This window comes from uncultured Aquimarina sp., from assembly GCF_947500065.1.
Lineage (GTDB): Bacteria > Bacteroidota > Bacteroidia > Flavobacteriales > Flavobacteriaceae > Aquimarina.
Map to the genome: position 1 here is coordinate 288,357 of NZ_CANMQT010000004.1, position 57,671 is coordinate 346,027.

General features: G+C 32.4%; 52 protein-coding genes (2 of these 52 cut by a window edge). 11 read left to right on the forward strand and 41 right to left on the reverse strand.

Annotated elements, in window-relative coordinates; translation table 11 throughout:
- The 11 genes from Q0975_RS14180 to Q0975_RS14230 form a co-directional block, all read right to left on the reverse strand.
- Positions 1-243, reverse strand: partial view of a DUF4279 domain-containing protein gene (locus Q0975_RS14180; RefSeq protein ID WP_299437746.1) — the start only. Its footprint begins 402 nt before the window's first position; only the first 243 of its 645 coding nucleotides appear in the window; the start codon lies at positions 241-243; its stop codon lies off the left edge, out of view.
- 262 nt (positions 244-505) lie between these two features.
- Entirely contained in the window at positions 506-1,681 is a 1,176-nt protein-coding gene (locus Q0975_RS14185; protein ID WP_366888824.1) for an ABC transporter permease, read from the reverse strand.
- 647 nt (positions 1,682-2,328) lie between these two features.
- Complete coding sequence (locus tag Q0975_RS14190; protein ID WP_299437748.1) at positions 2,329-2,643, reverse strand: GNAT family N-acetyltransferase; 315 nt, start codon at positions 2,641-2,643, stop codon at positions 2,329-2,331.
- Complete coding sequence (locus Q0975_RS14195; protein WP_299437750.1) at positions 2,622-3,170, reverse strand: GNAT family N-acetyltransferase; 549 nt, start codon at positions 3,168-3,170, stop codon at positions 2,622-2,624. Before Q0975_RS14195 ends, Q0975_RS14190 begins: the two co-directional genes overlap by 22 nt.
- Before the next feature lie 199 nt (positions 3,171-3,369).
- Positions 3,370-3,957 carry a hypothetical protein gene (locus Q0975_RS14200; RefSeq protein WP_299437751.1) on the reverse strand — a complete coding sequence of 196 codons (588 nt, stop codon included), beginning with the start codon at positions 3,955-3,957 and terminating at the stop codon, positions 3,370-3,372.
- A gap of 109 nt (positions 3,958-4,066) precedes the next feature.
- Positions 4,067-5,194: an AraC family transcriptional regulator gene (locus Q0975_RS14205; protein WP_299437753.1), complete on the reverse strand. Its 1,128-nt coding sequence runs from the start codon at positions 5,192-5,194 to the stop codon at positions 4,067-4,069.
- Positions 5,195-5,404: 210 nt separating this feature from the next.
- Positions 5,405-5,665: a hypothetical protein gene (locus Q0975_RS14210; RefSeq protein ID WP_299437755.1), complete on the reverse strand. Its 261-nt coding sequence runs from the start codon at positions 5,663-5,665 to the stop codon at positions 5,405-5,407.
- Positions 5,656-6,177 carry a hypothetical protein gene (locus Q0975_RS14215; RefSeq protein WP_299437757.1) on the reverse strand — a complete coding sequence of 174 codons (522 nt, stop codon included), beginning with the start codon at positions 6,175-6,177 and terminating at the stop codon, positions 5,656-5,658. Before Q0975_RS14215 ends, Q0975_RS14210 begins: the two co-directional genes overlap by 10 nt.
- A 98-nt stretch (positions 6,178-6,275) precedes the next feature.
- Positions 6,276-7,166, reverse strand: coding sequence for a tetratricopeptide repeat protein (locus Q0975_RS14220; RefSeq protein ID WP_299437759.1), 891 nt, complete (start codon positions 7,164-7,166; stop codon positions 6,276-6,278).
- 157 nt (positions 7,167-7,323) lie between these two features.
- Positions 7,324-7,620 (reverse strand): putative quinol monooxygenase, encoded by a 297-nt coding sequence (locus tag Q0975_RS14225; RefSeq protein WP_299437761.1) that lies wholly within the window; start codon positions 7,618-7,620, stop codon positions 7,324-7,326.
- 94 nt (positions 7,621-7,714) lie between these two features.
- Positions 7,715-8,314: a nitroreductase family protein gene (locus tag Q0975_RS14230; RefSeq protein ID WP_299437763.1), complete on the reverse strand. Its 600-nt coding sequence runs from the start codon at positions 8,312-8,314 to the stop codon at positions 7,715-7,717.
- A gap of 95 nt (positions 8,315-8,409) precedes the next feature.
- On the opposite strand from Q0975_RS14230, the gene Q0975_RS14235 reads away from it, so the two are divergent.
- A complete protein-coding gene (locus Q0975_RS14235) occupies positions 8,410-8,763 on the forward strand; it encodes a helix-turn-helix domain-containing protein (protein WP_299437765.1) in 354 nt (117 codons plus the stop codon).
- A gap of 188 nt (positions 8,764-8,951) precedes the next feature.
- Here Q0975_RS14235 and Q0975_RS14240 read toward each other — a convergent pair whose 3' ends face one another.
- The 6 genes from Q0975_RS14240 to recR form a co-directional block, all read right to left on the reverse strand.
- The gene (locus Q0975_RS14240) at positions 8,952-9,443 is read right to left on the reverse strand and encodes a hypothetical protein (protein ID WP_299437767.1); all 492 of its coding nucleotides are present in this window, start codon (positions 9,441-9,443) and stop codon (positions 8,952-8,954) included.
- Positions 9,444-9,448: 5 nt separating this feature from the next.
- On the reverse strand, positions 9,449-9,742 hold the full coding sequence (locus tag Q0975_RS14245; protein ID WP_299437768.1) for a hypothetical protein: 294 nt from the start codon (positions 9,740-9,742) through the stop codon (positions 9,449-9,451).
- A gap of 86 nt (positions 9,743-9,828) precedes the next feature.
- On the reverse strand, positions 9,829-10,533 hold the full coding sequence (locus tag Q0975_RS14250) for a hypothetical protein (protein WP_299437770.1): 705 nt from the start codon (positions 10,531-10,533) through the stop codon (positions 9,829-9,831).
- A gap of 246 nt (positions 10,534-10,779) precedes the next feature.
- Positions 10,780-12,120 (reverse strand): dihydrolipoamide acetyltransferase family protein, encoded by a 1,341-nt coding sequence (locus Q0975_RS14255; protein ID WP_299437772.1) that lies wholly within the window; start codon positions 12,118-12,120, stop codon positions 10,780-10,782.
- A gap of 90 nt (positions 12,121-12,210) precedes the next feature.
- Complete coding sequence (locus Q0975_RS14260; RefSeq protein WP_299438197.1) at positions 12,211-13,338, reverse strand: glycosyltransferase family 2 protein; 1,128 nt, start codon at positions 13,336-13,338, stop codon at positions 12,211-12,213.
- Positions 13,339-13,365: 27 nt separating this feature from the next.
- Positions 13,366-13,986 carry a recombination mediator RecR gene (gene recR, locus Q0975_RS14265; RefSeq protein WP_299437774.1) on the reverse strand — a complete coding sequence of 207 codons (621 nt, stop codon included), beginning with the start codon at positions 13,984-13,986 and terminating at the stop codon, positions 13,366-13,368.
- 489 nt (positions 13,987-14,475) lie between these two features.
- On the opposite strand from recR, the gene Q0975_RS14270 reads away from it, so the two are divergent.
- The 3 genes from Q0975_RS14270 (at position 14,476) to secA (ending at position 19,006) form a co-directional block, all read left to right on the forward strand.
- Positions 14,476-15,051, forward strand: coding sequence for a cob(I)yrinic acid a,c-diamide adenosyltransferase (locus Q0975_RS14270; RefSeq protein WP_299437776.1), 576 nt, complete (start codon positions 14,476-14,478; stop codon positions 15,049-15,051).
- Between the two features lie 141 nt (positions 15,052-15,192).
- Entirely contained in the window at positions 15,193-15,414 is a 222-nt protein-coding gene (locus Q0975_RS14275; protein ID WP_299261345.1) for a DUF2795 domain-containing protein, read from the forward strand.
- Between the two features lie 235 nt (positions 15,415-15,649).
- Positions 15,650-19,006, forward strand: a complete 3,357-nt coding sequence (gene secA / locus Q0975_RS14280; protein ID WP_299437778.1) for a preprotein translocase subunit SecA — start codon at positions 15,650-15,652, stop codon at positions 19,004-19,006.
- Positions 19,007-19,090: 84 nt separating this feature from the next.
- Here secA and Q0975_RS14285 read toward each other — a convergent pair whose 3' ends face one another.
- Positions 19,091-19,699 carry a hypothetical protein gene (locus Q0975_RS14285; RefSeq protein ID WP_299437780.1) on the reverse strand — a complete coding sequence of 203 codons (609 nt, stop codon included), beginning with the start codon at positions 19,697-19,699 and terminating at the stop codon, positions 19,091-19,093.
- Entirely contained in the window at positions 19,696-20,034 is a 339-nt protein-coding gene (locus Q0975_RS14290) for a PadR family transcriptional regulator (RefSeq protein ID WP_299437782.1), read from the reverse strand. The genes Q0975_RS14285 and Q0975_RS14290 overlap by 4 nt, the downstream gene beginning before the upstream one ends.
- Before the next feature lie 157 nt (positions 20,035-20,191).
- Between Q0975_RS14290 and Q0975_RS14295 the strand changes: the two genes are divergently transcribed.
- Complete coding sequence (locus Q0975_RS14295; RefSeq protein WP_299437784.1) at positions 20,192-20,770, forward strand: DUF4377 domain-containing protein; 579 nt, start codon at positions 20,192-20,194, stop codon at positions 20,768-20,770.
- Between the two features lie 124 nt (positions 20,771-20,894).
- Here the strand turns inward: Q0975_RS14295 and Q0975_RS14300 are convergent, their stop codons facing one another.
- From Q0975_RS14300 to Q0975_RS14320, 5 genes are all read right to left on the reverse strand, one after another.
- The gene (locus tag Q0975_RS14300) at positions 20,895-21,539 is read right to left on the reverse strand and encodes a hypothetical protein (RefSeq protein ID WP_299437786.1); all 645 of its coding nucleotides are present in this window, start codon (positions 21,537-21,539) and stop codon (positions 20,895-20,897) included.
- 355 nt (positions 21,540-21,894) lie between these two features.
- On the reverse strand, positions 21,895-22,584 hold the full coding sequence (locus tag Q0975_RS14305; RefSeq protein WP_299437787.1) for a peptidoglycan DD-metalloendopeptidase family protein: 690 nt from the start codon (positions 22,582-22,584) through the stop codon (positions 21,895-21,897).
- Positions 22,584-23,912, reverse strand: coding sequence for an NAD(P)-binding domain-containing protein (locus Q0975_RS14310; RefSeq protein ID WP_299437789.1), 1,329 nt, complete (start codon positions 23,910-23,912; stop codon positions 22,584-22,586). Before Q0975_RS14310 ends, Q0975_RS14305 begins: the two co-directional genes overlap by 1 nt.
- 91 nt (positions 23,913-24,003) lie before the next feature.
- Entirely contained in the window at positions 24,004-24,396 is a 393-nt protein-coding gene (locus Q0975_RS14315) for a hypothetical protein (RefSeq protein ID WP_299437791.1), read from the reverse strand.
- A complete protein-coding gene (locus Q0975_RS14320; protein WP_299437793.1) occupies positions 24,380-24,967 on the reverse strand; it encodes an RNA polymerase sigma factor in 588 nt (195 codons plus the stop codon). Before Q0975_RS14320 ends, Q0975_RS14315 begins: the two co-directional genes overlap by 17 nt.
- A gap of 148 nt (positions 24,968-25,115) precedes the next feature.
- Here Q0975_RS14320 and Q0975_RS14325 point away from each other — a divergent pair, with 148 nt between their 5' ends.
- A complete protein-coding gene (locus Q0975_RS14325) occupies positions 25,116-25,466 on the forward strand; it encodes a DUF6249 domain-containing protein (protein WP_299437795.1) in 351 nt (116 codons plus the stop codon).
- 99 nt (positions 25,467-25,565) lie between these two features.
- Here Q0975_RS14325 and Q0975_RS14330 read toward each other — a convergent pair whose 3' ends face one another.
- From Q0975_RS14330 to Q0975_RS14350, 5 genes are all read right to left on the reverse strand, one after another.
- Complete coding sequence (locus Q0975_RS14330) at positions 25,566-26,204, reverse strand: hypothetical protein (RefSeq protein WP_299437796.1); 639 nt, start codon at positions 26,202-26,204, stop codon at positions 25,566-25,568.
- A gap of 364 nt (positions 26,205-26,568) precedes the next feature.
- Positions 26,569-26,838: a hypothetical protein gene (locus Q0975_RS14335; RefSeq protein WP_299437798.1), complete on the reverse strand. Its 270-nt coding sequence runs from the start codon at positions 26,836-26,838 to the stop codon at positions 26,569-26,571.
- 292 nt (positions 26,839-27,130) lie between these two features.
- Positions 27,131-28,510, reverse strand: coding sequence for a hypothetical protein (locus Q0975_RS14340; RefSeq protein WP_299437800.1), 1,380 nt, complete (start codon positions 28,508-28,510; stop codon positions 27,131-27,133).
- Positions 28,482-29,093: a hypothetical protein gene (locus tag Q0975_RS14345; RefSeq protein ID WP_299437802.1), complete on the reverse strand. Its 612-nt coding sequence runs from the start codon at positions 29,091-29,093 to the stop codon at positions 28,482-28,484. Before Q0975_RS14345 ends, Q0975_RS14340 begins: the two co-directional genes overlap by 29 nt.
- Positions 29,077-29,622, reverse strand: coding sequence for a sigma-70 family RNA polymerase sigma factor (locus tag Q0975_RS14350; protein ID WP_299437804.1), 546 nt, complete (start codon positions 29,620-29,622; stop codon positions 29,077-29,079). The genes Q0975_RS14345 and Q0975_RS14350 overlap by 17 nt, the downstream gene beginning before the upstream one ends.
- Before the next feature lie 243 nt (positions 29,623-29,865).
- Here Q0975_RS14350 and Q0975_RS14355 point away from each other — a divergent pair, with 243 nt between their 5' ends.
- Positions 29,866-30,093, forward strand: coding sequence for a hypothetical protein (locus Q0975_RS14355; RefSeq protein ID WP_299437806.1), 228 nt, complete (start codon positions 29,866-29,868; stop codon positions 30,091-30,093).
- Positions 30,094-30,096: 3 nt separating this feature from the next.
- Here Q0975_RS14355 and Q0975_RS14360 read toward each other — a convergent pair whose 3' ends face one another.
- Positions 30,097-31,695, reverse strand: coding sequence for an NAD(P)/FAD-dependent oxidoreductase (locus Q0975_RS14360; RefSeq protein ID WP_299437807.1), 1,599 nt, complete (start codon positions 31,693-31,695; stop codon positions 30,097-30,099).
- Between the two features lie 87 nt (positions 31,696-31,782).
- Here Q0975_RS14360 and Q0975_RS14365 point away from each other — a divergent pair, with 87 nt between their 5' ends.
- A complete protein-coding gene (locus tag Q0975_RS14365) occupies positions 31,783-32,343 on the forward strand; it encodes a DUF2911 domain-containing protein (RefSeq protein WP_299437809.1) in 561 nt (186 codons plus the stop codon).
- A gap of 93 nt (positions 32,344-32,436) precedes the next feature.
- A complete protein-coding gene (meaB, locus tag Q0975_RS14370; protein WP_299437811.1) occupies positions 32,437-33,516 on the forward strand; it encodes a methylmalonyl Co-A mutase-associated GTPase MeaB in 1,080 nt (359 codons plus the stop codon).
- Between the two features lie 110 nt (positions 33,517-33,626).
- Here meaB and Q0975_RS14375 read toward each other — a convergent pair whose 3' ends face one another.
- From Q0975_RS14375 to Q0975_RS14385, 3 genes are all read right to left on the reverse strand, one after another.
- Positions 33,627-36,194, reverse strand: coding sequence for a M4 family metallopeptidase (locus Q0975_RS14375; protein ID WP_299437813.1), 2,568 nt, complete (start codon positions 36,192-36,194; stop codon positions 33,627-33,629).
- A gap of 455 nt (positions 36,195-36,649) precedes the next feature.
- Positions 36,650-37,891, reverse strand: a complete 1,242-nt coding sequence (locus tag Q0975_RS14380; protein WP_299437815.1) for an acyloxyacyl hydrolase — start codon at positions 37,889-37,891, stop codon at positions 36,650-36,652.
- A gap of 219 nt (positions 37,892-38,110) precedes the next feature.
- Positions 38,111-38,401 carry a hypothetical protein gene (locus tag Q0975_RS14385; RefSeq protein WP_299437816.1) on the reverse strand — a complete coding sequence of 97 codons (291 nt, stop codon included), beginning with the start codon at positions 38,399-38,401 and terminating at the stop codon, positions 38,111-38,113.
- A 297-nt stretch (positions 38,402-38,698) separates the two neighbouring features.
- Between Q0975_RS14385 and Q0975_RS14390 the strand changes: the two genes are divergently transcribed.
- Both Q0975_RS14390 and Q0975_RS14395 read left to right on the forward strand, forming a co-directional pair.
- The gene (locus Q0975_RS14390) at positions 38,699-40,939 is read left to right on the forward strand and encodes a transglycosylase domain-containing protein (protein WP_299437818.1); all 2,241 of its coding nucleotides are present in this window, start codon (positions 38,699-38,701) and stop codon (positions 40,937-40,939) included.
- Between the two features lie 72 nt (positions 40,940-41,011).
- Positions 41,012-41,941: an expansin EXLX1 family cellulose-binding protein gene (locus tag Q0975_RS14395; RefSeq protein ID WP_299437820.1), complete on the forward strand. Its 930-nt coding sequence runs from the start codon at positions 41,012-41,014 to the stop codon at positions 41,939-41,941.
- A gap of 218 nt (positions 41,942-42,159) precedes the next feature.
- Here Q0975_RS14395 and Q0975_RS14400 read toward each other — a convergent pair whose 3' ends face one another.
- The 8 genes from Q0975_RS14400 to Q0975_RS14435 all read right to left on the reverse strand — a co-directional run.
- Positions 42,160-45,414 carry a VIT domain-containing protein gene (locus tag Q0975_RS14400; protein WP_299437822.1) on the reverse strand — a complete coding sequence of 1,085 codons (3,255 nt, stop codon included), beginning with the start codon at positions 45,412-45,414 and terminating at the stop codon, positions 42,160-42,162.
- Between the two features lie 80 nt (positions 45,415-45,494).
- Entirely contained in the window at positions 45,495-46,058 is a 564-nt protein-coding gene (locus tag Q0975_RS14405; protein WP_299437824.1) for a phosphatase PAP2 family protein, read from the reverse strand.
- Between the two features lie 41 nt (positions 46,059-46,099).
- A complete protein-coding gene (locus tag Q0975_RS14410; protein WP_299437826.1) occupies positions 46,100-46,327 on the reverse strand; it encodes a hypothetical protein in 228 nt (75 codons plus the stop codon).
- 120 nt (positions 46,328-46,447) lie between these two features.
- The gene (locus tag Q0975_RS14415) at positions 46,448-47,518 is read right to left on the reverse strand and encodes an OmpA family protein (RefSeq protein ID WP_299437828.1); all 1,071 of its coding nucleotides are present in this window, start codon (positions 47,516-47,518) and stop codon (positions 46,448-46,450) included.
- A gap of 151 nt (positions 47,519-47,669) precedes the next feature.
- Positions 47,670-49,052 (reverse strand): MATE family efflux transporter, encoded by a 1,383-nt coding sequence (locus Q0975_RS14420; protein ID WP_299438199.1) that lies wholly within the window; start codon positions 49,050-49,052, stop codon positions 47,670-47,672.
- 130 nt (positions 49,053-49,182) lie between these two features.
- Positions 49,183-51,459 carry a carbohydrate-binding protein gene (locus tag Q0975_RS14425; protein WP_299437830.1) on the reverse strand — a complete coding sequence of 759 codons (2,277 nt, stop codon included), beginning with the start codon at positions 51,457-51,459 and terminating at the stop codon, positions 49,183-49,185.
- Between the two features lie 218 nt (positions 51,460-51,677).
- Positions 51,678-55,568: a carbohydrate-binding protein gene (locus Q0975_RS14430; protein ID WP_299437832.1), complete on the reverse strand. Its 3,891-nt coding sequence runs from the start codon at positions 55,566-55,568 to the stop codon at positions 51,678-51,680.
- Between the two features lie 452 nt (positions 55,569-56,020).
- On the reverse strand, positions 56,021-57,671 hold the 3' portion of the coding sequence (locus Q0975_RS14435) for an RICIN domain-containing protein (protein ID WP_299437834.1). The gene runs 1,607 nt beyond the window's last position; the window shows 1,651 of its 3,258 coding nt (coding positions 1,608-3,258); its start codon lies off the right edge, out of view; its stop codon occupies positions 56,021-56,023.

Consider the following 57,671-nt stretch of genomic DNA (forward strand, 5'->3'; position numbering starts at 1 on the left):
TTCGATTCCGACATTGGTTATTTCATTATTTTCTTTACAGAAATAAACACTCAAAAAAAAAGGCTCCCCTTTTATTGAAAAATAAACAACGTTAGTCTCTTCAAATGATTCGAAATCAACTCGTTCAACTTTTGGTTTTCCATTTTCTATTTCGATATTAAGAACTTCAATATATTGTTCTGTCGTCCCGAAAGTTGGATTTTCTATTTCTGAAATGGCTTTTCTTATTAACTCGTTTTTCAATTTTTACTTGGTTTTATTTATAACGTTTGACATATGGTTCGTCGCGTGTTTAAATAACTAATTTAACAAATAGAAACCAAATATAAATCAGCTAGGGTTTTTGGAAATAGACGAGGGCTAGCAACAAATTATATACGGTCTTGCGTAGGATATTCTCTGTGCTTACTTTATTTTTTTCTATTCTCGCTCAACATAATGTTGATTTCATAAATCACTTTATCTTCTTCCTAAATTACAGTAAAATATAGTTAAAAATCATTCATTACATTCCAGTTCGAATCGCCTCCACAGGGTTCAAGCGTGATGCCGAAATCGCAGGAAGAATGCCTGCAATCAATCCAATGACCGTGGAAACTACTGATCCAATCAACATATTCGTAGACAAGAGTATAAATTCAAAATCTTCGATAAACTGGGAAGCTAATTTAAAAACTAAAAACACTAAGGTTATACCAATAAACCCACCAATAACTGCAAGGATAATAGCTTCAAATAAATACTGAAACAATATAAATCTATTCTTAGCTCCAAGGGATTTCTGTATTCCTATAAGATTGGTCCTTTCTTTTACACTTACAAACATAATATTAGCTATTCCAAATCCTCCCACCAATAATGAAAAGCAACTAATCATTAATCCTATTTTGTTTAAAACACTGGTTATATTATCTATCACATCTGTAAATCCTTTCATTTGATTAACAAAGAAAGTATCTACATTATCTGATTTCAAACCACGCATTAAGCGAAATCGTTGTGTAAGCGTAGTACGGAATTCATCCATATCTATTCCTTTCTTAGGCTTAATAATAATGCGGGGAAATGTTGTCCTATTATTATTCCCATAAATTTTCCTTGCAAAGTTTGTCAATAATAAAACAAAGTTGTCCTTTGAAAAATCTCCCAAGACTGCTCCTTGTTTCTCTAGCACTCCGATTATGGTAAATTTCCGACCATACAACTTCGCCTTCCCTCCGATTGCTTGCTCAGCAGAACCAAATAATGAATTTGCGATTTCATCTCCAATAACAAGAAGAGTAGCCCCTCTATCGGATTCAGATTCAGAAAAGAAACGGCCATGTGCTATCTGAAGCTCTTCTATATCTCCATATTCATAGGTAATAGATGCTATATTTACATTAGATACTGAAGCATAATCATTCTTAATTACCTTAAGTGGGACTTGCATCACAAAAGTAGCCGCTTCAAGATTAGGGGTATTTCTTTTTATACTTCGATATTCATCATAAGTTACATCCGGAAATTGCTGCCATTTCCATTGAGGAATTTCTGTTGGACTAAAAGGAAACCTCATTACAATGATTGTGTTTTTATCAATACCACTAAGACTTCCCTCAATCTCTTGTTTTAAACTATCTACACTTGCTAGAACTGCTATAATTGAAAAAATACCGATGGCAACACCCAAAAGTGACAAAAAGGAGCGCAACTTATTGTTTACAAGCGCATTGATCGCAAAACTGAAGCTCCCTTTTAGTATTCTAAGGTAAATTAATATTGATTGGGCGAAATACTTGGATTCCCCCGAATGGGTTTTATTCTTTTGTTTATACATTCTAGAAATGATAAATGATTAGACATTTGTTGTATCATTTTACGCACTGATGTGCATATTGGCATAGAAAAAATTTCTTTTCTATGCTATGTATAAACTTGAATATTGGTTATTAGAAGTGTTTATTTTTTTTAAAAATATGTACTGAGCAACTATTGAATTTATATTTTGGTATAGCTCAATTTGTAATTTTAAGATAGTTAACGTCTTATTACTATACGCCTTTCTTAAATTTTGATATGTAAGTAATACAATTGAAAATACATTTTCAACAAGAATTTTTCCAGTATAGGCAAACAATTTCGAGTGCTTGCTTCTAAATTCTTTTTCACTATTAATGTATGAGACTTGATTGTATTTTAAAGAACTAACCTCCGAATGCGCAGAACATTCGTTAACCGTCAGACCGAAAATCAGAAGGAGGGAAATCAGATATTTTAAATACTTTATCAATCTATTTTATTCATTTTTGTGTACAAGTTATCATTTTTTTCAAAACATATACATTGTTAGCTGTAGCTTTTATCAAGTTGTAGTTTCATTTCTAACTGTTCCAGATTTTTTTCAAATCCTATTTTTTGTAAAAAAGCATCAATGGGTTTTGAGCTTTTATCTAAATTAATAATTGAAACTGTAGCTCCATAGTCCTCTATTAATTTCGACATTAGAGTTGAAGCTATTTTTCGCCGTTTAAAGTTCTTGTTTATCGCAATTTGTTGCAATCTTTTATTCTTTGGATTATATATAACATATCCAACCAGCTTATTTTTAATATAAGCGCCCAATGAAACATTAGTATTTTTTAATTGATTGACATTTGCCAAGTAGGAGTGATATCCCAAAATGATTGCATTAAGCTCCAGTCGTACTCTTGTAATTCACGAATTTCTAAATTGTTGTTCACGTTTGAAATAACTATTTCTCCCTTGTAGCAGTATAATTCTCTTTCTATTTTATAACCAGATTTTTTATACGATGTAATAGCTTGTATATTTTTGGTAATGACTTCAAGGAATAATTTATTAATTCCTTTTTCTTTTAAAACTGGTAAAATAAAATTGTACATCTGTTTCGTTAATCCAAAACCTCTTTTCTCTGGAATAACTCCTGTTCCTCCATTGTATACTATTTTTTCGCCATTGATTTCGTCAAAACCATGTAATATAAAAGCAATTAGTCTTTCGTCTTCAAAAACACCAACAGATACGCCGAGATTTACTTTATCCGCTAGCATTTTAGAATCTAGCTGTTCTTCTGTTAACTGAAACGGAATAAAATAATCCGAAAACGATTCATTGAACACCTTTAGAATGTCTTTTGTATCTACCCCTATTAACGTATGAATCTCCATTTCGATTTTTAAATTATTACTAACATTTATGTATAGGTTTAGTTCCTTTGGCTATCAACTAAATTAATAAAAGAAAACGAACCAGAGTTTCTTGGTAGTGTGTAATTAATAATAACGTGTTCGTCTATAAGTAATAACGATTTGAATTATAAATCAAATCGTTATTACTTATACACCTTTTTGCACAACATTTTTACAGCTAAAATTGATAGCCAATACGTAAATGCAAATTTATTGCAGTTTCCCCTTTGTTCTTTGTAAATCCCGCGTTTTTAGAAAAAAAATGAATATAACCAACTCCAATACCCGTTTCATAATTAAAATATTTCCCTAAGTTTCTTCTAATTCCCCAAGTTGGAATTATAGATAAGTTATCTACTATTCGTGCATTTTTATCATCTCCAAAGTCAAGAAGTAAATCGTCTGAATGAAAACTTGTTTTAAGAGAAAAGAAATTTCCACTATTGTTGTCTATTCGTTTTGATTTACTCGCGCGTTTATCGAGATTATAATACCAACGCGGTTCTAATGTAATAACGGTGGTCAGCAGAAAACCAGCATCAGGATAAAAATCATCATTATCATAAGCATCAAAGCCTACTTCAGTTCGCAGTGCAATTTGATTTGATAGTTTTAGTTCATTGTAAACCCACAATCCAGCAAATCCTGTTTGAATTCCGAAGATTGATTTTTCTACACTCTGTTTTTGTGGTTTTTCAAGTGTGTTTTGTGATTTTGCAATTAGTACAAGTCCGCAAAACAATAATGTCAATACCTTTTTTTTCATTTTATTATAGTTTATAAATCTAATTGCAAACCAATAAATTTATAATGATTTAGATTGACCAATAGAAGCGTTGGTATGTTATTATATGTTAAAAAACATAGAACAACTTTTATGAAATACTTTTTTTGAATTCAGAAGGAGAGAGTCCTGTTTCTTTTTTGAAAATTCTATTGAAACTGGTTCTTGATTTAAAACCACATTCGGACGCAATTCCAAATAGGTTATAATTTTTATAGATATCTAAGGTTATCTTTTCTTTTACAGCTTCTACACGATACTTATTTATTAAAACATAAAATGTAGTGTTCAAGTATTGATTTAACATTGTGGAAAGTTTTTTGTCTGTTGTAGAAAGTTGTTCTGCTAATTTCCCTAATGTCAAATCTTCATCCAAATATGGCTGTTCAGTTTTTATAATAAGTTCAAGTTTATTTTTTAGGTTTTCAAACGCTTCTTTTTTCTCAGAAGACAATGTCTTCTTTTTCTTCTTAACTTCAGTTTCAGTTTCATTATCTAATAAAAAAGACGGCAATAATACTTTAGATTGGTTTACACCATAATACGCTAAATATGAAACCAGGACAATCATAGCCAACACAGAAATATTGTCAACATTCCATTGAAAATCTCCAAAAAAGGATTCAAATATTTTAAGCCCTAAATCAACACTTATAATAATCAATGCAGATAAAAGCATAATCTTTATCCAATTGAAATCATATTTCGTTAGGTTCGAATATTTATATTCAGTCAATTTTCGATACTTAGATAACAATCGTAATGAAATAATTAAGTATAGTATAAAGTATAAATTATCAATTCTTATAATGCTACGTATAAAATTTGAATGTGTATAGGCAAGTTCGTTTATCTTAAAGTTATTAAACAATATCGTTGGAATCGTAATGCCAAAAGCAAATATGAAAGTAGGAATAAAATGTACAAAAGTCTTTTTTACTAAATTATCTTCTTTTAAGAATAAAGATTTTACATAAAGAAATAACAAAGGTCCTAAAGTAATTGTTGTAATATCGTTTGGTAAAAAGCAGAGGTTTATAAGCCAAATAATATCATGCAACAAAGCATAGAAATATAGAGAAACAAAAAATAGAAGTAAGAAAAATACAATTAATATTTTTTGAGGTAGTTCCTTCTCTTTTATTCTTTTTAGCTTTAATAAAACTATTGCAATAATTACAATGCCTCCCACTAAAAAGAAATCTAAAATTAAATTCATTAATTAAAATTTAGTTTTTCTTAATGTTTGAAACCTAGCGTTTAAAAGACGTGAATTTTTATATTTTGTTTCAACTTATAAATTTTAAAAGCCATACTTCGACAAGTTCAGCACAGGCTTTAAAAATTTAGGAGGCTCGAAAACATACATAAGCACCTGCTTGCTAATCAATTCACTAAATAAAGTCTCATTCATTATTGTAGCATCTACTTATTCCTTTTTTGTTCCTAATAAATATAACACGACACCAGGTCCGGATTTTACTTTATCAATTTCCCAATCATAATTTTCTGTTCCGTTCAAATTCTCCACAAGTCCGTTCATTTCTTTAACGGAATAAGTCCTTAACGAGGAAACAACTCCATCCCACAATACAAACAAAGGTACAATTGGGATTAAATAGGTGAAAATAATGCGTTTGATTTTAAATGGTCGTATGAACGGTGTAACCAATAAAACGCTTATTGGCAAAATAGCATTGCTAAAATACTTGGAACACTTCTTTCCTGTCCTTCAAATACTGCAATCGAGCTATTCGTGTCAATGGCATTTTGCAGGATTAGTTTTGCGTCTTTTGGTTCAAAATGGTGCAATGATAAAAATTGAGTTCTCAATCCTTTTAATTCCTCTGGCACATTTCGCGCATCAACAGGTTTTTCGACATATTCAAAATTGTCCGCGTTTTCTTTTGTGAATTTGAATGCAGGAATATTGGGGTAAAAATCAGTCAGAATTATTTTCAGATCTGAGTTATTCTTTTTCAATTCAGAATTCAACCAAATTAGTCCGCCATCACCTCCTGAACCAAGGTCTACGATCTGATTCGTTTTACTATTTCGTAACCCTTTTTCAATTACTGAAACAATCGGTTTATACATTTTTGTTTTGTTGGACAAAAACTGTAAAAAATCAGTTCCGTAATTCCTCAAAAAAGTCGGAAACCATTTTTGGTCTTCAAATTCAAAAAGATGTACTCTTCCCATTTTTAGTTTATTTAGTCCAATGTTCTACGGCGTCTCTTACATGATGCGTTAGCTTCCAGAAGAGGAGTATATGCTATATCCAAACTGTTAGCGCAAGTTTATTTTTTTAATTCTATTATTTGCTGTTTAGCATACTCTTGAGTTCTTTTATCACCAAATTCGATTGTCTTTTCATAATACTCAATCGATTTTTGTTTTTCTCCTTTTAATTTATAGGCTTGAGCAATATTCGCTAATACAATAGGATCTTTGGGAGCCAATTTTTCCGCTTTTAATAGTGGTTCAAGTGCTTTTTCGTATTCTTTAGTCAGTAAATATGTTATTGAAAGATTGGATAAGCTCTCGATATGATTCGGATAATATTTTAAAACCTCATTTGCGATTTCTCGCATATTTTTGAGCAATTCATCATTTCCAGTATTATATAATTGTAATTGATAGGTTTGAATGTCTAATAGAAAATCTTTTTCAGTGCCATTTTTTTTTTCATTATTTGTCCATGTCCAATTATTATCATTAGTAGAAGAATATTTAATTGTTTTAACAATTTCTGAAGTAAAATTGTTCCAATCGGCTATTTGGCCTAAGGCATATATTTTCCCAAATCTCATGTCAAGTCGGTTTGGATAACTTGTAATTCCTTCGTCAATTTTTTCTAGTCCTTTTCTTAATTCTGTTTGATCATAATGAATTTGACTTCCTAAAAAACCAGCCGTTTTATTAAGACTATCTTTTAAGGTTAAACTTTCACCATTTGGTTGGTTTGTAGTCAATGCTATGACTTCTTTTCTAGACTTTGAAAAATGATAATTAAAATAGCTTGTAAAAAGTTCAGGATCATTGGGACTTGATTTTTTCCATTCCTCAAGAACTTTTAATTGATTTAAGGTATCCTTCGTTTGACAATAATTTAAAAATTCTGATTGATAATTTTGACAAAACCCTATTTGAGCTAATAAAATTGATATTAGAAAAGATATTTTCTTCATTTAATATTTTAATTTGTGCTAACATTCTTGTGTATAAGTAGTGGGGGGGGGTTACGTAACTACTTTTCAAATTACAATATACTTAATTAAACGCAAAAATGGTTTGGATAAAAATCCAAACCGCTATTACTTTTATACATTGTTGGCAACTGGTTTTCTATTCTATTTGTGTCATTTCGTTTAGTATGAATTCTTCGACAGCTCCATCTGTTGCTTTCATATAATCAGCTAAATGTTTGTTGTTCATATGAGTTTGCCATAACTCTCTATTTTCCCAATTCTCAAAAAACAAAAATAGATTTTCATTTTCATTGTCTTGATGTAAGTCGTAGTTAATACAGCCTTTTTCCGCTTTTGTAATATCGATTAATTTTAGTAGTTCGCTTTTTACTAATTCTCTTTTCTCCGGTTTTGCTAAAATTCTTGCAACTATTGTTAATTTTTGATTACTCATATTTTCTGTTGTTATGTTGTTAGATTTATCTTCTTTTGTTGGGTTTGTACACATTATAAAAAGTATACTTATTCCTAAAACGATTATTTTTTTTTCATATCGCTTCTATTACCTTTTTAATATCTTTCCTTGACTTTGGTTTTTTATTCGGTTGGTTAAAATCTTCATTGTCTCTATAACCAATTGCTACTGCCATAAGAGTAGCGTAGTCTATCTGATTTAGAATTTTGTCATAATTTTTAGGTTCAACACCTTCCATTGGTGTAGCATCAATTCCCATTTCAGCACAGGCACTCAAGAAAACCCCTAAAGCCAAATAAACTTGTTTGTCAAACCAAGCTTTTATTTGTTCGTCCGTTTGAGGTTTTATAAATTCTTTGTAATAGTTCACTGCTCCTTTTGGCAGTTCTTGTTCAATTTGTTTTTCGAATAAGTCAATATTGTTGATTCTGCTGAACACCACAACAGTATCACTGTCAAGCACTTTGTTTGTGTTCAACCAAGATACCTCCGAAAGTTTTTGTTTTGTGTCTTTGCTTGAAACAAAAGTAAATTTCCAAGGCTGGCTGTTTATTGAGGAAGGGCTCAATTGTAAAATCTCTTTTAATTCTTCAATTTTTTCATTTTCGATTTTTTTTGTCACGTTATACTTTTTTGTAGTATATCGATTTTGCATTGATTTTATAAAGCTCATATTTTCTATTTTAACTTACTATAATAATTATAGTTGCAAAAGTAAATATAGTATTTTACCTTTGCAATAACGGTCAAAAATGATAGTATAATTTTATGGAAACAAAAGAACCCAAAATGCTTAAATTCAAAGGGAATGAATATCCTTGCTGTGCCAGTTTAACAATGGGAATTATAGGTGGAAAATGGAAAACTGTAATCTTATTCCATTTAATGGAAAAAACTTTACGCTATAATGAATTAAGAAAGGAAATGCCTACTGTGACAGAAAGAACATTGAGCTTACAATTAAAGGCATTAGAAGAAGATGGTATAATTAATAGAAAAGTTTATACTTCCAAACCGCCTTTAAAAGTAGAATACTCACTAACAAATTTCGGTAAAACCTTAATTCCACTTATTAGGTCGATTGCTGATTGGGGTGATTTAGTGGTTGAAAAATACTCTTAGCTAACGATCACAATAGCTTGTTGCAACGCCAAATATATGAATCGAAGCAAGGCAAGTATGCCAGAACCAATCGATCTATCTGCGCATTTTTATTTCTTGTTCAATTTATAAAAATCTAGCGCCTTTGTAAAAAGGAATTATCTTTCGATCGGACAGTAAATTGCCATGATTTATATATCTTGTTGTAGCTAGTTACTTTTATTTATATAGATTATTTTAGGGTTATTCCCGTCTTTGTCCCTTTTTGTACGTCCATATATTCCTATTGCAATGTTATCAGGTGAAGTTGTATTTAGTTCGTTCGGATGAACATAGGTATACATACCATATCCGTGACTAGAAACAATCCAACCTTTTGTTTGATTCAAAGAGGTAACATTAAAATCACCCGCTGGGCCACCAGCACTGACAGGTCCAAATTCTTCCATTAATTTAATAGCTTCATTTTGAATATCATTAACCTTACTAATATCATCAAAAATAATGTAGGTTCCGTTTTTGAACAACACCCAATCTTGAAATTTAGGATTTATAGCAAGTCGAACATTATCAAGTAATGATTTAGGTTCATTTTCGGAGGTTTTCATTTCTATCTTCAAGCTTTCGGATTCTTTTTTATGTTTATTACATCCTACGGTAAAACTAACTAATAATAATGCAATTAAAGTTCTATGTGTCATTTTTCTTATTTATTCCAGATCATTTTATCAGCAATATATTTTGGACATATCACTATAATTGAATTTTCACTTTCGAGATATTCAGGTTTTTTCTCTTTTATTAATTCAGTAACAAGAATAGCTAAATCACTTTGATTTTTAGGGTGGTCAATTTCCATATAAAAATCATATTGCTCCCCAAGGTATAATTTCCCAACTTGTACAGTTTTCTCTTGAATAAGAATTATATAAGTCCCAGAAGCAACCTTAGGAATAGTTTTGCCATCTCCATACACTTTTATTCGATCTAGTTCATTCATTTTTCAATTAGCTACAACGTTCCTTGTATGTTGCGTTTGCTAGCCGAAGGCGGCATATGCAATATACAAATTGTTGTAGTACGTTTTTAGTATTCAACTTTAAGTATTTCGTAGGTATTCTGTTTAGTCAATTCATTTATAAACTTAGATTCACCACCAATGGTTGAGAATGCCAAATCATAATCTGTATTAACGGCCCAATTTCCTTCTTTTGGATAAATCAAACTCGGTGTTAGTCTTAGATTCTCTCTTTTTATTAAATTAGGTAAATCGTGTATTCGACCACTAAACATCAAATCTTTTTCCCAATCCTGAGTTGATAAAAAAGTGTAAAATAACTCAATCTCCTGATTTCCATAAAGTCCGTCAACAACTTTGACTAAACTCACCAAATGTTCTTCATCCATTATTCCTTCTCCAGGATATAACTCATTATTCATTTGTTTATCAAATCTTTTCCATCCAACAGAGTTTAGAATAGCTGTGTTAAGTTCAAAAGAAACATTTTTAAGTTTGTAAAAATCTTTCCAATTTACACGACTGAAATCCTCTTCACGAAATTCATCATCATCATTTTGCATTTCTTTTATTTCACTTTTTGGAACGTTATAATTTATCCAATATGAGTGAAGAGCAATTGCGTAATCTTGAAAGTTATTTGGCAAAGTCAATCTCAGAAAATATTTGATTGGATTTTCCTTTTTTAGATTTATATCAACCTCAATTTTTTCTCCAACAATTGTTGCATAAGGTTTTATCCAATCAGCTATTTCTTTATCAATTAATTCCAATTTTTCTCTTTAATGTACTACAACAAAGTTATATAGGTAATATTACGCATATTCCACTTATATTGCCAATTGCGATCGTTTACGAAGGCATAATAAACATTCAATATACAGGTAGCACTTTTTAAAGAAACTACAATTTATACATATAAAAAAACCACAACAAATATTGTTGTGGTTTTTTATATTATTCAGCATCACACTTCGACAACACTTCTACAAACTCAGTCTTCGGTATGATATGTGATTTTAAAATTCTCTATTTACATCAAATGCTTCTAGGTAGTCTTTTACGCGTTGTACAAACTGTCCTCCTAATGCTCCGTTGACAACTCTGTGATCATAAGAGTGTGATAAGAACATTTTATAACGGATACCTATAAAATCACCATCCGGTGTTTCAATCACAGCAGGTACTTTACGGATCGCTCCTAATGCTAAAATAGCTACTTGTGGTTGGTTGATAATTGGTGTTCCCATAATACTACCAAAAGTACCAACATTAGTCACTGTATAAGTTCCACCTTGGATATCATCTGGTTTTAATGCATTATTACGTGCTCGGTTTGCCAAATCATTTACTGCCTTAGTCATCCCAACTAAGTTTAACTGATCAGCATTCTTAATTACCGGAACAATTAGATTACCATCACCTAAGGCCGCTGCCATTCCAAGGTTAATATTTTTCTTTTTGATGATGGTATCACCAGAAACAGAAATATTAATCATTGGGAAATCTCTGATTGCTTTTGCCACAGCTTCCATAAAGATCGGAGTAAAAGTTAGATTCTCTCCTTCTCTCTTCATGAAATCTCCTTTTACCTTCTTTCTCCAGTTCCAGATATTCGTAACATCCGCTTCTATAAACGATTGTACGTGTGCAGAAGTTTGTACAGATTCTACCATATGATGTGCAATCAGTTTGCCCATTCTGGTCATTTCTATAATCTCATCATCTCCAGATGCTACCACTGGTGTAGCTTTTGGTACTGCCGCTTTCTTAGCTGGCGCTGCTGGAGCAGTTTTTTGCTCTGTTACTGCTGGTGCTGCAGGAGCAGCAGTTTTACCTGCTTTACGATCTTCTACAAATTGTAGAATATCATTTTTAGTCACTCTACCGTCTTTTCCGGTTCCAGCTATATTTTCTAATTCTGCTACAGAAATTCCTTCTGCGGCAGCAATATTTTTCACTAACGGAGAGTAAAACTTAGAACTCTCTGAGAAATCCGCCTTAGCAGTTACAGTTTCCGTAACTGTAGCCATATCGTTTTCGATTACTGCTGCTGTTTCTGGAGCTGAAGCTACTTCTTCTTTAGATTCCTGTGGAGCTGCTTCTACAGTACCTTCTCCTTCTATTTCGATAATAGCGATTGTTTGACCAACTTTTACTACATCATCAACTTCAAAAAGTTTTTCAACCAATACACCTTCTACCTCACTTGGAACCTCACTATCTACTTTGTCCGTAGCAATCTCTAATACTGCATCGTCCAACTCGATAGTTTCTCCAACTTCTTTTAACCAAGTTGTTATTGTTGCCTCTGCAACACTCTCACCCATCTTCGGAAGTTTAAGCTCAAATTTTGCCATATTCTTAATCAAAGGTATTTATTAGTTATATTTTTTGCGAAATTAATAAAAGTTAAGCTCTTAAATTAATTTTCCTGTATTAAAGTTTCTCTAAAAAGTAATCACCTCGCCTTTTCCATCACTAAAATCACTTCCTAACATAAAGTTACACCCTGCAGGCCTAATCTTAAAGGTTATATTCGATTTTTTTAATCGTTGCATTTCACTGATAATCTTACCAAAACTCAGCAACTCATTATCAAAGATAAGTTCGTTATTAGTATATCCCAAATTCTGAGCGGATTCTAAAGAAATAAACTGTACTTCTTTTTTTAAAATAGCTGCAATTTTTTGTCTCAGCTCCTCATTTTCAGAAACCAGAAAATACTGATCAATCACACGTTTTTCGTTATGATGATTTTTAAACGATTGTATCACAGAAGTTAACCGTATTCCAAAGGACACAATAAAATCTAAGAACCAGTTGCTTTTAAAATGCTTGCTATAAAACAATCGCATGGCTCCATAAAAGCGTTTTATATATTCTGTATTACGATCTGTGCTTTCACCTTTATAGTGAATCACGGGTATCGTGCCTATGTAATAGTTTTCTAATCCTTTCTTCTTCATTTTGTATGAAAGATCAATATCTTCTCCATACATAAAATAATCTTCGTCAAAACCCGCCACTGATTCGTAATCTACCTTTTTTACCAAAATAAAAGCGCCTACCAAAATATCGATATCACCAATCCCTGTTTCTGATATGTGGTCGGCATAATAATTCTTCACTTTACCGAGTTTGATCCCAAACAATCTTCTAAAAGATGTTAATGGTGAAGGGACATTACGTTTACTTTCTGGTAAAAAATTACCTGTACCATCAATCAATCTGGGGCCTACCATTCCCATATGAATTAATTTTTCTGATGCTGCCATAATTTGCGTAAACGTATCTTCTGCAACTACCGTATCGGGATTCAGAATACAGATATACTTGCCTTTAGCCAAAGCAACTCCTTGATTATTGGCTTTTGCAAAACCAACATTCTCTTTATTTGCAATAAGTGTAACATCAGAAAAACGCTCTCTAACCATTGCACAGCTATCATCTGGAGAGTTGTTATCAATTACAATAATCTCTGCGTCTAGGGTAGCAACAGCTTTCTGTACACTAAGAATACATAGCTCCAGAAAGTAACGTACATTATAATTAAGAATGATTACGGAAAGCTTCAGAGGATCAGGTTTTAAAAATTAAACATTTTAGGAGCTCTTTAAAGCATTTTCGAAAGGAATCCTATTGATAATACTTCTTCCTAAAGTTACTTCATCTGCATACTCTAATTCATCATTTACACCAATTCCTCTGGCAATAGTGGATGTTTTTATCTCAACACCTTCTAGCTGTTTATAGATATAAAAATTAGTAGTATCTCCTTCCATAGTGGCGCTCAATGCAAAAATCAATTCTTTTACCTCTTCGGATTTTGCTTTTTCTACCAATGTCCCAATTTTAAGATCTTGCGGTCCTATACCATCCATCGGACTTATTTTTCCGCCTAAAACATGGTATAAACCTCTATATTGACTTGTGCCTTCAATTGCCATTACATCTCTAATATCTTCGACTACACAAATAACGCTCTGGATGCGATTTGGGTTGCTACAGATATTACAAATTTCTAACTCACTAATACTATGGCATTTTTTACAAAACTTTACATCTTCTCGTAAAGTCCCTAAAGCCTTCACCAAATGTTGTGTTTGTGTTTCTGGTTGCCTCAAAAGGTGCAATACCAATCGCAATGCCGTTCGTTTACCAATACCAGGTAACTGCGACATCTCGTACACTGCGTTTTCTAATAATTTTGATGAAAATTCCATAGCGGTACAAATGTAATAAATAGTGGTGAGTATTTAAGTATTTGAGTAATGGAGTATCGAAGTATATAACGAATCATCCATTCACTCATCAACTCATTAACTCATAGATGCAAAAACTAGCAAACTCCCATACTATTTTATTACTTTTACCACAAAAGAAGAAATCATGTTTGATGCACTTTCTGAAGAGACCCAGTTAGTATTAGTTGTTATCGGAATAGCACTATTATTTCTTATTGTGAAATGGAATTCTGGACGTAACAAAAAAAAATTGTACGATCGGGACAAGAGAGATTTTAGGAAGAATTATTTTAAAAAGAAGAAAAAATGAACATTATTGATTTTCTATTATTAAAATATATAAATCAATAATTTCCTTCTTCTCAGAGAAGCTTGAGTCAAAACACCCTTATTTTAATCCTCAAACATATAGCAAAATTTAAGTTGTAAGTTATTAGATAACCAAATAACAATTAATAACTCAGTAAAATGAAGATATACACAAAAACTGGAGATAAAGGCACTACCGCTTTATTTGGTGGCACCAGAGTCCCTAAACACCATATTCGTATTGACAGTTATGGTACTGTAGATGAGCTAAACTCGCATATTGGTCTGATTAGAGATCAACAAATAGATGAATTAAGCAAAAAGGTATTAGTAAACATTCAGGACAAATTATTTACTGTGGGAGCCGTTTTAGCAACAGATCCAGAAAAAGCAATTCTAAAAAGTGGCCAGAAACGCTTAAATATTCCTACTATTTCTGCGGATGACATTGAGCTTTTGGAAACTGAAATGGATCGAATGAATGAGTCTTTACCTCCAATGACACATTTTGTATTACCTGGAGGGCATCAAACTGTGTCATTCTGTCACATTGCCCGCTGTGTATGCAGAAGAGCTGAGCGTTTAGCGACTGCTTTATACGAATTAGAACCTTTCGAAGAGACCACTTTACAGTATTTAAACCGACTATCTGACTACCTATTTGTACTGGCACGAAAGTTGTCCAAGGATTTGCAGGCAGATGAGATACAATGGATTCCAAAAAAGGATTCATGATCTCTTTAGAGAGCCTAAAAATTATTAATAGGGGGTACCCCGAAAAATCACGTTCTTATAATTATTGTTTAAATAATTAATTTTTTACTTGACTTTTTAAACTAAAAAATTATTTTTGCAAAAAAATAAACCAGTAAGCATATGTATTGGACTTTAGAATTAGCATCTTATTTAAGTGATGCACCTTGGCCAGCTACCAAAGATGAGTTAATAGACTTTGCAATTCGTACAGGAGCGCCACTAGAGGTTGTTGAAAATTTGCAATCAATTGAAGATGAAGGAGATTCGTATGACTCTATAGACGAAATATGGCCCGATTATCCTACTGACGAAGACTATCTTTGGAATGAGGATGAATATTAAAAAAATATTTAAATAGTATTAAAAGTCTCGCGAGAGGCTTTTTTTTTGCGTAAATTACGCCACTTTTTAAGCTATTATATAGCCTGTAAAGTATTGTATAATATTGCCGTTGAGGCGTTGAGATTACAATAGACCCAAAGAATTGGAGTTTAACTTAAAATGATCTTTCACAGGTTTAATAAGTTAGTTTCATTTCAAAATTAAAATCTCATTAAAAACACACACACCATAAACCATGGGAGTTTTAGATTCTGTATTAAAAGTATTCGTTGGAGATAAGTCCAAAAAAGATATAAAAGAAATTCAGCCAAGAGTTGAATTGATCAAAAAGCAAGAACAAGCCATTGCTGTACTTTCTGACAATGAGCTTCGTGCTAAAACAGTAGAGTTTAAAAATCTTATCAATGAAGCTCGTGCTGAAATTAATGACAAGATAGATTCGCTTACTAAAGAAGCAGATGCAACAGAGGATATCGACAGAAAAGAAGATATCTATGGAGAGATCGATAAGCTCAAGAAAGATGCATATGAAGTCACTGAAAAAACTTTAAATGAAATCTTACCACAAGCTTTTGCTGTTGTAAAAGAAACTGCCAAAAGATTTGCTGAAAACGATACGATAACCGTAGAAGCTACGGCCTATGATCGGGAGCTTTCTGCTGATCGGGAACACATTACTCTTGATGGAGATCAGGCAATCTGGTCTACAAGCTGGGATGCTGCTGGTAAAGAAGTGAAATGGGATATGGTACACTATGATGTGCAGCTAATTGGTGGTATCGCATTACACGAAGGAAAAGTTGCAGAGATGCAAACTGGAGAAGGTAAAACCTTAGTAGCAACGCTTCCTGTATATCTTAATGCGCTGTCTGGTAATGGTGTTCACCTTGTAACAGTAAATGATTACTTAGCGCGTCGAGATAGCGAGTGGATGGCACCTATTTTCCAGTTCCACGGATTAACTGTAGACTGTGTTGACAATCACAAACCTAATTCAGCAGAACGTAGAGCAGCTTATAATGCAGATATAACATACGGAACTAATAATGAATTTGGTTTTGACTACCTAAGAGATAACATGTCTCACGCACCAGAAGACTTAGTACAACGTCCACATAATTATGCAATCATCGATGAAGTTGATTCCGTATTAATTGATGATGCACGTACACCATTAATTATTTCGGGTCCCATACCTAAAGGAGATATTCATGAATTTGATGAATTAAAACCGAAAATTTCTGATATCGTTGGAGTTCAGCAAAAATACCTGACTACAGTTCTTGCTGAAGCAAAAAAACTGATCAAAGAAGGAAACACCAAGGATGGCGGCTTTAAGTTACTACAAGTGTTTCGAGGAATTCCTAAAAACAAAGCATTAATTAAATTCTTAAGTGAAGAAGGAGTGAAAATGTTACTCCAGAAGACTGAGAATTTCTATATGCAGGATAACAACCGCGAGATGCATAAGATTGATGCTGATCTTTATTATGTAATAGAAGAAAAAAACAATCAGATCGATCTTACCGACAAAGGTGTAGATTACCTTTCTGGAAAAGATGATCCTGACTTCTTTGTACTACCTCAAATAGGAATGGAAATCGCTAAGATTGAAGATCTTGGACTTCCTAAAGAACAAGAAGCTGAAAAGAAAGAAGATCTTTTTAGAGAGTATAGTGTAAAGAGTGAACGTATCCACACCCTACGCCAATTATTAAAAGCATATTCATTATTCGAAAAAGATGTGGAATATGTAGTAATGGACAACAAGGTAAAAATCGTTGATGAGCAAACTGGGCGTATCATGGATGGTCGTCGTTATAGCGATGGACTGCACCAAGCAATTGAAGCAAAAGAAAATGTAAAGATTGAGGACGCTACGCAGACATTTGCTACCGTTACACTTCAGAATTACTTCAGAATGTATGGTAAGTTATCTGGTATGACAGGTACAGCGGTAACAGAAGCAGGAGAGCTTTGGGAAATCTACAAATTAGACGTAGTAGAAATTCCTACAAACAGACCGATTGCAAGAAAAGATAAAGAAGATTTAGTATATAAAACCAAGCGTGAAAAGTATAACGCTGTTATTGAAGAGGTAACTGAATTATCTCGTGCAGGTAGACCTGTATTAATCGGTACTACTTCTGTAGAAATTTCAGAATTATTAGGTAGAATGCTTACAATCCGTAAAGTTCCGCATAATGTACTAAATGCAAAGCTTCATAAAAAAGAAGCTGATATTGTAGCAGAAGCGGGTAATCCTGGAGTAGTTACTATTGCAACTAACATGGCTGGTCGTGGAACGGATATCAAATTAACAGATGAAGTAAAAGCTGCTGGAGGTTTAGCTATTGTAGGTACAGAACGCCACGATTCTCGACGAGTAGACAGACAGTTACGTGGTCGTGCTGGTCGTCAAGGAGATCCGGGAAGTTCTAATTTTTATGTCTCTTTAGAAGACAACCTAATGCGTTTATTTGGATCAGAACGTATTGCTAAGATGATGGACAGAATGGGACTGAAAGAAGGTGAAGTGATTCAGCATTCTATGATCTCTAAATCTATCGAAAGAGCACAGAAAAAAGTAGAAGAAAATAACTTTGGTGTTCGTAAGCGATTACTAGAGTATGATGATGTAATGAATGCACAACGTGAAGTAGTATACAAACGTCGTTATCACGCATTATATGGAGAACGTCTTCGCGTGGATCTTGCTAACATGATCTATGATACAGCAGAAGTAATTACCGAAGGGAACAAAAACGCACAAGATTTTAAGAATTTTGAGTTTGAGTTAATTCGTTATTTCTCTATGAGTAGCCCTATTTCTAGTGAAGAATTTGAGAAAAAGGATACATTAACAATTGCAGGAGAAGTTTACAAAGCTGCGTACGAACATTATCAGGATAAGATGAAGCGTAATGCAGAAGCTGCATATCCAGTAATTAAGCAGGTATATGAAGATCCATCTAGTAAATATGAACGTATTTTAGTTCCTTTTACAGATGGAGTAAAAAGCTTAAATGTTGCCACCAACTTAGAGAAAGCGTATGAAAGTGAAGGAAAGCAGTTAATTACAGATTTCGAAAAGAATATCACTTTAGCTATTATTGATGATGCATGGAAAACACATCTACGAAAAATGGATGAGTTAAAACAAAGTGTACAACTTGCAGTTCACGAGCAAAAAGATCCTTTATTAATATACAAATTTGAAGCTTTTGAATTATTCAAAGTGATGATTGAAGAAGTAAATAAGGATGTTATTTCTTTCTTATTCAAAGGAGAATTACCAACCGGTAATACTCAGGATATCTCTGAAGCACGTCAAGTACGAAGAAAAGAAAACCTAGAGACTTCTAAAGAAGAAATTCCTAATATGGATGAGCGAGCTGCGCAAAGCAGAGCTGCAGGACAAACACAACAACGCCAACAAGTAACCGAAACAATTGTACGTGAACAACCTAAAATTGGTCGTAATGATAAAGTTACTATCAAACATGTAATGAGCGGAGAAAACAAAACTGTTAAATACAAACAAGCCATCCCTTTAATTGAAAAAGGAGAATGGGTACTTGTGAATGAATAGATCAAACAAGAACTTAGATAATAATAGAAGACCCCTGAAGTGTAATACTTCAGGGGTCTTTTTGTTTTATTTATACTGTTTCTTTTAGCTAAGTGATCGCTTATACATTGTAAAAAATAAAAATGGTAAATACCCAATAGCAAAAATAAATGCCCCTGCTAATAACAATACTTCAGCTCCCATCCAATGCATCAACTTAAACAATCCAGATAGTCCCACTATAACACCTGAGACACAGCCTAAAATAATTTTCAGTCGTTCTGAAAGTGTTTTTGCGATAGCTACTTTATACCTGTCAAAAGCTAACATTGGAACAAAAACCAATAATAACAATAGAAAACCAGTTATAAAAAGTTTATTCGCACCTGGATACCATAATATCTTAAAAGTGATTCCTGCAGCCAATGTCACTGCTCCAATAAATCCAATAAAATACATCAATCTTTTCATCATAATAATTCGTTTTGAGTTTAATAAAAAAAATGTTTTTCGTTCTAAATCAATCAAACCATTAGGTGCTAATTCTGATATAGCATCTTGTAAAGATTGATCAAATGTTTTACCTGTTTTTAATTCACTTTCTACCACACAACATAGGTGATCTAATACATCATCCTGTAAAGCCTGTAATTTTAAACCTTGTCCATCAACAAAGTCTTTAATCTTCTCTTCCTGTTCAGTACTTAATTTCATATAGCATCTAGCTTTGGGAAAATAACCTTATTAAGAGTTGCCATAAAATCTTTGAGTTCTGCTATATAAGTCACTTTTTCGTCCTCTCCTTTTAACGTTAATAGATAATATTTTCTAACCCTTTTACCTATATACTCCTCTTCGCAAGTCAATAAACCATCTTTTTTCATTTTTTGTAAAGCTGGATACAAGGAGCCATCTTTTAATAAAATTTTACCATCAGAGAGCTCTTTTACTTGTTGAAAAATCTCATAACCATACATTCGCCCTCTTTCGGACAATAGGTTCAAAATAATAACTGATAGGGTACCTTTAAGTAGTTCTTTTGAATACATAGATCAAATATACATAAAATAACAATACATCATAGTTCTATGTATTATTTTTTTGTGATTTACGAATTTTAAACTAAGAAACATTATCAACAACATCATTAAAATAAAAAGCCAGAAGCAACCCTTATAGCTTTTCCTCATCTTATAATAAATTGCTATGAAAAAAATATTGTTCTTACTAATTGTTTCTTTAGTCTTTAGTTCTTGCAGCGATGATGATGAGACTACAGAAATCACCAATCTTAGAGTAAATCATTACAAAACTACGACCAACGGTTTCTTTTTTGGCGGACTAGGAGTTGCTTTATTAGTGGAAGAAGGTAATCAGATTGGGCAAAATAATTTTACTCCAACCTTCAATGGAATTAACAACTTTGATTATGAACTAGGGTCCACATATGATCTAAGAGTGAGCAAAACAATATTACCGAATCCTCCACAAGATGCCTCAAATATCAGAATTGACTTAATTGAAATCATTTCAAAAACACTGGTTTCACCAGATACTGAATTTAAAGTTAGATTAACTCAAAATCATACTAATGGAACATTTAACAATTGGGTTTTTGTAAACCCAGACAATGATTACTCCATAATCAACTCTTCTATAGAAATTATTTGTGAAAATTTATGTGATGAATTATCGACCAAGATCAATAACCAGGAACAATTAACAGGTGTGTTTGTGCACGGAAACACTAATGAATACATTTTAAAAGAAATTCTTAACGAATAAATAGCAACCATTTTTTAGCAACAAAATGACATCTCTATCAATTACCTAAAAAAGACAAAGCGGGTTCAAAATGAACCCGCTTTGCTTTTATATTTTTTAACTTATCCTACATACCCCAAGTATATTATATATCTGTAAGATTCCCTTGAGTCTCAGTAAACTTCTCAATAATCACAGAATCTCCTTTGCTGTTCTCAAGAACATATAATCCCACTGGTAATTGACTTAAATCTACTACGTTCGTTGTTTTTGATAAAACGTGGATAGTATCTTTTACTTCAAATAATTTTAACTTATCTCCATCTTCAAAATCTACTACTACAATAACATCACCATCTCTTTCAATAGATAATTGGTTTTTATTTGGATTCACATAATTACTAAGAAACTCTTGGTCTACATTCATTTCTTGATTCTCCTCTACCTCAACTATTTGACTATCTTCTTCAATAGTAAATTCTTCTTCTTCTAAAATCACCGCACCATCAATCATAAGTTTTTCTTCTTGACGATCAATTACTATAGACTTTCCTGCGTTATTCTCCAATAAGTAAGAACCAACTGGTAATTGACTAAGGTCTATTTGTGCATACGATTTAGATAAAATATGATCTCCAGTCTCAAAGTCAAATAATTTCAACTTATCTCCTTCTTCAAAATCTAACACTTCAATGGTTAAACCATCTTGATGAACTGTAAGTTTGCTATCATCACTAGCAAAAATTGAAATAGATAAAAACAGACTGAATATTAGGGCTGTAACTTTCATAATTTTGGGGGCTTAGAAGTTAAAGTATTACGGTATTACCATACAAGTATAATGCTAAATACTTACGCCACCAACTAGTAATCAGACTTTTAGACAAAACGGTCGAGTTATTCGTTAAACTACAAAGAAAATGTTAAAATAAACACTAAATAATTGATAACCAGTTATTTAAAAATAAAAAACAGAAATAATAACGATTAAAAACACATTTAGAAGGTTAAAAAACACACATTCCCCGTCAAAGGATCAGCTTTTTCTTAAAACTGGAAGTATACTCGCAATACAAAAGAATGACAAAAGTGCTTTCATGAGTAGGAATAATTCAATCCATTATTAAACTAATCTAGTAATCAGGTTAAATTTTCAACAGCAAATTGGGATCTGGACAATTCTGCAGATAAAAATTGAGATCTCTTTTGTTAGACACACCTGGATAGTCACCTATATTATCTTGCAAATCTTTTATAACCTGAAAGTGTAGATGCGGAGCATAATCACCATTTACCGATGCATCTCCAAGAGTAGCTAAGACATCACTGACTTCAAAATACTGACCTACTTCCAAATTAATGATGGATTCAACACTTAAATGCCCATATAAAGTATAAAAGACAACATCCTGTATTATGTGTTTCAAAATAATCGTAGGTCCGTAGTCACCAAAATTCTTATTATTCTGAAAACTATGAATTGTTCCTGCTAAAGGAACAAGCACGGATGTTCCTGCATCACACCAAACATCCAATCCCAAATGAATATTACGTTCCGTTTCTGGATTATGTTGATTAAAATGTATACTTCTGCGATAGATGCCGCGTGTTTCATTATAACCACCATAAGCAACCTTTGATTGATTTACGGTTAAATAATGGCTTATATATCTTTCAAAAGCTTTAGAAGAGGAAACATCAACAGTTTCTAATCCTTGATTATCCATAGACAAATCAATAGAAATATATTCTTCTTTAGAAAAACTTGAATCAACAACAGGGACAAAACTTTTAGATAGACTCTCTATAAATTGAGGAAATGAATTATCAGTCATTAGGCGCTTTTTGAAATCTTTTTAGGTTCTTTAGAAATCCAGTTTTTAGGTAATTGCTTTAATAAAGCTTTTCGAAACTTATGATAATCCACCGTTATCGTATGTCTAGGTGTATTAATCTGTTTATAATGAGGATGTGTTACTTCTCGTTCACATAGTTTCTTAATATTTGATGGCATTTTCCATTCACCGGTTAGATAATTTGCCAACACTTTGCTTTGTAATTCTGATCCAGGCCAGATACAACCTAAAGGCTGAAACATGCCTACAAAAAATAGATTATGATATTCTTCATGGAACATTTTAAGATATAAAGGAACTGGTCCATTGCTATAATCGATCAAAAACTCATCAAAAAATGAATGTTTGAGCACATAACCTGTACAAGCAATAATCACATCAAAATCTTCTTTTGTTTTATCTTTAAAATATACAGTAGTATTATCTAGTTTTTCAATATCTACTTTTGGGTGTACTTTTCCGTGTCGCACTTTATACAAAAGCTCATCATTGATTGTAGGGTGAGTCTCTCCAAACTTCGTCTTTACCTCTTGTAAACCATATAATTTATTTTTTCCTAACATTATCGTAAGTAACCTGTCATTAAACCAACTTCGTATTCGTACTGGAAGCCATGAAGATCTAGCTCCTACAATATCTGAAGGCAAGCCAAAAAAGAATTTAGGAATAATTCTATATCCTCTTCTCCAACTGATTGCTGTCTTCTTACTTACTCTACTCGTTTCTACAGCAACATCACAAGCCGAGTTACCTCCACCTATGACCAATACTTTTTTGCCTACAAAAGGTGCTGCTTTTTTATAAGTATGGGAATGCATAAATTCACCTGAAAACTGACCTGGATACTTTGGAATTCTAGGAACCGAATGATGGCCATTACAAACTACTAAATCTGTAAACTTCTCTATTCTTTCTTCACCGTTCTGTACAATTGTAACATGCCATTCTTCTCCACTTAGCCGTTTACAATATTTTACTGTAGTACCAAATTCTATATATGGATATAATCCGAAATGTTTGGCATACGCCTGGAAATAATTTCTTAACTCTTCGTGAGATGGATAATCCGCTACTGTAGTATCAAAATCATCAAACGTAAAATCCTCATATTGCGACAACGTCTTAGAACTTATAATATGCGTTGTTTCAAAAACACTGGAATGACTAATGTCTTCAGAAAAAATCCAATTACCTCCTACTTCGTGATTGCGATCATAAACGACAACCTCCAAATCTTTGTCCTTAAGATTTTTAAGGGCAGTTATACCACTTGGTCCTGCGCCAATAACACATATTCTTTGTTTCATACTTTATACTGCAAAAACTAGCAATGTAAAATAAACAATGTATTGAAGTTTAAAAAATATTTTGTGAATTTAGATTGATAATCGATATTATTTAGACAGAGTATATCTTGTCTATTCTTCTTTTAATTACGGTTATCTGTACCATAAATAAAATTGCCAAGAATATTATTCCGTACATTGTAGTATTATGAAACTTAAAATCAGCAAATGGATTTTTATATTCATTTATACTGAAAAAAGAAAGATCTAATGTACCTAAGATTGATGTTTCTTCAGATAAGAATGGCAAAGAAACTAATATCCCAATAACCACCGAACTGATAACTACCCAGGCTTTTTTAGAAATTAATGGTTGATATACTAGAGATTTATTAACAGAAGTAGTCTTTATTTCACCCATTATATTTTGCAAAAAGTCTACAGAAGGATGTTCTACTCCTGCTTCTTTTACTAGTTTCTTTATGTCATTATATTGCTCTTCCATTGTTAGTATTAATTTCTGGTGAAACATGATACTTAAGTATCGAATATAGTTTTTTTCTACTTCGATATAGTTTTATTTTTATATTATCTTCTGTAAGCCCTACTATTTCTTTAATTTCCTTTACACTTTTTTCTTCAAAATAATACAGGGTTACAATCGCAGCTTCTTCTTCCGGAAGCTTAAGAATACTATCAGATATTATTTGTTTTCGTTCCTTATCTTGTAAATAGCTTAATGCATTATCCACGATTCCTACCTCGCCTTCGCTTATTTCTTCTATTAGCTCTGTAGAAACAAAACGTTTATTTTTCTTTATAGCGTCCAGACTTTTACGATATGCTATAGTGTATAACCAAGTTGAAAATTTAGCTTCTCCTCTATAATTAGACAAAGACTTATAAGCCTTTATAAAGGTGTCTTGCGCTACTTCTTCAGCCTCTTCTTTATTTCTGATCATTCTATACACCACTGTATACACAAGGTTCTGATAACGCTCTACCAAGGTAGAAAAAGCATTAGCCTCTCCTTCCAGTACTTGCTGGATATAATATTGATCTGATTGATGGTTCATTTACACATAAGACGATACTTTTTTGTTTCTGGTTACACCTTATTCCTAAAAAGATACAAAATATTTTTTTAGACTTTTTTTGTAACCAAGGTCAGATACATAACGTCATAGTTAAAAACGAACAGTTAAATTTTTAAATCTAAAAGTTATGAGTTTTATCGAAGTACTAATACCATTATCTGTATTCGGATGCATCTTTGGTGTTTTTTATTTATTTGTTACCGCTAGAAACAAAGAGCGAATGGCTCTTATCGACAAAGGAGCGGATGCCTCTATTTTTTATAGTAGTAAGGAGAAAAGAGTAACTCCTGTATGGAAGGTTTTCATTCTTAATTTTTCATTATTATTAATGGGTATTGGGATTGGAATTTTCATCGCCGGTATTTTACATTATTCTTTAGGAGTTGAGGAAGGTATTGCTTTTCCAGGCACCATTTTCTTAATGGCCGGTGCAGGATTATTTACAGGTTTTACTATGACTAAGAATCTAGATAAATAAACTATTTTAGTTTATAGAAACTATAAAGACCTATCATTTCTGATAGGTCTTTCCCCCAAATTCTACTTATCTTATTATAAATAAAATAAATTTAATCTTCTAGTTATAAGCTACTGTATACTCATTTTGTTCAACTATTTCGAACTTTTCGACTATCACAGATTGGCCTTTATCATTTTCTAGTATATATTTTCCTGCCTCTAATTGAGCAAGATCAACTATTTCTGTTGTTTTAGATAACACGTGAACCCTATCTACTACTTCAAATAATTTAATTTTATCTCCTTCTTCAAAATCCATTACAGTAATTAGGTCTCCAACTCTATTAATATGTAAAGGATTTAACTCAGAATGAGAATAATAATTTTCTAACTCTTCTTCAACACTCATATCATTAGCAGCCATTCGATCGCTATCAATAGCTACTACATAATCAGTTCCTAATTCTTCCTCAATAAAAATATCAATATCTCTTTTCTCAATTACAACAGACTTACCTTCATTATTTTCCAATAAATATTTACCTGAAGGTAATTGACTAAGATCTATCTGACCTCTTGTTTTAGATAAAATATGATCTCCTGTTTCTACTTCAAATAATTTTATTTTATCACCTTCCTTAAAATCAACAACAAATACAATAAGTCCTTCTCTTTCAACTTGTAAATTATCATCTTCAATTCTTGCGTTAAGATTTGTGAAGAAAAATAAGCCGAAAATAAATACTAAAGCTCTCATTGTTATTATTTTTTAATTGTAATGTTCTTACGTGATTACCTTACAATAATATTGTTAAATTATCGTTTCCCGAAGAAAACAACTAACTTTTAGATCAAACGTTTTTGATTTTCGACCAATGACACAAAAAAGTCTTTTTTGATAGTTTTTAAACACTAATTATTTGATAATCAGCTGTTTATTTTTTGTAAGATTCTTAAATCATAGATTAAAAGCACATAATTTAGGTGAACAAACCAATTAATAGTATTCCTACTATTATAATTTTCTTAAAAAATAGTTAATCATCACTATGATTTGCACAAAAAATTAACATTTACACGAATAAATCACTCGCATAAATGCATTCTCTTTTGATTTTTAATCACTTAAGATAAAACTCAGGATTGATTAATTTCTCGACAATTACTTTTCGTCCATCTTTATCAATTAAAAGATATTTACCTGCTGGGAGTTGACTTAGATCGAAGATTCCTCTTTTAGTTTTGTAGGTAATAATTTTACCTGTTCTCAACTCAAATAATTTTACTTTGTCCCCATCTTTAAAATCGACTACAGTTATAATGTTTCCACTGCGTCTGACGATGAGGCTTTCGTCATTCCCATTATTCCCAAACAAAACTGTAGCACACATTAAAGAAAAAATTAGTAATAATTTTTTCATAAGCTACTTAAATTAGTTTATATGATTTGTATTTTCCCACTTTAAATTTACTGCAAAAAGAGGGTGACAAAAAGAGTCTGGAAGCTTTTTAGTTTAAATTTTTTTATTCTCGACAAAATGCACAAACAGGTACTAAACAAATTTTAGCATGTAATCCTATATTTACAAGAAAAGTCATTTTTACAGGTAAAATTGACCAATAAAGAAAGCTCTACCAATCTGATTAGCAGAGCTTTCGTCAATTAACACACTATTATAAAAATTATTGTAGTATTATATCGCTATACTTAGCATTTATTGTAATTACCTTATCAGTATCTCTGGTTTTATTGAATCCGTTTACAAATACATTTCCAAAATTCCTTCTTGCATTTGCCTCTATAGTTTTTGGTATAGAGATTCTGCTCTGTACTCCGCTATATGCTATATTAAAGGCCGTTTTAGGTAATTTTAGTTTAAAGTCACTATTCTCAACTGCCAAATCTAACGTAGAGAATGATTCTGAGAGATTTGCAACTGTGACTGCTCCAAAACTACCAGATATTGCCGCATTCTCTTCTAATTCTTGAATAAAAATATTACTAGAGTCTGCATTAACTCTAAGGTTTTTTGCCTTCTGAATTCTGCAATTTTTCACATAATTAACAGCTAATCTACCGTTATTCCATTGTTTGATAAGCACAGGAGAATAAGAAGTCCTAATAAATGTACGATCTCCATCAATTACATTAGCCTGCAGACTGGTATGAGATAAAGAGGCTATCATGTTAGTAGTTTTTTCTGCTAATTGAACATTACCGTGTCTGATATTCAATTTTAGTAATGCATCCTTAGGCATTTTAACTTTTACTATTCGATCAATGGTACCAGAATTATTCATTCTAGAACTATATCTATATACCATAACATTAGATCCATTTGTTTGGGTTATCTCTAAATCTCCAGAAAACTGAGAAGCCCAAGCTTGCATTCTTCTAGCAAATTCTTCTCCAGCCCAATCCTGAGAACTAATTGATCCGTTTGATTGGAGCTGCCCTGTACTCTTACTTAATTCTTTTGTCCAATTTTTTACAACACTTTCGTAATTATCGCCAAATTTTTCCTTAATCTGATCTCCCCACTGTTGGATATATTTTTCTTCATTCTCCTTAAACTTACTAGGATCGAAGTTCATACTAGCCAAGTTTTCAGAAAGGGCAGTTGGCATAGGATTGTTTTCTATATTCCTTAGAATAGGCCTAAGCATATCTGAAATAACTGGCTCTAACCTTCTGAATTCAGGTAAATCAGAATTCTTTGTATTGGAAGCGGATATACTTCCAGACCAAAAATTACCAGTAATCGAGTTTATTGTAATTTCTCGACTATTGCCCAATGCTTCTATTCTCCAATTTTGCAACAGACGTTCTTTGTTTTCCTCTGTAATATTATCACCTTCGATATATGCTTCTATCTCTACTGAATTTTTATTCCAAGTTTCAAATACAACTTCGGTATGACTTGTATTTAGATTGATAGTAATATCTTTATTTGCTACAAACTTCTCACTTAACTTATGCTCTCTACTCTGAGCAAACATGCCAGAAAAACATATCAGACTAAGTGCTAAAACATTAAGCTTGTATATCAATGTAATTTTCATTTTCAATTTTTTCTAATTCTTTTAGTTTGTCTTTTAGTCTTTTTAAAAGAGAGAGTCTTAGTGTTAAGTTCTCTATCATTGCTTCAGCACTTTGTACATTAGGACCTACTTCTATTAATTCTTTATTGAGATCTAGATATTCTTTATTTAGATTCTCTAATCGTTTCATAAAACTTTCTACCAATTCTCTGTTAGAATCATCTACATTAATCTGAGATAATTGAAACTTTATACCAGTTAATAAATAGTTCTCTGCCTCTTCATACTCTGGAAACATCTCCGCCAATGAGGAAGTCTGTTTTGTCAATAATACAGTGGCATTCTTTACCTCTGGTGTATTTGTATCAACAATCTGAGTTCCGTTTGCACTATTATTTCCAAACTCATTAAAAGCGAACATAGAAACAGAAAGTATGACTACAACACTGGCCGCAATCCTTAGCCAACCATAATTAAACTTTCTGGCTTTTTTAGGAAGCTCTTCTTCTAACCTCGACATAAAACGGTTCTGATGTCCTTCATTTAAACGCTCTAAAGGAATCCTGTTATCCTGCTTTAATAACTCTCTAATATCCTGTCCCATCTCTTAAATGTTTTAATTGATCCTGAAGCTGTTTTTTTCCTCTATGCACCAAAGTTCTTGACGCTACCGGAGTAATATCTAATATTTCACTAATCTCTTTATGATCATATCCTTCTATTAAAAATAACATCACCGCGTATTTATATTTCTCTGGTAACCTTTCTATTGCGCTTTTCACTTCTTCTACAGTGGTTGAGTCAGATACAGACCAATCATTCTGCTCTTCTACTGTACCCATTACTTGTTCATTAATAGCAACCATATTCATTTTTTTTGCTTTGAGCATATCAATACTCTTATTGATTACTATACGTTTTAGCCATGCTCCAAAAGTCACATCACCTGTAAACTGATGAAGTTTCATAAAAGCTTTGATAAAAGATTCTTGCATCGCCTCTTCTGCTTCAAAAGGATCTTTAAGAAATCGTAATGCCACATAATACATACCATCGCAGTATTTATTATAAAGCTTCATCTGTGCTTTACGATCGTTAATTCTACATTGTTCTATTAGCTCGCTCTGTAACAAACTTATCCGAATTTTGGTTAGTGATTACTTCTTTAAAACTGTTCTAATTACTATTCTCTTCTAAAGACGAGATATAATTCTTACTTGTTGCAAAATTAAACATAAAAAACGCCACAAAAAACAGAACATACTGAATATCAAAATATTAATAAATAATTAACGATAGAAAAAGTAAGTTTTTTCTATCAATACACACTACTTCTGTAAATATAAATTTTACTAATCAATAAAACTTTAAAAACGATGCACGAATCATCCAATCACTACAATAATCAGAACCCCAGAGAGCTGGAGAATATAATTAACCTCATAAAAAAGAATGTAGACTGTACTAAAGACATCATTAATCATATTGATAAATTCCTAGAAAACAAACAACTGCCTAAATCAATCTTGGATGCATTGGTAACTCAGAGAAACGCTTGTGCCGTAAATGTTATGAATTTCACAAGGGTAATGAACTTCATATAGCACTTAATATTTTGCAGCAATTTCCTTGAATTGCTTGCTCATATTCCATTTTATGATAGTAGCGGCTGTTAACATCCCACTTCCCATGGCTCCTCCTACTCCAACCAATGTAATATCCTGGCCGGTAAGATACAGCCCTTTAATATGAGTTCTAGGGCGTAAAGTTCTAGTTTTGTATCGTTCTGGTCCATGAGTAACTCCATATATTTCCCCTTGACTATAATTGCTAAACTTTCTGGTAGATACAGGAGTAGAGACTTCTGCATGAATAATATGTTCATCTAATTGAGGGTATAATTCTTTTAACAAAGACAATCCTTTAGCTTTAAATTTTTCTTTAATTTCATCATATTCTTCTCCTCTATTTAACCAAGGTTTGTCTTCGAATTTATTAAAATCGGGATACCAAGCTCTTCCTATTAACTGAATTGTTGCTTGATCCGGATGCTCTGAAGCCCAACGACTATCTTTTGCTGACGGAAAAGATATGTATGCAAATGACAGTGCATCTTTTGCTAAATTATTTTTATCATTTAGAACGCTATCTGTATCCTTATCTGCGTACCACCATATATTATATTTTGGTAAATTTAATGCCGCATCACTCTTATTAAGTCCTATATACAAGCATAGATGGCAGGTAGAAGGACTAATTTCTTTCAAGCCTAGGTGTTTTTTTTGTAATGCAGATTGATCAAGCAATCGATGAAATGTATTGTGTGCTCCAGCATTACTAATGACTTTCTTACAAGTGTACTCCTTACCATTAATAAATAAACCTTTAACTGATTTTCCTGAAGTAATAATTTTATCCACTTTAGCTTTAATAAATACTTGAACTCCCAATGATTCGAGATTATCGACAATAGTTTCAGGAATACGATTTGCACCACCTCTAGGATAGTAACCTCCTTCCATAAAATGATTGATCACAATACAGTGAGATGCAAAACTACTTTCTTTAGGAGACAACCCATAGTTTCCACATTGGGCACATAATACAGCAATTAATTCCTTGTTATCAGTTATACTACTTAGCACTTCATACGTCGTTCGGCTAGAAATTGATTTTTGTATTCTTCTAAATATTGGTCCCAAAGTAATACTCAATAACTTAGGAAAAGCCTTCTGCATAAAATACAGAAGGTTCTTTTTAGTTGACTTTTGTAGCAATTCCAAATATTTATCAATTGCTACAATATCATTTGGAAAATATTCATGAAATTTTTTTCTAAAATTTTCCTTACCTCCAATGAACTCAAATTTACGACCTCCAATATAGGCCACATCATACGGATCTCCCATAGGATCCCATTCTAATTTATTATCTGACAGATAATTAAAGATTCTACGTAGCCCTGAATCTTCTTCCATATTCCCTACATAATGAACTCCTACATCCCAAACCAAGCCTTTACGTCTTTTGAAAGTGTGTGTAAATCCTCCAGGAGTATAATGCTGCTCTAAAACCACAACTTTCTTTCCAGCTTTCGCTAAAAAAACAGCAGTACTTAAACCACCAACTCCCGACCCAACAATCACATAAGTATCATCAGTAAATACAATATCTGGCGTAAACTTTTTATAGGATTTTTCGACCATAAATGCTTAGTAAGTGCCCAAAAGTAAACAATTATATGTACTTTCATAATCAAAACAAATTATCTTTAATTACCAAACTCCCAATATATGTCAAAGCTCTTGAAACGATCACTACTTATAATCATTGTAATAGTTGTTCTTGGTTTTATAGGACGATCTATTCTAAAATCCAATACTAAAAAACACAGTCCTGAACAAACTATTACACATACAAGTAAAGATGCAAACTTCAGCGTTTTTTATAACAGGCCTTTTAAAAAAGGAAGGGAAATCTTTGGTGGTTTAGTTCCATTTGATAAAGTATGGAGAACTGGGGCAAATGAAGCTACCACCTTTACTACTGATAGGGATATTCTTGTTGATGGTACTGTATTAAAAGCTGGTACGTATAGCTTATGGACGATTCCTGGACAAAATTCTTGGAAAGTTATTTTTAATAGTAAAAAATATAGTTGGGGAGTGAGTTTCACAGATGGCAACCCCTCGCATAATCCAGAACATGATGTATTAACCATAGAAGTCCCCGTTCAGCCATTACTAAATGTTGTAGAACAATTTTCTATCTACTTTCAGGAAGCCAATAATTTTACCATAATGTATATGGCTTGGGATCAAACTGCTATTGCAGTCCCAATAAAATTAAAGTAAATTATTTTCTCTTTGTATTACTTCAAATAATAACAAATTTACTGAAATGAATTTATAAATTTGCGTAAAGCTATTTTGTAACTAAAGATACATATGGAACATCGCGATCAACCATCTAAAATACCTTCTGGCACGAATCAGAATGCGATTGATCGGTTCAAAAAACTACAACAAAAAGAGGTGTCCATATCCAACATATCCGAAGGGATCATCTCAAAAAACACTACAGCGCTTAGTAAAGGAATAACATTAGTAGAAAGTACACAAAAAAAACATTATCAAAAGGCGCAACAGCTTATAGAAAAATGCCTTCCTTATGCAAATAAATCTGTTAGAATAGGAATTACTGGAGTTCCTGGAGTAGGTAAAAGCACTTTTATTGAAGCATTAGGTAATCTACTTATAGAAAAAGGTAAAAAGGTAGCTGTATTGGCTGTAGACCCAAGCAGTACTATTTCTAGAGGTAGTATCTTAGGTGATAAAACCAGAATGGAATCCTTGGTAAGATCTCCCAATGCTTTTATTAGACCTTCACCGTCAGGAAATTCTTTGGGTGGTGTAGCTCAAAAAACACGTGAATCTATTATTCTCTGTGAAGCCGCTGGATATGATATCATCATCATCGAAACAGTAGGTGTTGGTCAAAGTGAAACTGCGGTACATGGAATGGTCGATTTCTTTCTATTGCTAAAATTAGCAGGAGCAGGTGATGAATTACAAGGTATTAAAAGAGGAATTATTGAAATGGCAGATGCTATTGTTATCAATAAAGCGGATGGGGATAATCTTAAACGTGCACGAGAAGCTAAAAACCAATTCAGAAAAGCATTGCATCTTTATCCACTAGCAGAAAGCAGTTGGTCTCCAGAAGTATTAATGTGTAGTGCACTTAAAAACACAGGTATAGAAGAAGTGTGGGAATTAATTTTACGATACCTAGAAGTTTCTTATAAAAAGGGTTATTTTGAAAAAAACAGAATCCAGCAAAATAAATTTTGGTTATTACAAACTATCGAAGAACAACTAAAAAGCTCTTTTTATAACCACCCAGAAATCAAAAAAGTTTTATCCGACAAAATCGAAGCTGTACAGCAACATAAAATTACTCCTTTCGCAGCAGCCAAGGATTTATTAGAACTTAATAGAGAGAATAAAAACAGTAATTCAATCTAAATAAATTGCACCTATTTACATTTTACAAATAACAAACGCTGCATAATAATTTGATTATTATGCAGCGTTTGTTATTTAAGTTACTATTAAAAAGTATTCTTTAAATACAATTACTGTTTTACTATTCTAAATACACCACTTACGTTTTGTGTAGTAACGGACATAAAATAAATTCCGCTCGTTAAATCAGTTATGCTTATTTCTTTTTCAACAGTAATATCAGAAAGATTTATTTCTTTTAGAATTCTTCCGTTTATATCATAAATTTCAGCTTTTATCAATTCAATATTCGTAAGTTTTTTCAAATAAACCATACCATTTGAAGGGACTGGATAAACACTAACATTTTTGGATATAAACTCATTATCAGCTACTGACAACGTTGATTGGGAACAGTTATACACCATCACTTCATCTATATACCAACCAAACAGTCCATTACAACCATCAGTTCCCATTTCAAATCTAAGTTGAACAGTAGAGCTATTAGTCACCCCAATGGAAGATAAATCAATCTGACTTGTACCCCAACTACCTGTATTTGCTCCTTCATCGGCACCTGTAAATGCGGGCTCTCCTTGAAGTGGGTTATCATTTCCTTCTCCGGTTGTTTTCAAAGTATTATTATAAGGACTTTGCATAAATGCTGATGCTGGTAGTAACGTCCATGCACCCCCATCCAAACTATATTTTATATTACCTCCGTCCCAAGTACTTTCTGTTGCTACAAAATGGTTAAATGATAATTCGAAAATTCCTCCTTCTGATACAACTGGAATATTAATAATAGGACTTTCTAAACGTATGATTCCATTTTGCAAATCTGCCTGACAGTTTCCATTAATAGGATCAATTCCGAATATCCCTTGTCCATCACGCCCATTGGGAAGAGAAGATTCTAAAACCCAATCTCTGGATTCCCAAGTTGAAGCATTTTCAGGTAATTGCTCCATGCTCCATCCATTTGTTCCATTTTCCCAATCTTCAAAGAAAATTGCATTTGCAGAAGCATTACTGCATAACGTTACACTATTAGAAAGCATTGGTTGATATCCACAGGAATTAGGTGATTTCAATTCTACAGCTAATAATCCATTTTCCAATTGTACTAAATCATCTGAAGTGATAATCTCAGAAGAAAGTCCGGCAGGAGAATCAGTTGTAGATAGTCCTTCTAAATTTATTCCAATAAGATCTTCTGCAGATGCTTCTAACGCGTTTGTTAAATCCGAAAAATCACTAATTAAAGTAAGATAATTACTCTGAGCTCTCCAGAAAATATGCGCTGCTTTTGTTAAACCTATTGCATTTATCGTTTGTCCATTAAACGTTCCTCCATCTACTAATAGGGCATATAAGTGATTAGGTATACCAGAATTAATATGTACCCCACCATTATCTGCATCACCACATAGGTAATTTAAATCATTTACTTTTGCTGGATCTCCCTTACAATTTGGATTCCACATATCTCTAATAGCACCACCAAAAGCAGAAGCATCTTCACCCATTAACCATCGATCAGAACTTATACAACTTGTACCTGTTCGTAGAGACAAATTTTCATCCGAGTCTTCATAATTATTTAACAAATCAATAGTTTCACCCCAAATATCGGAGAAAGATTCGTTTATCGCTCCAGATTCAAAAGCATATATCAAATTACTAGTATATTCAGTATACGCATGGCCCCATTCGTGCGCTACTACATCATCAGAAGCAGTACCCGTGCAATAATTAGCCGATACACCATTCCAATTTGCATTAGGACAATTTATGTTCGGATTATTATTAATAGTTACCATTTGTGCATCTTGCCCATCGTAAGAAAGATATCCAAAAGCATTTTTGAAAAAGTTATACGTATGACTGGCTGCTTCTAATTCTGTTTGCTGCCATTGATCTAAACTCCCAGGAAATGCATCACCTTCCTGCCATACTAAATTCGAAGTATTTCCTTCATACAATGCTCTATCAAGAGCATGTGCCATTCCAGTTATCTGCTCGATAACTTCACCAGTATGCGCATTTACAAAAACATATTCTCTCACATCATTATCATTTCTTACTTCTATTTCATATGCTAAATATAATGGTCCATTAAGTCCCCTAGTTATTCCTTTTTGAAAAACATAAAGTTTGTTTTTAATAACTTTCAATGTTTCACCTGAATTATTTATCCCTTGATTTTCTATTGTCGCTAAAGCAATAATATTCACTTCAGCTTCACTCAATGCAGGAATTGTATTTAATTTAATTTGAGGAATCACTTTTCCATTTATGGAAGTAATATTTTTGTTTGAATTAAAATGAAATCTTAATTCTCCTCCATATACAGGAACATCGTTATACATTTGTTTTAAAATAACATGTTCCAATCCATGATTATCATTTTTAGTTTCCTCTAAAACTAATGATCTTTTAATAGATTCAATACCGTAAATCGACTTATAATCCTCCAAGAAGTTAAAAGCCTTTTGTTCAATTGTTCCTCCTTTTGATTTCATAGTTTTCCCAGTCGAAAACTTTACAAATTTTACTAATCCAGAATTTTCATCTAGAGTAATCACGGCATCAGTTTGTTGATATAATTTAGCGATGGACGTTTGAACATTCTGGGCATATATCCCTACACTGCAGAATAACAAAAAAGTCCAAAAGGTAATTTTAAATTTCATAGTTTTTTATTGTTGAGTTTAATTGAGTATATTCTAAGTTGTAGTAAATCAAAAACAATAACATAATTTAAATTAACAGTTTAAAAAGAAACTCTTAAAAAATTGATTATTTCTCTTTGTTTTACGATTGCTATTCTTTATCATCTGAATACTATTCAAAAAAATAAAAACAAGTGGTGAATATAACTATTTTTTTCAAAACAAAACGATCAGTATATTTTAGAATATTCAGCTTTTATTAGAACTTAATAGAGAATAGCTTAAGCCTGCATTATGCATTAGAAAATCTATTCCAGCTTTAGATCATTTCAAACACTTACGCTTTGCTTCATTTTTTAATTTAACCATAGCTCTTCGACCCAGCCCAGGGTAAACTGCTATACTGAAATTAAGAAAAAGGCCCGTGTTTATTATCCTTTAAAGTTTCATAACGAAGTTCCAATGCATAATTCGGGTTAAATATCAAATCGATGCACATAGCCTAAGCTCAATTCAGAAAAATCTGCTTGACCTAGATTAGCATTGATATGTGCCGAAATGAATAAATTATTTTTAGGAGCTTTATTAGTATTAATGAGATAAAGCTTTAGTCCCATTCTACTCGAAATTGTTCTTTTTATTTCATAGTACCAATCTAACTCTGCCGGAACATATACATCATTGTATGTTTCACCTTGACTTAATTGCCAATCAATTTTATAAAATGGTTTAGATATATTCAAACCTATTTCAAATTCCATTCCTATATGTCCTAAAAATAGTTCTGCTGTTCCAAAAATCCCATAATTAGAAGCATATCGTACTGGATTATCTCTAAAAAAAGGAAATTGTTCTACCACAAGCTCACCATCATTTTTTATGTAATCATAATAATGCTCATAAAAACGATAATAAAAACCTCCTCCATACTTGAACGTTTTATTAATAATTTTTCCTACTGAAAAAGCACCAGAATATACTTCCTTCTTTTCATTAAATACTTCTGAAAGGACATTTTGTCCAATTCCACCACGTATAGAAAAATACATCTGAGATGTACGTTTTCTTTCTGTTTTCTGAGAGAAATCATCTGCTTCATAGACTATGGGTTTGGCATTGATCTCTGATGAAACACTCAGTAAAAATGAATTAAGCCCTTGATTAGGCAATCTGGTATGTCCATTAGAATGATGCAGATATCCAACTCCTAAACGCCAATTGATTTTATTACTTCTCTTAAAATCATAATATAAGAATGACCTGTATGACCAATTTATTTTTGTAGTAATGGCCTTATTAAAAGGATTAGTATCCGGATCAAATTGTGTGTCCAAATATGAAGCTCCAAACGCAATATGAAGATTAAATCGGTGTGATTTTTTTTTGAGTAAACCAAACTCAACAAATGGCATTAAAGTATATGCAAACCCAACATTTTCTCTATTTCCAAAATCTGTAACACCAATAGAGATACCAGTTTTAGGGTTCCCCAATCGATACATCCATTCTTTTTCATCAGAATTATTAGTCTTTCCAAAATTTAGAAAAAACCCTTTTTGCAAATTGGTTTTCGGAAAAAACGTATTCGCTTCCATTGTCTTACCAATTAAAATCTCAGGAGTTATAAAAAAAAAATCTTTATTTTCCTGATCAGATACTTGTCCATTAACTTGCACACCAATAAGCAAGGTGAATAGATAAAAATAGGCGTATTTCATGTAGTCTGGTTATTTTCTGCAACAACCATAAGATATTCTAAATAAAATTAATTAAACACAATCTTTCTTGGATGGCTAGAAATTTAAAGATGTAAATATGTAGTTTTAATTTCATTAACCAAAATAGTAAACAAAAAAACACTACTCATATTGGTTTTTAATATAAAATCAGATGAGACAAAATCTTATTACTACTAACTTAAAAATCACCAAACCGTATCAGTTATCAAAACTTAGTTCTCCACCAATTTGCTCTTTAGTAACAGCACTGGGAATATCTGTATCCAACGTAGTATCTTCATAATCTTGCATTACACCAGCAAGACGTTCACTAATCTTAACTAAATAAATAGTATCATTAGTTTTCACCTCAACAGCTTCAATGGTATCATTGTGGTGATTTTTAAAATAAATAATATCCCGGTCCGAATAGCCATCGGGAAATTTTTCTACTAAAAGATTCAAAATATCTTTATTCAATTTTTTGTAGTCAACAATTACTCTTTTCATCGTATGGAGGATTAGTTATTTACTTTACGAGTAGTATTATACATTACAATACTTTCTACAATACATTTTGAAGTTTTTTTAATACACTTCAAACAAATTCTCTTCAGATATTATGTGTTATTATTCACACTACAATTTAAACTAAAAAAAATGAAATTCTGAGAAATAAGTTTAAAAAAAGCAAGTATTATCCTCAAAATTTTAACGGCTAAAATGAAACCCTTTACTTCTAAAAGAAAGCATTTATTACAAATAATACATGATTTTTCACGTTATGAGTAGTCATATATTATGATGATGCTTAGAATATTAAAAAAAAGATGGGTTAAGTGGCCCTTGATTGCTTTAGGGGGATTGTTTTTAGTCTTTATTATTTTTTATGGAAGTATCTATTTTGGTTTATGGGGAGATATTCCTACTAAAGATAAATTGAGTTCCTTAAAACAAGCTGAAGCAACTCAGGTTTTAGATAAAGATGGACGCTTAATTGGTAAATATTTTGTCTATGATAGACAACCCATAACTTATGATGATCTTCCTAAGCATTTGATTGATGGCTTAATTGCTACAGAAGACATACGTTTTTATGAGCATGATGGAGTAGATAATGTTAGTTTACTTAGAGTCTTTTTTAAAACAATCTTACTTAGCAATAAATCTTCTGGCGGAGGCAGCACAATTACCTTGCAGTTAGTTAAAAATATTTTTGGCAGAAAAGATTATGGGGCTCTTAGCATCATAGTCAATAAACTTAAAGAATCTATTATAGCCAAACGTATTGAGGAAATATATACTAAAGAAGAAATTCTTACTCAATACTTCAATACGGTTCCATTTCCAGGTAACACCTATGGAATTGAAAGCGCTTCTCAAAAATTCTTCAATAAACCTACTAAAGAACTTACATTGTCTGAAGCTAGCACATTGATTGGTAGTTTGAAGGCAAATCATAGTTATAATCCAAGGCTTTTTCCAGAACGCAGCCAACTAAGACGAGATGTCGTTTTATTACAAATGGTAAAACATAAATCCATTACTCAGAATATTGCTAATAGAGTAATGAATCAAAACATAACACTGGACTATCAGCATTTTAATCATGATCTTGGATTAGCTCCCTACTTTAGAGAGGAAGTAAAAAAAGAACTCTATGAAATTCTGAAAAAACATAAAAAAGCAGATAGTAGTTCATATGATATTTATAAAGATGGATTGATAATTCACACGACCTTAGATTATAAAATGCAATCACTGGCACAAGAAGTGATGAAAGAACATCTTCAAGATTTACAAAAAGAATATGAAAAAGAATATGGTGAAAAAGCACCATGGAAAGAAAACTCTAGTCTTCTTGATAATACGCTAAAAAGATTACCTATTTACCAGAAATATCAAGAACAAGGTCTTAATCAAAAGCAGATTACAGATTCTTTATCGATCAAAAGAGAAATGGAACTTTTTGAATGGGGAGAAAATATTACTAAAAAAGTTTCTATTAGGGATAGTCTACAACATTATCTAAAATTCCTAAATGCTGGAATGATCGCTATTGATCCATCTAATGGTAAAGTCAAAGCATACTTGGGAGGTATTGATTATAGATATTTTAAATATGATCACGTATCACAAAGTAAAAGGCAAGTAGGTTCTACTTTCAAGCCATTTGTATATACTACAGCTATAGAAAATGGTATGAAACCCTGCACTTATTTTCCTCTAAAAGAAGTTACTTATACTAATCTGAAGGATTGGACACCAAAAAACGGATCTGAAGAAAAAGATCCATATCTAAATTACAACTTGGAAATGGCTTTAAGTAATTCTGTAAATACGATTGCAGTAAAAGTAATAGGCGAAGTAGGTGTTACCAAAGTACTTGATCAGATAAAAAAAATGGGAATCACGGAAGAGCTTCCTGAACAACCATCCATAGCATTAGGAACCGCAGGAATTAAAATCAAAGAACTTGCAGGTGCGTACGCTAGTTACGTTAATAATTCTAAAGGAGTACAACCATTTTATATTACAAAAATAGAAGATAAAAACGGTAATCTCATTGCTTCGTTTGAGCCAGAAATATCAGAAGAAGCTGCTTTTAGTGATTATACAAGACAAGTGATGTTAGAAATGATGAAATCTACCGTCAATAAGGGTACAGCTACTAGATTAAGGACTACTTATGGACTTAAAAATGAAATCGCAGGAAAAACTGGCACTACTCAAGATAACAAAGATGGTTGGTTTGTAGGCATCACACCAAAACTTGTTACAATAACTTGGGTTGGAAATGATAATTATGCTATTGGGTTTAAAACAACCGCTCTAGGACAAGGTGCCAATTCTGCGCTACCTATTTTCGGCAAACTTTATCAAAAAATGAATGAAGATACTGTCTTTGATCCTATTACTAAAAGTAATTTTGAGAAAGTCTCTGATAAAGTACTTGATGATCTAGACTGTAAACCAGAAAAACGCGATAATTTCCTGAAGAGACTTTTTAGTAAAAAGAAGAAAAAGAAGAAGTTTAAAAAGAAGTAAAACTTAAAAATGAGCTAAGAATATATTGTCTAAATTATTCTTAATTATACTAGTAATGAAATCCAAACAAAAATGAAATCACACATCTACATTTTCTGTTTTTTATTAGTTATTTCCGTTATAAAAACCGCTGCTCAAGAGTGTAATAACAGCTTACATAATGGTGAAGGGACTTTTTATGATGGTGTAGCAGGAGGTACTTTTGGTAATTGTTCTTTACCTGTAGCAGCAGGAGATTATATACATTGCGCTTTAAACAATTTTGATTATGATGGCAGCAATGCTTGTGGAGCTTGTATCGAAGTAACTGGAGCAAAAGGAAGTGTTATTCTCAAGGTAGTAGATCGTTGTCCAGAGTGTGCTTCTGGTGATGTAGATATGACCTTGGAAGCCTTTTCTATGATTGCTGATGTTATTGACGGCAGAGTTCCAATATCATGGAGGTTTGTGCCCTGCGAAACAACACCTACGAGTGAAACTATTAAAATTAATTTTAAAGAAGGTTCTAGTGAATTCTGGACAGCTATCCAATTTAGAGAGATCAACCACGCAATCTCTACAATGGAATACCAATTACCCGACAACACTTGGAAAAACACAAACAGAGAACTATTTAACTTTTTTATAGAAACTTCTGGAATTCCATCACCAATGAATCTGCGAGTAACTTCAATTCTAGGAGAAGAGTTAGTTTTTGAAAACATCATATTAAATCTAAACGAAGATTTCGATACTGGACTTCAATTCTCTACTCCTGAAGAATGCAATCAAGAACTTTCTATACCAGAATTCGATGTTACTGAAGCAATCATGTTATATCCCAATCCTACATCAAGCATTATACATCTCACAGAAAATGCTAATAAATGGAAGGTGGTAAACAGTTCTGGAAAAACGTTGGATCAAGGTTCTGACAAAGAAATAGACTTGTCATCTTATAGTAATGGTATATATTATCTTTTATTAGAAAAGAAAAAGACTATAAAAATAGTTAAACAGTAGTAAAAGAGATAATTATCAACCTTAAGTTACATGTTGTTTTTTTATAATTCAAAAATTCAACTTAAATAAACAGCTAAACAGATGTTATTTTTTTTAGTCTTAATTAAATGTTTTTTTTGTATCTAAAATATATGCCGGAATAAATCTTTAGAAAAGACCTTTATTAGCAAAAAGAAAAAAAGTAGAGAATAGATTATTAAATCAATAATCACCGGAATCTAAAATACAATTTTGGCAATCACCTCTTCATTATCTTTCTTAGTTAATCTAATAATTTTGGTTTCTTTTATTTCTTCTTTTGATCCATATTTTTTGAATATGGTAACTTTCATAAAAGTTGGATTTTCTACTTTTTGATATCGATCTCCATAATATTTGATTTTAATAAAATATGTTCCTTTGATGGCTTCTTTTAAAGTAAATTCTTCAGGGCCAAATCCCTCCGTCATATCTTGGGAAATATGACCTCCGATGCTTGTTTTGTTATGACTGTAATAACACTCTTCTAAATTTGGGTCTATTATATGTAAATCAATATCTGTATCATTATGATTCCAATCTGTGGTTACCCGAATATCATACGCAACAGGAGATAATAATTCTTTATCTATTTTGCTAAGATCTATATCATCTTTATGTTTATGAATAAGAGTTCTCATTTCATTTTTTGCAATATTTTCGATTCCCTTAAATACACGTCTCTTAGAGTTTTCATAGATCTCACCAGTTACAATACTGTTTAACAAATTCAGTGCTTCCTGACATTTTCCTTCATTTTCATATGCTAGTGCCAGATCTCTATAGGATTGAGAATCTTCTGGTCTCAATTCTAATATTCGTTTAAAAATAAATACCGCCTGCTTATTATAATGATTCGCTTGTAACTGATATCCATACACTTTTAATAATTCATAATTGTCAAAATCTGTTTCTGGTATATTGGATAGTATTCTGGATGCGTATATCTCTTCATCATATCTTTCTCTAAAATGATTAGAAACATCCACAAAATATGCTGGTATCTTAATATATTGCTCTCGTTGTTCCAGATACATTTTATATGCCTCTTCTTTATTTTTTATTTTTCTTAAAACCTCTAAATAATCAAGTATTACTTTTCTGTCCTTTATTGTAAGATCTCCTGTATATTTTTTAAACGAGGAAGTAGTGACATTTGCTCTTGAAGATGAAACATTATTACTAGGTGGTACTGTATTCGCTCTTAAAATCACCGTATCTTCTTCCGTATATATATCTGATGTCGTACCATTATCCTTAACACTAAAAACAATAGGCAATACATAACTCACATCAACAGCTCTGTTTCTTTGTTTTCCCGGTGTCATCTTAGGTAATAACTTTAATACTCTGATTGCTTCTTCTGCCAGTTTATTATGTGGTGCTCTTACTTCTATATTAACAACATCACCTTCTCTATTAATCATAAACCTTGCATATATTCTTTTGATTCCTGGTAACAAATTAAGATTATTAGCTATCTCAGAATTAAATGATCTATTAATTAAATTTTTCACACTATCAGAAAAACATTTCTTTCTGTCTTCATTAGTATTATTTTGTTCACAACCAGGAAAAACTGGCACTTGTTCTATTACAGAAAAAGGTATTGATGATAACTCTTCATCTTCTTCAACATCGGCTATTTCTTCTATTTCTACTATTTCTTCTACGTCATTACGAACCGATTGTAGTAAAGGTTCTTCTACTATTTTCTCTTCTTGTATTACTTCAAAATTTTGTTCAAATAGAATTTCTTCCACAACATCATCTCTAACTTCTGTTGGTGTTCTTACCAGCCTTCTTTTTTCATCATCTTTTGATGCTAGAATCCGATTGTATTCTTCTAATAGTTCTGTTGGGGGCGTTATCTGGTATGTTATGTAATCTTGTATATCTTCTAAAACTATTAACGAAGTATAATCCGTTACTAGGCTATACTTTTTTCCTAAAGCAGTAATTTGTTCCTTATTTTCTTTTACATCTCTCTGTAAATGATTTAATTTCTTCTGAGCCCAGATTCTATTTACATCAACACTTTTTGTTGGACTGGCGTCTATTTTTATTCTTACACTTTTTGTTATTTCATTACCATATCCAAAATTTAACAACAAGGTTTCGCCTTTTGTAAAATCTTTTCCTGACATCGAAAAATCATGTGATAAGCTTACTGGTACATTAGGATATATTTCTCCTTTTTTTGTTTTGGATTCATATCCTAAAAACTTAAATGGTTCATATTTAATAACAGCCATTGCATCAACTATTGATTTTGTTTTCAGATTAATATAAGCGCCATTTGTTATTTCTGCGCTATTTTTTAATACTGAATGATTTGCCTTGACGATGTTATTTACTATAAATACAGGAAGATTACTCTCTATTGAATATTCGCTTAAACTTGTAATACCATCAGAGAACAAGAAAACAGCATCAGAGGTTTGTTTTGTTCCAAACAGAGAATCATACGAGGTTCCACCATCATAGGATAAAGTCTCTATTTTGTTTTTTAAAGATTTCCAATCACCATCTTTTATTCTAAAAGTTTCTTCTGATACTATAAGATTACTAAAAGCTATAAAATCTACATCTATATTTCGGATATCTAAAAAATAAGCATTCAGAAAATCTATTTCTTTTTGAAGGTCTCTGTCTTTCATAGATAAAGAAGCATCCCAATATATAGTAATCCTATTAGCTTTTTCTCTCAACCTATTTTCTGGTTGCACCGTTTTATATACATAAAAATAATTCTCTGAAGTAATTACTTTCTCCGTATCTAATGGCACGGGTATTTTTATTAATAGGTTTTTATTAGGTATGTAGTTCTTTTTAGTTATGGTAGTACTGTAATGTCTTTCCCAATTAGAAAACTCAAGTCCTGATAGCTGCCCTTTCTCAATTATGGGTTTACTTTTTTGATCAAAAACAACCATTTTTAGTGAGAAATGATCTAGTTTATTTTTGAAACCTAGTGGTAGATTATAATAATGTGCGGCATCCGTATATACTAACTCTTGTTCATATGCTAATACAATTCTTTTATATCCATTAGCGGGTATTGGATAAATGCGTGCTTTATATGTGTTTCCTGTTCCTTTTTCTAATAACGCTGGATCAACTCCTCTTCTTACTACTGCTTCAAAAGCAATTCTACCTAACTCTTTTTCTACAACCACAGCTTCTCTAAGTTTACCATTAACATCTAATGCAAAACGAGAAACATCGTGTCCTTCTCCTAAAGGAAATGAAAGTTCTCCTTCTAATACAGTATTCGTAGGATTATAAAAAAGCATATCATAGGTTGTAGTTGCTATATTACCTATAACATCAACATGTATATCCAAAGAAGACAATCCAATTGGTTTATCGGATACTTTCAATACAGGAATTTCCTGAGCGGATACTAAAAAAGAGAATAATAAAAATAGAAAAGAAGCGTATACTTTATTCATAAGATAATTATTAGCTGATGATGAATTTGATTGAATCAAGTTTTATGCCAATTGATCTTATCCTAAAAAATCAGAAAATATTATCCATATCTTTTAATCAAAAGCATCAATAACTTATATGCTCCAACTCCTAAAAGAATTCCGATAGCCATTCCAGTAATGATATCTCCAGGATAGTGCACACCCACATAAATTCTGCTATAACTAACCACAATAGACCATATTACCATAAATGGAAAGATATATTTCAATCTTTTTTGCAAAGCTAAACCTGTAAAAAATGCTAGTGCCATCGAGCTTGCCGCATGCGCGGAAAAGTATCCATGTCGTCCACATCTTTCCGCAATAAATCTTGTAAACTCTCCAACACCTTCTGCTCTACAAGGTCTTGGTCTCATAAACAATACATTTTTAAACAAGTTAGATAACTGGTCTGATGCAGCTATTAACGCTGCCACAATAACCAAAGTCATAATGGTTCCTTTGATTCCGAAATATTTATAGAAAAAATACAAAAGCAAGACATATAATGGAATCTGATATAGTTTTTCGGTCATGAATAACCAAAATCCATCCCAAAATGGTGATCCTAAATTATTAAGATATAAAAACAGGTCTTTATCTAATTGTATAAGTTCTTCCATAAAGCGTTAATAATCAATGATTTTATTAAAAAAAATGATATTTATTCATCGTAACGTTCTATCTCACGATCATAAAAATCATTTGCTGCCTGAAATAAATTTTCAGCTTCGCTTTCTAATTCTTTTTCATCACTTTTATCAAACTCTTCCATCCATTCTACTTCATCATTTTCTAAATTAATGACAAATCTGGGAAACTCTGTATGGATAACAAAGATGGCGTTTGGATAATCTGTATTATCTCCTAATAAGAATTTTGGAAAACTCATATGCTAAAAAATTATAAGTAACAAAGCTACGAAGTTTACAATCAAAGTAACAAAAACAACAAGAGGTAAATTTTTGATTAAAAATTTACCTCTTTAACTTATCTATTATTTTCTAAATCTTTATTCTATAATAATTTGTACTCTAGCGTTAGAACCTAACTCTGTATTATCAATCCCATCACCTTCTTTGGGCTCTGTATTACTAATTCCAATATGCTCGATTAAGGTCTCATCAATTCCATTCTCGATCAAATATTCTTTAACAAAACCGGCTCTTGCAGATGAAAGAATTTCATTTTCAAATTCAATTTCAGAATCATTTGCATGTCCAACTATTTTAATACTATCAAATTTGAATACTTTAAGATATTGTAAATATGAATCCAAAGCTGTTTTTATTTCTTCATACACTTCACTCTCACCTATCAAATATTCGACATCAGAAAAGTCTAAAGCCATATCACAAATATTATCTACATCCACACCTTGCACATCTTGCATTTCTCTTAATTCTACATCATCTATATAGTAATACGCATCGTTAAAAGATCCGCCTCTTAATGATTTTCCATTAGGGTTGTCTGAGAAATAACCTAATGACACATACTTCTCTGTTCCTTTGGCTCTATATACACCACAGACTTTAGTCCAGGTTTTGGTATCACAAATCATCTCTGATGATTCTATATGTAATTTATACTTTGATGTTTCAGTAAATCTTGGAACCCTTGCCGTGAAATACGACCCTATTGAAGAAGTACACGAATTACTTACTCTTCCTTCTCCTAGCGATACATACATATGGAAGTAATAGTATTTCCCAGCTTTTAGGGGACTTGTTAATTTTGCTACTATAGATTCTTTTGTGTTGTTACTTGTTACGTATAGTCCTACTTTTGATTCACCTGTTCTTGGTTCTTGAGGACCAAACTGTTTTAAAAAACCCGGTGCTTTATGATCAAACTTCACTTCACTCACTCCTGGATGATGTGCATCAGGGGAATTTGTCAATGCTTTCCAATTGGCCATAACACCAAAATTCTGCATCTCATGCTTCAATTTTTTAACTGCTGCATTTGTGTTTTCAAAACTTGGGTTAGGGATTAAATTCTGCGCCTGAACATTGTCATTAAAGCAAATAACAAAAATTACAATAAGCAAAAGGTAAAGGTTAGATTTTGGGCTATTCATCTCTTTTCTTTTCGGTTTTAGTTACATTCGAAATATAGTTAAATATTTCTTAATATGAAATATACTTTGACAACTAACAAAAACTAGTCCAAAAAAAGAAACGGAGTAAAACCCTCTATATTGTAACTATTAAAAAAGATTATAAAAATGGTTACGTATTCTCTTTTTTTAGCACTAAATTTTTACTTAAATAATTAAATCTGAAATATAGTAATATTGCTGATGTTGTTAACCCTGCTAGTAGCCCTATCCATATCCCTGAACTTTTATATTCCGTATACAAACCTAAATAATAACTAATAGGAAACCCTACAATCCAATATGCAAAAAAAGTAATTATAGTAGGGATTTTTACATCTTGCAACCCTCTTAATGCACCAAGAACAGCCACTTGGATACCATCGGATATCTGAAATAACGCAGCAATAATTAAAAGTTTAGCAGCAATGCCTATTACCTCTGTATTATCCGCAAAATTTTCTGTATCATTTACATCCAGATAAATTTCTGGTAGTACATTATTGAAAATAATAAAACATAAAGCGAATATTATTTCAATAAAAAATGTTAGTAAAAAGATAGAAAAGGCTATTCTTCTTAATTCTTTATAATGCTGTAATCCTTTTTGATTACCAACTCGTACCATTGCCGCCACACTTAACCCTATGGCAACCATAAAAGTCATTGCGGACAAATTCAATGCTATTTGATTAGCAGCTTGTGGGTTTTTACCCAAAATTCCTGAAATCCAAATAGCTGAAGTAAAAATAGCAACTTCAAAAAACATCTGTAACGCAGAAGGAAAACCTAATGTTACTATTTTTTTTAGCATACTGCTTTGAAGCATAAAGAATTTGATATTGGTTACATATGCTTTTGACTTTTCCTTCTTTTTAAGAAAAACCCACAGAAAGATCACCATAACCAATCTAGATATAAGTGTTCCTACTGCCGCTCCAACAATACCCATTTCTGGGAAGCCAAATTTCCCAAAAATCAACAGGTAATTCAAAATTACATTTACAATATTGGCAATTAGGGTTGCATACATTGGATATCTTGTCATCGATAATCCATCTGAGAACTGTTTAAAAGCTTGAAAAATTATTAAAGGAACTAATGAAACTGCAACTAAATCCAGGTATGGAATTGCTAATTCTACAACCTCAGCTGGTTGTCTCATTAAGTACATAAGCGGTTTGGCTACTAGTACTCCAAAGAATAAAAGGATTCCTAAAGTAGTACATAAAAATAATCCATGTTTGAATGCTGATTTTCCGTTACTGAAATTATTCTCTCCATCTGCTTCTGCTACAAGTGGTGTAATTGCGGTAGAGAATCCAATACCCAGTGACATGGCTATAAACATAAAACTATTCCCCAAAGATACTGCTGCTAATTCTGCAGTACCTAACTGCCCTACCATAATATTATCAATTAATCCCACAAAAGTATGTCCAAGCATACCGAGCATTACTGGTGCTGCCAACTTTAGATTATAGCTAAACTCTTTTGTGTATTGTTGTAGCATTATTTGTTTTTAGAGCTATCAAATATAAGGAGATTACATTTTGAAATATCCAATGATTAACGCAACTTTAATGGAAAAAGAAAAGGCTGCCCTATTCAGACAGCCCTTTCCCACAGTTGAGTTTGTGGTTGAATTATTGTTTAATTACTTTTTTAGAAATAATTATTTTATTTGTTTTTCCTGTTTCCAAAACATTAATGATATAATATCCTGATGACAAATTACTTATGTCTATAGTGTTTTGACCATCTCTTAGGATAACTTCTTTCATCAATACTCCTGTCACATTATATACTTTAATAGTTTTACCTGTTATATCATTCCCAGAAAAACTAATTGTATTAACCATTGGATTAGGATACAACTTAATAGCATCTATATTATTCACATCATTATCACTCCTGTTTGTGGTGTAGGAGATTACCAATGTAGGCTTAGCTACTGATCCATTTTCTTTAGATGCAAATGCAAAATCATTACCCGAAAGTGCATTAATAATTAACGAAAGTTTACCACCAGAGATTGAAGTTGTTTTTAATGGTATCGTTTTAGTACTACCAATTGGAAAATTAGCATTTAACGTTCCTAATTGAGCTCCTTTGCTAGGTTTATTAGAGTTCGATATATTAGTCTCTGTCCAATTATTGCTATTTCCTTTATGGATTGTAATATTACCATTTCCAGCATCAGAATACACTGTGAATTTAAGATCAGCTTTTGTAACAGTTCCATTAATTGAAGAAAGATCAAACATCAAATATCCTGTACGTTTGTTTTGTTCAATACGAAGCATATCAGAATTATATCTAGTAGACCCTTGTAAAAATGCATCATGTATTGGGGACAAACTAACTGTTTGTTCTACAGGTTGAATTTTTGTTGCTATAACCTTATCAACATTGTATAAATATCCAGCGCCTCCTTTAAAGGATAGTCTCAATGTTTTTTCTCCTGAAGTTAAAGAAACAGTGGTAGAATATTTCTTATAACTATGCCATTGTCCTGTAACCGGAACATTTATAGAACCTACAACAGATCCTGATTCTAGAATATCCACTTTACCTCCAACTCCTTGACTAGAAGCATAAACATCTAACGTGTACTCACTAGTCGTATCAACATTTACAATGTAATTGGTAAAATTACCATTTTTAATATATCCCAGATTCTTGCCAGAGTTTGTCCCGGGAGTATTTTCGATACGAACACTACCTGATTTTGACTCGAAATCTTCTGCTTCAAATGATCCTGGGATTTTGATAATATCAATTGGAGGAACTGAATCACCTTTAACAATAATGTTTACAGATTGAGATGTAGTTACTGCTCCATCATTATCAGTAGCTTTAGCCGTTATTGTATAATTACCGACATTACTAATTGTTGTTGAAGTTTCATACGGCGTGGTTTGCTCCGTTGCCACTAGGTTATTATTAATAAAAAATTCAACTTTAGCTATCGTTCCATCTCCATCCGATGCATTAGCACTTAAGGGAATTATTTGACCAACTTCAAAACTAGCACTATTCCCAGGAGAAGTAAGCTCTACGGATGGTGGATTATTAGGGTTGTTATCATCAACTAACCTGTATGAGCGAACCCAATCATAATATGTAGTACGATTATTAAGAGAGTTATTCATTCCATCTTGCCCGTCTTTTGGTGGATTCCAATCATATGTTTCTACTACCATGCGCAAGTACATAGGAAGATTAAAGTCTGCCGCTGGTTTAACTTGTCCAACAAATCTACCATCCAAATAGAATAAAATTTCACTTTTACTTTTCCACCACACCCCATAATTATGATAATTCTTCCAGGATTCTTCTCCAAGTGGAGCTTTGTTTCCTTTTATACCAACTGGTGTACTATTACAATTTGTATTTCTACTATGCGTATTAGAGTTCATATTTGTGATCATATTATTCACCCAATTAGCTCCATTAGAATTAACACCTACTGTCTCCGTAATATCCAATTCTGTGGTTCTAACATCACAACCATTGCCTTCATTACGTTTATTGATTAGCCAAAAAGTAGAAGACATAAAAGTTTTATTACCTTTCATACGTGTCTCATAATATCCATATGTATTTCGGGTTTTAGATCTAACAAGACCCCCATTATGTGTCCATCCATTAAAGGGATTCGTTTTTTTAGAAGCTGAAATTTTGAGATTTCCACTTGAAACAGATACGGAAGATGTTTCAAATCTAGCAGGTCGTCTACCTTCCCATTGAGGGCTATTTATTGCCCATTTGGAGTCGTTAAGAGAGGATCCATTAAATTCATCAGACATCACATCTATTTTTTCCCACTTTTTTCCAGTAGGAGGAGTTGGTTGTGCAAAAGCACTTATCGTTACAAAACATAACAACAAGGTCACTAATAGATTTGTATTATTTTTCATGATTAAAAACATATTTGTTTTATCAATTCAAATAAAATCTAAAGAGTTTTATATATCTACAATAAGGAATAATAACACAATCCTAGAAATCAATTATTACATCAATTAGAATTGTGCTATTATCTCTAAAGCAGATGACAAACGATCTATAATATCAATCGTTTATTCTTTTATCCTTTAAATTTTATCTTTGATTCGATAATAATTAAAGGGTTTTTCTAACGTTTCAATACTTTCTTCGATGAAAGCGTTTTATTCGTTTTACCAGCTTCTAAAATATTAACGATATAATATCCTGATGATAAATCGCTCATATTAATAGTATTTTGACCTTCTTCCAGAATTACTTGCTTAACAAGAACTCCTACAGTATTAAATATTTTGACAGTTTTACCAGCAGTATTTCCAGAAAAATTAATCATATCCACTACAGGATTTGGATAAAGAGTGATTTCATCAGAATTATCAACACCTTCTCTATTAGTAGTATACGTAATTATCAATGTAGGCTTCGCTACCGATCCATTTTCTTTGGATGCAAATGCAAAATCATTCCCTGAAAGCGCATCTATTATAAGAGAAAGTTTATTCCCTGTAATCTGAGCTGTTTTCAATGGTATTGTTTTGGTATTTCCTATTTGGAAATTAGCATTTAAACTTCCTAATTGAGTTCCTTTTCCTGGTTTATTCGAATTGGATAAATTATTCTCCGTCCAGTTGTTACTGTTACCTTTATTGATGGTTATATTACCATTTCCTGGATCAGAATACACTGTGAATTTAAGATCAGCTTTTGTAACAGTTCCATTAATTGAGGAAAGATCAAACATCAAATATCCAGTACGCTTATTCAATTCTACTCGAATCATATCAGAGTTATTTCGAGTTGACCCTTGTAAAAATGCATCATGAATTGGCGATAAAGCAATGGTTTGTTCTACTGGTTGAATCTTTGTTGCTACAACCTTGTCAATGTTATACAAGTATCCAGATCCTCCCGCAAACGATAATCTCAATGTTTTCTCTCCTGATGTTAAAGAAACAGTAGTACTATACTTTTTATAACTATGCCATTGTCCTGTCACCGGAATATCTATAGAACCAACAACAGATCCAGATTCGATAATATCTACTTTTCCACCTACTCCTTTACTTGAAGCATAAACATCTAGGGTGTACTCACTAGTAGCATCGACATTTACAGTATAGTTGACAAAATCTCCGTTTTTGATAAATCCTAAGTTCTTATCAGAAGTTGTTCCCGGAGTATTTTCTATACGAACACTACCAGATTTCAATTCAAAAGCTTCAGCTTCAAAAGATCCTGGAATATCAATAACATCTGTTGGAGGAACTGAATCATCTTCAACAGTTATATTTACAGATTGAGATGTGGTTACAGCGCCATCATTATCTGTTGCTTTAGCTACTATAGTATAATTTCCTAGATTAGCTATTGTTGTAGAAGTTTCATACGGTGCGGTTTGTTCCGTCGCCACTAGATTATTATTGACGAAAAATTCAACTTTAGTAATGGTTCCATCAGCATCCGATGCGTTAGCACTTAAAGGAATGGTTTGTCCTATCTCAAAACTTGCTCCATTTGATGGAGAAGTCATTGAAACTTGAGGAGGCTTATTTTCATCTCCACAATCTACTAAAACCTCAGCAGGACCATTTCCTGTTGGTTTTGTATAACTTTTAGATAACACGAATTTATCCATCTCGAATCCATCTTCTCTCATCGAGAAAGAAATCGTATGAACCCCTGCAGAAGGTACGTCTATGTATATTTTTTCTGCTTCTCCACAATGATTGGCATTAGTACGTTGCTTACTCTCCCAGGTCCATTCGTTTTTACCTGCACACCACTGCATTCTAGCTCCTGATGCTGGCCAATTTCCATCGATACCTACATGGACTCCATTATCCTCTGATCCAGTAGAATGTGCTCGTACCCATACAAAGTATTTTCCTGGAGTCGTAAATTTCACTTTATAATTAATGATTGCTACCTGTCCTGGAGTATTAGAAAAACTAACTCCGTTAACTAGAGGATCGTCGTGTGTAACTCTAGTATCTGGTAAGATTTCTAAATATCCTCCACTACTCGCACCAGAAGAATGATCTGGATCCGGATCTGGACTTGGAGTTGAATTGTTATTACCATCCAAAACATACCACTCTCTATCATTTGTTTTAGATTGGCTATCAAAATGTTCTGCTTCTACTGCTACGATTCCATTTTGCTCTAAAGCCACACACTGATCAGGATCAGTGCCGCCACCATCTTTTTTCTTGATTAATGCAACCCAATCATTATTATCAGGAGCAACTAGATTTCCACCTAGTGTAACCGCATTGGTTAAACCATTACCTCCACGTGGATTATACCACTGTACATTATATTCTCCGTTTCCAGAAGGTAAACTAAGTCCTGTAGAACCTCCATTTGGTCTATAAATCGCGTATACTTCTCCGGCTTTTGCTAAAACATAATCATTATTATCAGATGTTACTCCATCGGAAGAAACCATAGTTGTCAAATTATCTTGCAGATAGCTATTAAAAAATAGCAACGCTCTGGATGCATCAGAATATTTACCATCTCTGGATCTATGATTCTGTGCTGTTAAATCCGTTTGACCTGTACTGTACCCATAGTAGTATTCTACGCCAGCTCCACCAGCCATTAATGTACCCCATAAAACTTGATGACGAACAAGTTTATCGTCTTTACCATCTTGATCAACTCCTATTTGAGCATTTCCTTGTTCATCATTAGCTACTACCCATTTCTTACCTGCATTCTTAGATTTTTCTAACCAACGCTTAATATCATTATGTACTTTACTTTTATCCGTTTGTATAGAAGCTCCTGTAAGCTCTGAATTATTTCCTAACAAAGGATTATATCGCTGATCCTGCTGTCCTGGATATGTGTGTATTACGATGTTATGATCGTAAGGATCTTGTTGTTTTATATAACTAGCAGTACTTTTTACCACATTGTCTGGTATCGTTGTTTCTTCAGTAAGATTCCAGTTAAGGGCTAAATGATGTCCGAAACGAGCTATTAACTCTCGATAATATAATTTACGCTGTCTACCGAAATTATTATTATCCATGATATTATCATTTTCGGTTTCCATTGTTTTAAAATGAAGATACATTCCTTTCTTATCAGCATATTCAAATATTTTTTCCCACTGGGCTAATTTTGAAACATCGAATCTATCCTTATGAACACCCTGATTCCATTGTTGTCCATCATTATAACCATTATAAGTAGAAATAGGAACTTTCAATAAATGAGGAAACACATTCTCGTCATCACCGTGTAGACTCAATGTCAAAAATGAAAAAGCATTCACTCCTTTATCTGACAAATACTTAACTACTCCTAATAATTCAGTTCCTTTTCCTCCATCCCAAGTGTAATTACTTGCATCACTGGCAGCATAATCTTGTTGATGAGGATTCCAATTTTTTCTTCTGTTTCCTCTATTTGGAGTATTATCGAAATCTTCATAAGCCAATGTATTTTCTGGAGCATCAGCACCCGCTTTCACAAACCAGTTCCCATTAGGGTTCGTTGGATTTGTACCTACATGTTGTAAATAATGTTCTCCAACATACTTTAATCTACCTAGATCTTTACTCCTAAAATCTCTACCAGATTTATTTGATTCGGCAATATTAAAAGATCCAGTATCCCCATTCATAAACCCGGCATTGGATCCGCCACCATTAATGGCAACATTAGATCCAGATTTAAATGATACCGACCAATTCCATGTTCCGGTTTGATCTGGTGCAAAGTGTGCTCTCCATTTATTTCCGGAATCACAACTAGTATTTTCTGCATCTCCACAGGCAGCAAAATAACCTGGAACTTTATAGCTTCTATTACTTGCTGGGTGAGTAAACGTTACTTCTAATAAATAATCTGAAAATGGATTTGGGTTCGCAGTCTCTGATGTGTTAGGACCGTTAAAGGTTAAAGTAACCTTGTGCCATCTTTTTAATTCTCCTTCTGGTGTTTGCGCTTGTAGCAAAAACCCAAGAAATAAGAATGTTAGTAAAACGTTGAGTTTAGTTAGTTTCATGATTTAAAATTGTCTTTTGTGTGTATTTGGTTTTAAGATATTTATTCGTTTGTGTAAGTATTCAAAGAACGTTTTTTATTGTGTTTAATTCTACTCTAAAAAACAAATAATCAATTAGTTAACAAGTTTTAACACGTATTAAATAATTTAAAAATTCTCGAATTTAAGATCTCATTTGTTTGTTGTTTTCTGTAAAACTATTAAGCGACCTTTAAAAAATAGAATTCGTTAAAAAACATTTAGAATTCGATTTAATATTGATCCATTAACTATAATTGCTTCTTTTATTTTATCAAAAAAAACAGACGACGCCCTACTAGAAAACATTGGTTTTTAACTTTTTTTTAACTATTTATCCATATGTGTATATTTTTAGAGTGATGACATAAGAAAAGATTTATAAATGTGAAGTGTTCAATCGTTTCTTACACCTAAAATGATTTGACTTAGTCTTAATCCTTAATAAACTGTATTTTATCTTTACCGAATACTGATAAAATATAAAGTCCAGCTGTCATATCGGAAATGATCAGTGGTTCATTATTAGTAGTCAATTTAGTTTTCTTAATAATTTTACCCATGAGATCATAAATGATTACAATATCATTAGTTTCAGCTCCTTGAACTGTTATTTCTTCTCTTGAAGGGTTTGGATATACTGACAAAGCTTTACCTTTTTCTTCGATTGGATTTTCTCTATTATTCAGTGATACTATTTTCCATTTTTGATTAGCATTAACAGTATTAAAATCCCAGATTTGAACATTGGCATTTATAGAACCTCCAGCCCTATCTAAGGCACTTGTACTGCAATGCATTGGCTTTAATCCAAATACACCATTTCCGTTCTGAACTACTTTCCATTTTTTATGGTTGTCATTAGCGTCCGTCCAAGTGGCAACATTTTCTCCATTAGCACAACGAGCATAAGGGACTTCTAAAAACCTATTAGTTCCTGAATTCCTAATGGTATATACGTTATCCCCTTTATGATCAAAAACCCATGCCTGATCATTATATGGATACGGATTACTCATAACGGCACTGTGCTGATCCGCCGCTCTCGATAATAATCGTTGGTTAGATTGCGTAGATTCTATATAGTATGAACCGTTTACTATTAATTGGGCAAATGCGGCAGTCACTGTTACATTATTTATTTGATCACGATCAATTGCATCTTGCCATGAAGTGCTTAAAGGGCGAATATGAGTTTTATAAACATAACCTGATCCAGGTTGTGGTAAATTAGGAAGGTTTACTGTAATTGTTTTCACGCCAGTTCCTTTAGAAACAATCTCTTTTTGCTGAGCTATCCAATTAGTAGATGACCAAAACTCTACTATAACCTCTCTATTTGTAGAGGCCTCATAATTTACATCTACGCTATATAAATTAGCCTGAGTAATTGTAGTTGGAACATCCTTAAAACTAACTTTATCTTCAAATACCTCATTTTGAACGGTCACATTGTTCACTTGATCTCTATCAATTGCATTCTCCCAAGTAGTGTTTATTGGTCTAATATGTAATTTATAAACATAGTCAGTTCCTGGAGCAGGTGCAGTTGGTAAATCGAGAGTTATATCCACAGTTCCTTCACCAGCTTCGACCTCTATTTCCTTTTGTCCTAACCAACTTGTAGAAGACCAGAACTCTATTACAATTTCTCTTTTAACTTTTGCGCTGTACTTTATCTGAAAATCATATGACAATTGAGGTTGAATCAGAGTAGATGGATTAATAAACTCTACAAGATCTTCAATATTATTAACACTACACGATTCTCCAGGAAGTCCATAACAACCATTACCTGTAGGACCTAAATCTGAATTCCAGTTAATTCCAGGAACCCAATTTTCACCTCCGAATTCATACGCCCCAGCATCTGGTGCTGAACCAACAAAACCGTCAGTTATACCAGAGATTGTTCTACCAGCATTTACAGCCGGAGAACTAGATGTAAGTGTAAAATTATTTCCGTTATAATTAGTATACCCTGACTGAGTAATTACATTATTTTGTTTGTCTGCATCTCTTTCGAAAGTACCTTCATCTTCCTGCGTAGAAGGATCATCTTCTGTTCTAACATCGGCAATGTTA

Excerpts from the sequence above, each read along its gene's own strand:
- Q0975_RS14205 (WP_299437753.1), bottom strand. The coding sequence starts at position 5,194 with ATGAATTTAATTTTAGATTTCTTTTTAGTGGGAGGCATTGTAATTATT.
- Q0975_RS14295 (WP_299437784.1), top strand. The coding sequence starts at position 20,192 with ATGAAAAAAATATTGTTCTTACTAATTGTTTCTTTAGTCTTTAGTTCT.
- Q0975_RS14385 (WP_299437816.1), bottom strand. The coding sequence starts at position 38,401 with ATGAAAAGAGTAATTGTTGACTACAAAAAATTGAATAAAGATATTTTG.
- Q0975_RS14405 (WP_299437824.1), bottom strand. The coding sequence starts at position 46,058 with ATGGAAGAACTTATACAATTAGATAAAGACCTGTTTTTATATCTTAAT.
- Q0975_RS14430 (WP_299437832.1), bottom strand. The coding sequence starts at position 55,568 with ATGAAACTAACTAAACTCAACGTTTTACTAACATTCTTATTTCTTGGG.
- Q0975_RS14225 (WP_299437761.1), bottom strand. The coding sequence starts at position 7,620 with ATGAGTAATCAAAAATTAACAATAGTTGCAAGAATTTTAGCAAAACCG.
- Q0975_RS14245 (WP_299437768.1), bottom strand. The coding sequence starts at position 9,742 with ATGAATGAACTAGATCGAATAAAAGTGTATGGAGATGGCAAAACTATT.
- secA (WP_299437778.1), top strand. The coding sequence starts at position 15,650 with ATGGGAGTTTTAGATTCTGTATTAAAAGTATTCGTTGGAGATAAGTCC.
- Q0975_RS14355 (WP_299437806.1), top strand. The coding sequence starts at position 29,866 with ATGCACGAATCATCCAATCACTACAATAATCAGAACCCCAGAGAGCTG.
- Q0975_RS14290 (WP_299437782.1), bottom strand. The coding sequence starts at position 20,034 with ATGTATTCAAAAGAACTACTTAAAGGTACCCTATCAGTTATTATTTTG.
- Q0975_RS14330 (WP_299437796.1), bottom strand. The coding sequence starts at position 26,204 with ATGAGAGCTTTAGTATTTATTTTCGGCTTATTTTTCTTCACAAATCTT.
- Q0975_RS14365 (WP_299437809.1), top strand. The coding sequence starts at position 31,783 with ATGTCAAAGCTCTTGAAACGATCACTACTTATAATCATTGTAATAGTT.
- Q0975_RS14240 (WP_299437767.1), bottom strand. The coding sequence starts at position 9,443 with ATGACACATAGAACTTTAATTGCATTATTATTAGTTAGTTTTACCGTA.
- Q0975_RS14215 (WP_299437757.1), bottom strand. The coding sequence starts at position 6,177 with ATGGGAAGAGTACATCTTTTTGAATTTGAAGACCAAAAATGGTTTCCG.
- Q0975_RS14395 (WP_299437820.1), top strand. The coding sequence starts at position 41,012 with ATGAAATCACACATCTACATTTTCTGTTTTTTATTAGTTATTTCCGTT.
- Q0975_RS14270 (WP_299437776.1), top strand. The coding sequence starts at position 14,476 with ATGAAGATATACACAAAAACTGGAGATAAAGGCACTACCGCTTTATTT.
- Q0975_RS14325 (WP_299437795.1), top strand. The coding sequence starts at position 25,116 with ATGAGTTTTATCGAAGTACTAATACCATTATCTGTATTCGGATGCATC.
- Q0975_RS14320 (WP_299437793.1), bottom strand. The coding sequence starts at position 24,967 with ATGAACCATCAATCAGATCAATATTATATCCAGCAAGTACTGGAAGGA.
- Q0975_RS14310 (WP_299437789.1), bottom strand. The coding sequence starts at position 23,912 with ATGAAACAAAGAATATGTGTTATTGGCGCAGGACCAAGTGGTATAACT.
- Q0975_RS14305 (WP_299437787.1), bottom strand. The coding sequence starts at position 22,584 with ATGACTGATAATTCATTTCCTCAATTTATAGAGAGTCTATCTAAAAGT.
- Q0975_RS14415 (WP_299437828.1), bottom strand. The coding sequence starts at position 47,518 with ATGAATAGCCCAAAATCTAACCTTTACCTTTTGCTTATTGTAATTTTT.
- Q0975_RS14285 (WP_299437780.1), bottom strand. The coding sequence starts at position 19,699 with ATGAAATTAAGTACTGAACAGGAAGAGAAGATTAAAGACTTTGTTGAT.
- Q0975_RS14375 (WP_299437813.1), bottom strand. The coding sequence starts at position 36,194 with ATGAAATTTAAAATTACCTTTTGGACTTTTTTGTTATTCTGCAGTGTA.
- Q0975_RS14345 (WP_299437802.1), bottom strand. The coding sequence starts at position 29,093 with ATGGGACAGGATATTAGAGAGTTATTAAAGCAGGATAACAGGATTCCT.
- Q0975_RS14195 (WP_299437750.1), bottom strand. The coding sequence starts at position 3,170 with ATGGAGATTCATACGTTAATAGGGGTAGATACAAAAGACATTCTAAAG.
- Q0975_RS14410 (WP_299437826.1), bottom strand. The coding sequence starts at position 46,327 with ATGAGTTTTCCAAAATTCTTATTAGGAGATAATACAGATTATCCAAAC.
- Q0975_RS14230 (WP_299437763.1), bottom strand. The coding sequence starts at position 8,314 with ATGAGCTTTATAAAATCAATGCAAAATCGATATACTACAAAAAAGTAT.
- Q0975_RS14235 (WP_299437765.1), top strand. The coding sequence starts at position 8,410 with ATGGAAACAAAAGAACCCAAAATGCTTAAATTCAAAGGGAATGAATAT.
- Q0975_RS14390 (WP_299437818.1), top strand. The coding sequence starts at position 38,699 with ATGCTTAGAATATTAAAAAAAAGATGGGTTAAGTGGCCCTTGATTGCT.
- Q0975_RS14335 (WP_299437798.1), bottom strand. The coding sequence starts at position 26,838 with ATGTGTGCTACAGTTTTGTTTGGGAATAATGGGAATGACGAAAGCCTC.
- Q0975_RS14300 (WP_299437786.1), bottom strand. The coding sequence starts at position 21,539 with ATGAAAGTTACAGCCCTAATATTCAGTCTGTTTTTATCTATTTCAATT.
- Q0975_RS14220 (WP_299437759.1), bottom strand. The coding sequence starts at position 7,166 with ATGAAGAAAATATCTTTTCTAATATCAATTTTATTAGCTCAAATAGGG.
- Q0975_RS14400 (WP_299437822.1), bottom strand. The coding sequence starts at position 45,414 with ATGAATAAAGTATACGCTTCTTTTCTATTTTTATTATTCTCTTTTTTA.
- Q0975_RS14360 (WP_299437807.1), bottom strand. The coding sequence starts at position 31,695 with ATGGTCGAAAAATCCTATAAAAAGTTTACGCCAGATATTGTATTTACT.
- Q0975_RS14255 (WP_299437772.1), bottom strand. The coding sequence starts at position 12,120 with ATGGCAAAATTTGAGCTTAAACTTCCGAAGATGGGTGAGAGTGTTGCA.
- Q0975_RS14340 (WP_299437800.1), bottom strand. The coding sequence starts at position 28,510 with ATGAAAATTACATTGATATACAAGCTTAATGTTTTAGCACTTAGTCTG.
- meaB (WP_299437811.1), top strand. The coding sequence starts at position 32,437 with ATGGAACATCGCGATCAACCATCTAAAATACCTTCTGGCACGAATCAG.
- recR (WP_299437774.1), bottom strand. The coding sequence starts at position 13,986 with ATGGAATTTTCATCAAAATTATTAGAAAACGCAGTGTACGAGATGTCG.
- Q0975_RS14275 (WP_299261345.1), top strand. The coding sequence starts at position 15,193 with ATGTATTGGACTTTAGAATTAGCATCTTATTTAAGTGATGCACCTTGG.
- Q0975_RS14380 (WP_299437815.1), bottom strand. The coding sequence starts at position 37,891 with ATGAAATACGCCTATTTTTATCTATTCACCTTGCTTATTGGTGTGCAA.
- Q0975_RS14425 (WP_299437830.1), bottom strand. The coding sequence starts at position 51,459 with ATGAAAAATAATACAAATCTATTAGTGACCTTGTTGTTATGTTTTGTA.
- Q0975_RS14315 (WP_299437791.1), bottom strand. The coding sequence starts at position 24,396 with ATGGAAGAGCAATATAATGACATAAAGAAACTAGTAAAAGAAGCAGGA.
- Q0975_RS14200 (WP_299437751.1), bottom strand. The coding sequence starts at position 3,957 with ATGAAAAAAAAGGTATTGACATTATTGTTTTGCGGACTTGTACTAATT.